The organism is Dokdonella fugitiva, assembly GCF_014138265.1.
GTDB lineage: Bacteria > Pseudomonadota > Gammaproteobacteria > Xanthomonadales > Rhodanobacteraceae > Dokdonella_A > Dokdonella_A fugitiva_A.
Map to the genome: position 1 here is coordinate 1,208,171 of NZ_JACGXL010000001.1, position 57,671 is coordinate 1,265,841.

49 protein-coding genes, 2 tRNA genes and 1 pseudogene (1 of these 52 cut by a window edge) are annotated in these 57,671 nt (G+C 69.3%); 20 read left to right on the forward strand and 32 right to left on the reverse strand.

The features are described from left to right. Positions 1 to 229 precede the first annotated feature (229 nt). From rimP to tpiA, 19 genes and pseudogenes are all read right to left on the reverse strand, one after another. Positions 230 to 782: pseudogene (gene rimP / locus FHW12_RS05555) on the reverse strand (ribosome maturation factor RimP); the annotation flags it as partial. A gap of 228 nt (positions 783 to 1,010) precedes the next feature. Next, a tRNA-Met gene (locus FHW12_RS05560) sits at positions 1,011 to 1,087 on the reverse strand. A 49-nt stretch (positions 1,088 to 1,136) separates the two neighbouring features. Further along, a complete protein-coding gene (gene nuoN, locus FHW12_RS05565; protein WP_182529957.1) occupies positions 1,137 to 2,615 on the reverse strand; it encodes an NADH-quinone oxidoreductase subunit NuoN in 1,479 nt (492 codons plus the stop codon). Positions 2,616 to 2,623: 8 nt separating this feature from the next. After that, on the reverse strand, positions 2,624 to 4,132 hold the full coding sequence (locus tag FHW12_RS05570) for an NADH-quinone oxidoreductase subunit M (protein ID WP_182529958.1): 1,509 nt from the start codon (positions 4,130 to 4,132) through the stop codon (positions 2,624 to 2,626). Between the two features lie 19 nt (positions 4,133 to 4,151). Beyond that, complete coding sequence (gene nuoL / locus FHW12_RS05575; protein WP_182529959.1) at positions 4,152 to 6,206, reverse strand: NADH-quinone oxidoreductase subunit L; 2,055 nt, start codon at positions 6,204 to 6,206, stop codon at positions 4,152 to 4,154. Between the two features lie 6 nt (positions 6,207 to 6,212). After that, positions 6,213 to 6,518 (reverse strand): NADH-quinone oxidoreductase subunit NuoK, encoded by a 306-nt coding sequence (gene nuoK / locus FHW12_RS05580; RefSeq protein WP_131999407.1) that lies wholly within the window; start codon positions 6,516 to 6,518, stop codon positions 6,213 to 6,215. Beyond that, a complete protein-coding gene (locus tag FHW12_RS05585; RefSeq protein WP_182529960.1) occupies positions 6,515 to 7,150 on the reverse strand; it encodes an NADH-quinone oxidoreductase subunit J in 636 nt (211 codons plus the stop codon). Before FHW12_RS05585 ends, nuoK begins: the two co-directional genes overlap by 4 nt. A 13-nt stretch (positions 7,151 to 7,163) precedes the next feature. Beyond that, positions 7,164 to 7,652 (reverse strand): NADH-quinone oxidoreductase subunit NuoI, encoded by a 489-nt coding sequence (gene nuoI / locus FHW12_RS05590; protein WP_182529961.1) that lies wholly within the window; start codon positions 7,650 to 7,652, stop codon positions 7,164 to 7,166. Between the two features lie 10 nt (positions 7,653 to 7,662). Continuing rightward, entirely contained in the window at positions 7,663 to 8,679 is a 1,017-nt protein-coding gene (nuoH, locus tag FHW12_RS05595) for an NADH-quinone oxidoreductase subunit NuoH (protein WP_259392896.1), read from the reverse strand. A 63-nt stretch (positions 8,680 to 8,742) separates the two neighbouring features. After that, a complete protein-coding gene (nuoG, locus tag FHW12_RS05600) occupies positions 8,743 to 11,088 on the reverse strand; it encodes an NADH-quinone oxidoreductase subunit NuoG (protein WP_182529963.1) in 2,346 nt (781 codons plus the stop codon). Continuing rightward, the gene (nuoF, locus tag FHW12_RS05605) at positions 11,085 to 12,395 is read right to left on the reverse strand and encodes an NADH-quinone oxidoreductase subunit NuoF (RefSeq protein WP_182529964.1); all 1,311 of its coding nucleotides are present in this window, start codon (positions 12,393 to 12,395) and stop codon (positions 11,085 to 11,087) included. The genes nuoG and nuoF overlap by 4 nt, the downstream gene beginning before the upstream one ends. A gap of 5 nt (positions 12,396 to 12,400) precedes the next feature. Continuing rightward, complete coding sequence (gene nuoE / locus FHW12_RS05610) at positions 12,401 to 12,928, reverse strand: NADH-quinone oxidoreductase subunit NuoE (protein WP_182529965.1); 528 nt, start codon at positions 12,926 to 12,928, stop codon at positions 12,401 to 12,403. Further along, positions 12,925 to 14,178 (reverse strand): NADH-quinone oxidoreductase subunit D, encoded by a 1,254-nt coding sequence (locus FHW12_RS05615; RefSeq protein WP_182529966.1) that lies wholly within the window; start codon positions 14,176 to 14,178, stop codon positions 12,925 to 12,927. Before FHW12_RS05615 ends, nuoE begins: the two co-directional genes overlap by 4 nt. Positions 14,179 to 14,319: 141 nt before the next feature. Continuing rightward, positions 14,320 to 15,063: an NADH-quinone oxidoreductase subunit C gene (locus FHW12_RS05620; protein ID WP_182529967.1), complete on the reverse strand. Its 744-nt coding sequence runs from the start codon at positions 15,061 to 15,063 to the stop codon at positions 14,320 to 14,322. Positions 15,064 to 15,075: 12 nt separating this feature from the next. Next, positions 15,076 to 15,630: a NuoB/complex I 20 kDa subunit family protein gene (locus tag FHW12_RS05625; RefSeq protein WP_182529968.1), complete on the reverse strand. Its 555-nt coding sequence runs from the start codon at positions 15,628 to 15,630 to the stop codon at positions 15,076 to 15,078. Positions 15,631 to 15,682: 52 nt separating this feature from the next. After that, complete coding sequence (locus FHW12_RS05630) at positions 15,683 to 16,039, reverse strand: NADH-quinone oxidoreductase subunit A (protein ID WP_182530158.1); 357 nt, start codon at positions 16,037 to 16,039, stop codon at positions 15,683 to 15,685. A gap of 120 nt (positions 16,040 to 16,159) precedes the next feature. Next, a tRNA-Leu gene (locus tag FHW12_RS05635) sits at positions 16,160 to 16,244 on the reverse strand. Between the two features lie 5 nt (positions 16,245 to 16,249). Continuing rightward, positions 16,250 to 16,714 (reverse strand): preprotein translocase subunit SecG, encoded by a 465-nt coding sequence (gene secG / locus FHW12_RS05640; protein ID WP_182530159.1) that lies wholly within the window; start codon positions 16,712 to 16,714, stop codon positions 16,250 to 16,252. Positions 16,715 to 16,716: 2 nt separating this feature from the next. Further along, a complete protein-coding gene (gene tpiA, locus FHW12_RS05645; protein WP_182529969.1) occupies positions 16,717 to 17,478 on the reverse strand; it encodes a triose-phosphate isomerase in 762 nt (253 codons plus the stop codon). 116 nt (positions 17,479 to 17,594) lie between these two features. On the opposite strand from tpiA, the gene FHW12_RS05650 reads away from it, so the two are divergent. Continuing rightward, the gene (locus FHW12_RS05650) at positions 17,595 to 18,398 is read left to right on the forward strand and encodes an SDR family NAD(P)-dependent oxidoreductase (protein WP_182529970.1); all 804 of its coding nucleotides are present in this window, start codon (positions 17,595 to 17,597) and stop codon (positions 18,396 to 18,398) included. Positions 18,399 to 18,424: 26 nt separating this feature from the next. Here the strand turns inward: FHW12_RS05650 and FHW12_RS05655 are convergent, their stop codons facing one another. The 4 genes from FHW12_RS05655 to dksA form a co-directional block, all read right to left on the reverse strand. Continuing rightward, positions 18,425 to 20,080, reverse strand: a complete 1,656-nt coding sequence (locus FHW12_RS05655) for a hypothetical protein (protein WP_182529971.1) — start codon at positions 20,078 to 20,080, stop codon at positions 18,425 to 18,427. Positions 20,081 to 20,198: 118 nt separating this feature from the next. Beyond that, positions 20,199 to 21,152: an isopenicillin N synthase family dioxygenase gene (locus FHW12_RS05660; protein WP_182529972.1), complete on the reverse strand. Its 954-nt coding sequence runs from the start codon at positions 21,150 to 21,152 to the stop codon at positions 20,199 to 20,201. Positions 21,153 to 21,157: 5 nt separating this feature from the next. Beyond that, a complete protein-coding gene (glmM, locus tag FHW12_RS05665) occupies positions 21,158 to 22,519 on the reverse strand; it encodes a phosphoglucosamine mutase (protein ID WP_182529973.1) in 1,362 nt (453 codons plus the stop codon). 102 nt (positions 22,520 to 22,621) lie between these two features. Then, positions 22,622 to 23,536 carry an RNA polymerase-binding protein DksA gene (gene dksA / locus FHW12_RS21770; protein WP_182529974.1) on the reverse strand — a complete coding sequence of 305 codons (915 nt, stop codon included), beginning with the start codon at positions 23,534 to 23,536 and terminating at the stop codon, positions 22,622 to 22,624. A gap of 117 nt (positions 23,537 to 23,653) precedes the next feature. Here dksA and yidD point away from each other — a divergent pair, with 117 nt between their 5' ends. From yidD to FHW12_RS05690, 4 genes are all read left to right on the forward strand, one after another. After that, positions 23,654 to 23,920, forward strand: coding sequence for a membrane protein insertion efficiency factor YidD (gene yidD, locus FHW12_RS05675; RefSeq protein ID WP_182529975.1), 267 nt, complete (start codon positions 23,654 to 23,656; stop codon positions 23,918 to 23,920). Continuing rightward, on the forward strand, positions 23,913 to 25,247 hold the full coding sequence (locus tag FHW12_RS05680; RefSeq protein WP_182530160.1) for a dihydroorotase: 1,335 nt from the start codon (positions 23,913 to 23,915) through the stop codon (positions 25,245 to 25,247). Before yidD ends, FHW12_RS05680 begins: the two co-directional genes overlap by 8 nt. Positions 25,248 to 25,384: 137 nt before the next feature. Beyond that, a complete protein-coding gene (locus tag FHW12_RS05685; protein WP_182529976.1) occupies positions 25,385 to 26,203 on the forward strand; it encodes a M23 family metallopeptidase in 819 nt (272 codons plus the stop codon). Then, positions 26,200 to 27,387, forward strand: coding sequence for a hypothetical protein (locus FHW12_RS05690; RefSeq protein ID WP_182529977.1), 1,188 nt, complete (start codon positions 26,200 to 26,202; stop codon positions 27,385 to 27,387). The genes FHW12_RS05685 and FHW12_RS05690 overlap by 4 nt, the downstream gene beginning before the upstream one ends. A gap of 226 nt (positions 27,388 to 27,613) precedes the next feature. Here FHW12_RS05690 and FHW12_RS05695 read toward each other — a convergent pair whose 3' ends face one another. Continuing rightward, the gene (locus FHW12_RS05695; protein ID WP_182529978.1) at positions 27,614 to 28,453 is read right to left on the reverse strand and encodes a DUF2182 domain-containing protein; all 840 of its coding nucleotides are present in this window, start codon (positions 28,451 to 28,453) and stop codon (positions 27,614 to 27,616) included. After that, positions 28,441 to 29,289: a DUF899 domain-containing protein gene (locus FHW12_RS05700; RefSeq protein ID WP_182529979.1), complete on the reverse strand. Its 849-nt coding sequence runs from the start codon at positions 29,287 to 29,289 to the stop codon at positions 28,441 to 28,443. Before FHW12_RS05700 ends, FHW12_RS05695 begins: the two co-directional genes overlap by 13 nt. A gap of 104 nt (positions 29,290 to 29,393) precedes the next feature. On the opposite strand from FHW12_RS05700, the gene FHW12_RS05705 reads away from it, so the two are divergent. The 3 genes from FHW12_RS05705 to FHW12_RS05715 all read left to right on the forward strand — a co-directional run bounded on the left by FHW12_RS05705 (position 29,394) and on the right by FHW12_RS05715 (position 32,876). Further along, a complete protein-coding gene (locus tag FHW12_RS05705) occupies positions 29,394 to 30,614 on the forward strand; it encodes an HTH domain-containing protein (RefSeq protein ID WP_182529980.1) in 1,221 nt (406 codons plus the stop codon). Between the two features lie 37 nt (positions 30,615 to 30,651). Further along, positions 30,652 to 31,290, forward strand: a complete 639-nt coding sequence (locus FHW12_RS05710; protein WP_182529981.1) for a glutaminyl-peptide cyclotransferase — start codon at positions 30,652 to 30,654, stop codon at positions 31,288 to 31,290. 179 nt (positions 31,291 to 31,469) lie between these two features. After that, positions 31,470 to 32,876, forward strand: a complete 1,407-nt coding sequence (locus tag FHW12_RS05715) for a hypothetical protein (protein ID WP_182529982.1) — start codon at positions 31,470 to 31,472, stop codon at positions 32,874 to 32,876. A 337-nt stretch (positions 32,877 to 33,213) separates the two neighbouring features. Here FHW12_RS05715 and FHW12_RS05720 read toward each other — a convergent pair whose 3' ends face one another. Continuing rightward, complete coding sequence (locus FHW12_RS05720; protein WP_182529983.1) at positions 33,214 to 34,575, reverse strand: hypothetical protein; 1,362 nt, start codon at positions 34,573 to 34,575, stop codon at positions 33,214 to 33,216. Between the two features lie 190 nt (positions 34,576 to 34,765). On the opposite strand from FHW12_RS05720, the gene FHW12_RS05725 reads away from it, so the two are divergent. Then, positions 34,766 to 35,713 (forward strand): bifunctional helix-turn-helix transcriptional regulator/GNAT family N-acetyltransferase, encoded by a 948-nt coding sequence (locus FHW12_RS05725; protein WP_182529984.1) that lies wholly within the window; start codon positions 34,766 to 34,768, stop codon positions 35,711 to 35,713. A gap of 6 nt (positions 35,714 to 35,719) precedes the next feature. On the opposite strand, the gene FHW12_RS05730 is transcribed toward FHW12_RS05725, so the two are convergent. Further along, positions 35,720 to 36,061, reverse strand: coding sequence for a YciI family protein (locus tag FHW12_RS05730; protein ID WP_182529985.1), 342 nt, complete (start codon positions 36,059 to 36,061; stop codon positions 35,720 to 35,722). Positions 36,062 to 36,558: 497 nt separating this feature from the next. On the opposite strand from FHW12_RS05730, the gene FHW12_RS05735 reads away from it, so the two are divergent. Together FHW12_RS05735 and FHW12_RS05740 are read left to right on the forward strand one after the other, a co-directional pair. Continuing rightward, entirely contained in the window at positions 36,559 to 37,062 is a 504-nt protein-coding gene (locus FHW12_RS05735; protein ID WP_310735148.1) for an ArsR/SmtB family transcription factor, read from the forward strand. Then, a complete protein-coding gene (locus FHW12_RS05740; protein ID WP_182529986.1) occupies positions 37,040 to 37,537 on the forward strand; it encodes an SRPBCC family protein in 498 nt (165 codons plus the stop codon). Before FHW12_RS05735 ends, FHW12_RS05740 begins: the two co-directional genes overlap by 23 nt. Positions 37,538 to 37,659: 122 nt before the next feature. On the opposite strand, the gene FHW12_RS05745 is transcribed toward FHW12_RS05740, so the two are convergent. The 3 genes from FHW12_RS05745 to rsfS all read right to left on the reverse strand — a co-directional run bounded on the left by FHW12_RS05745 (position 37,660) and on the right by rsfS (position 40,134). After that, positions 37,660 to 39,135: a hypothetical protein gene (locus tag FHW12_RS05745; protein ID WP_182529987.1), complete on the reverse strand. Its 1,476-nt coding sequence runs from the start codon at positions 39,133 to 39,135 to the stop codon at positions 37,660 to 37,662. Beyond that, complete coding sequence (gene rlmH, locus FHW12_RS05750; protein ID WP_182529988.1) at positions 39,107 to 39,577, reverse strand: 23S rRNA (pseudouridine(1915)-N(3))-methyltransferase RlmH; 471 nt, start codon at positions 39,575 to 39,577, stop codon at positions 39,107 to 39,109. The genes FHW12_RS05745 and rlmH overlap by 29 nt, the downstream gene beginning before the upstream one ends. A gap of 200 nt (positions 39,578 to 39,777) precedes the next feature. Next, positions 39,778 to 40,134, reverse strand: a complete 357-nt coding sequence (gene rsfS, locus FHW12_RS05755; protein WP_310735166.1) for a ribosome silencing factor — start codon at positions 40,132 to 40,134, stop codon at positions 39,778 to 39,780. Positions 40,135 to 40,560: 426 nt separating this feature from the next. Here rsfS and FHW12_RS05760 point away from each other — a divergent pair, with 426 nt between their 5' ends. From FHW12_RS05760 to FHW12_RS05795, 8 genes are all read left to right on the forward strand, one after another. Further along, a complete protein-coding gene (locus FHW12_RS05760) occupies positions 40,561 to 41,127 on the forward strand; it encodes an RNA polymerase sigma factor (RefSeq protein ID WP_182529989.1) in 567 nt (188 codons plus the stop codon). Next, a complete protein-coding gene (locus tag FHW12_RS05765; RefSeq protein WP_182529990.1) occupies positions 41,124 to 42,701 on the forward strand; it encodes a serine/threonine-protein kinase in 1,578 nt (525 codons plus the stop codon). Before FHW12_RS05760 ends, FHW12_RS05765 begins: the two co-directional genes overlap by 4 nt. Before the next feature lie 59 nt (positions 42,702 to 42,760). Further along, the gene (locus FHW12_RS05770; RefSeq protein WP_182529991.1) at positions 42,761 to 45,481 is read left to right on the forward strand and encodes a hypothetical protein; all 2,721 of its coding nucleotides are present in this window, start codon (positions 42,761 to 42,763) and stop codon (positions 45,479 to 45,481) included. A gap of 70 nt (positions 45,482 to 45,551) precedes the next feature. After that, complete coding sequence (locus tag FHW12_RS05775; protein WP_182529992.1) at positions 45,552 to 48,020, forward strand: right-handed parallel beta-helix repeat-containing protein; 2,469 nt, start codon at positions 45,552 to 45,554, stop codon at positions 48,018 to 48,020. Positions 48,021 to 48,110: 90 nt separating this feature from the next. Further along, positions 48,111 to 51,116: a CHAT domain-containing tetratricopeptide repeat protein gene (locus FHW12_RS05780; protein WP_182529993.1), complete on the forward strand. Its 3,006-nt coding sequence runs from the start codon at positions 48,111 to 48,113 to the stop codon at positions 51,114 to 51,116. Positions 51,117 to 51,304: 188 nt separating this feature from the next. Continuing rightward, the gene (locus FHW12_RS05785; protein WP_182529994.1) at positions 51,305 to 53,725 is read left to right on the forward strand and encodes a choice-of-anchor Q domain-containing protein; all 2,421 of its coding nucleotides are present in this window, start codon (positions 51,305 to 51,307) and stop codon (positions 53,723 to 53,725) included. A 53-nt stretch (positions 53,726 to 53,778) separates the two neighbouring features. Further along, positions 53,779 to 55,341, forward strand: coding sequence for a NosD domain-containing protein (locus tag FHW12_RS05790; RefSeq protein WP_182529995.1), 1,563 nt, complete (start codon positions 53,779 to 53,781; stop codon positions 55,339 to 55,341). 155 nt (positions 55,342 to 55,496) lie between these two features. After that, entirely contained in the window at positions 55,497 to 55,997 is a 501-nt protein-coding gene (locus FHW12_RS05795) for a hypothetical protein (protein WP_182529996.1), read from the forward strand. 238 nt (positions 55,998 to 56,235) lie between these two features. On the opposite strand, the gene FHW12_RS05800 is transcribed toward FHW12_RS05795, so the two are convergent. Further along, positions 56,236 to 56,469 (reverse strand): hypothetical protein, encoded by a 234-nt coding sequence (locus FHW12_RS05800; protein ID WP_182529997.1) that lies wholly within the window; start codon positions 56,467 to 56,469, stop codon positions 56,236 to 56,238. Between the two features lie 132 nt (positions 56,470 to 56,601). Beyond that, a complete protein-coding gene (locus FHW12_RS05805) occupies positions 56,602 to 56,838 on the reverse strand; it encodes a hypothetical protein (protein WP_182529998.1) in 237 nt (78 codons plus the stop codon). A 304-nt stretch (positions 56,839 to 57,142) separates the two neighbouring features. Between FHW12_RS05805 and FHW12_RS05810 the strand changes: the two genes are divergently transcribed. Beyond that, positions 57,143 to 57,671 carry the start of a DEAD/DEAH box helicase gene (locus FHW12_RS05810; RefSeq protein ID WP_182529999.1) on the forward strand. Its footprint extends 1,508 nt past the window's final position, so only the first 529 of its 2,037 coding nucleotides appear in the window; it begins with the start codon at positions 57,143 to 57,145; its stop codon lies off the right edge, out of view.

The following is a 57,671-nucleotide window of genomic DNA, read 5'->3' on the forward strand; positions in this document are numbered from 1 at the left end:
GGCTTCATCTTCGGCATCCGGGTGGCATCGCTACCGCCCGAACGACGACTTCAATCCTGTTTGTTACCGCTTCGGCCGACCGGGTCGACCGGGCCTCACGCTTCGTTGGGTACTTCGGTATTGCTTCCATAACCCCGCCCATCCTACGGACGGGCTGCCCCCTCGACTCAAGCGGGCTCCATTCCGCCATCCGGTGGCTTCGCTGCCGGATGACGCCTGCAAACCGTCCTTCTACGCCCGGCGAACCGGACGCTTCCTCACTTCTTCTTCCGCTTCGGTTGCGCGGGCGGCTCCGGCTTGCCGGGGCGCGCCGGGGCGAGTCCGAGTGCGACGTAGTCGGGCACGAGGCGCGCCTTCGCGATGTTCGCATGCGCGATCTCGACCAGCTTGCCGTCCTGGTCGATCGTCACGCGCTCGTCGTCGACCGCGTCGATGCGGCCCTGGAACCGGCGTCGCCCGTCGAGCGGCAGGTTCACCGAGATCTTCACCTGCTCGCCGCGGAACCGCTCGAAATGCGCGGGCGTGAACAGCGGCCGCTCGAGGCCCGGCGACGACACTTCGAGCGTGTAGCGCCCGGCGACCGGGTCGTTGACGTCGAGCAGTGCGGAAATCTCGCGGCTCGCGCGTTCGCAATCGTCGATCGTGACGCCGCGCTCCGGCTCGTCGATGTAGACGCGCAGCAGGCTGCCGCCCGCGTTCGGGCTGAATTCGATGCCGACCAGCTCGAGGCCGAGGTCGGCGATCGCGGGTTCCAGCAGCTGGCTCAGTTCGTCGTTCGTCATGTCTACCGTCGCGATCGTCCCTGACCGCCCGAGGCAAGGGCGCCGGCTTGGCCGCACTTGCGGAAAAAGCGAAAACACAAACAAAAAATGGGCACGAGGCCCATTCCGTAGTTCGCCGTTGTGTCGCATCCAACATCGGCGGATGCCGCCCGAAGGCGACCGGCGCGTCCTGCGCCTGGTCAGAAAAAAAGCCGCTCGAGGCGGCCTTTTCCCTGGACCTCTTGAAACTGGTAGCGGGGGTAGGATTTGAACCTACGACCTTCGGGTTATGAGCCCGACGAGCTGCCAGACTGCTCCACCCCGCACCGAGCTACGCAGTGTAGCGGTAACACTCCGTCACGGCAAGCCCGCTGTTCAGCGCGGGATCAGCGCGGCGACCGCGAACGCGCGATCGCACCAGTCGAGCAGAGGGCCCCACGCGACGCCGAGCGCGAGCAGCGCGAGGCCGTTCAGCGAAAGCACCCAGCGGAAGCCGCGGTCGCGCGGCAGCTCTAGCACGGTCGCGTCGTGCGGCTCGTCGAAGTACATGACCTTGACCACGCGCAGGTAGTAGTAGAGGCCGATGATCGCGAACACGATCGCGACGATCGCGAGCCACATCTGCCCGGCGTCGATGACCGCCTTGAGCACCATGAGCTTGGCGAAGAAGCCGAACAGCGGCGGCACGCCCGCGAGCGAGAACATCGCGATCGCCATCACGCCCGCGTACCACGGGTTGCGCTGGTTCAGCCCCTTGAAGTCGTCGATCTCCTCGGCTTCGAAGCCCGCGCGCGCGAGCAGCATGATCATGCCGAACGCGACCGCCGCCATCAGCGCGTAGCTGATCACGTAGAACATCGCCGCCGCGTAGCCGGACGCGCTGCCGTTGACGAAGCCGAGCAGCAGGAAGCCGACGTGCGAGATGGTCGAATAGGCGAGCATGCGCTTGAGGTTCGTCTGCGCGATCGCGAACACGTTGCCGATCGCCAGCGACAGCACCGCGAGCACGCCGAGCATCTGCGTCCAGTGCACGTGCATGCCGCCCATCGCGCCGTCGAGCAGGCGCCAGGTCATGCCGAACGCGGCGATCTTCGAGGCCGAGCCGACGAACAGCGTGACCGCGGTCGGCGCACCCTGGTAGACGTCGGGCAGCCACATGTGGAACGGCGCGGCGCCGAGCTTGAACGCCGAGCCGACCACGAGGAAGACGAGGCCGAACGCGAGCAGCATGCGATGCGGGCTGTTCGCCGAGAAGTCGGCGATCGCGTGGATCTTCGCCAGGTCGAGCGTGCCGGTCGCGCCGTAGATCATCGACATGCCGTACAGCAGCAGGCCCGAGGCGAGCGCGCCGAGCACGAAATACTTGATCGCCGCCTCGCTCGACACGGCCGAGTCGCGATTGAGCGCGACCAGCGCGTACGAACTCAGGGTCAGCAGCTCGAGGCCGAGGTAGACCGTGACGAGGTTGCCGGCCGAGACGAGCAGCATCATGCCGAGCGTCGCGAACAGCAGCAGCAGGTAGAACTCGCCGACGAACAGCTTGCGCCCGCGCAGGTAATCGCGGCTGTAGAGGAACACGAGGCCGGTCGTCAGCAGCACGAATACCTTGAGCACGGTGGCGACGCCGTCGCGCAGGAACATGCCGTTGAACGCGGCGATGCTCGCGCCTTGCGCCGGGGCGTCGCGCCAGACCAGCACGCCGGTGGCGAGCAGCGCGGCGAGCGACAGCCAGTGCGTGACGTCGCGCTGCGTCGGCTTGAGGAAAAGGTCGATCAGCAGGATCGTGCAGGTGGCGCCGAGCAGGAACAGCTCCGGCAGCATCGTCGCGAGATCGGCGGGGTTGAACTGGATCATGTCGGGGCTCACGTCTTGGCCAGGCTGAGCTGCTGCACGAGCTGCTGCACGGCAGGCTCCATGAGGTCGGTCAGCGGCTTCGGATACACGCCGACCGCGAGCACGCCGGCGGCGAACGCGCCGAGCACGATCCATTCGCGCGCGTCGAGGTCCTTCATCTTCGCGACCTTGTCGTTGCCGACCTCGCCGAACACGACGCGCTTGACCAGCCACAGCGTGTAGGCGGCGCCGATGATCAGGGTGAACGCGGCGACCGCAGCGATCAACGGGCTGTCCTGGAACGCCGCGAGGATGACCATGAACTCGCCGACGAAGCCGGACGTGCCCGGCAGGCCGCAGTTGGCCATCGCGAACAGCACCATGAACGCGGCGAACCACGGCATCACGTTCACGATGCCGCCGTAGTCCTTGATCATGCGCGTGTGCAGGCGGTCGTACATGACGCCGATGCAGGAGAACATCGCGCCCGAGACGAAGCCGTGCGAGATCATCTGGACCATCGCGCCCTGGATCGCGAGGCGCGCGCCGACCGGGTTGGCGTTGACGCGCACGAGCGCGAGCGCGACGAAGATGCCGAGCGTGACGAAGCCCATGTGCGCGATCGACGAGTACGCGACGAGCTTCTTCATGTCCTCCTGCACCAGCGCGACGTAGCCGATGTAGACCACCGCGATCAGCGACATCGCGATGACGACCCATGCGTATTCCTGCGACGCGTCCGGCGTGATCGGCAGCGAGAAGCGCACGAAGCCGTAACCGCCGACCTTCAGCATGATCGCGGCCAGGATCACCGAACCGCCGGTCGGCGCCTCGACGTGCGCGTCCGGCAGCCAGGTGTGCACCGGCCACATCGGCACCTTGATCGCGAACGCGATGAGGAAGGCGAAGAACAGCCACGCCTGCTCCTTCGCGCCGAGGCTCGCGTGGGCGAACGCGTCGAGCGAGAACTCGCCGGTCTTCACGTGCAGGTAGATCAGTCCGACCAGCATGAAGATCGAGCCGAGGAACGTGTAGATGAAGAACTTCAGGGTCGCGTAGACGCGCCGCGGGCCGCCCCAGATGCCGATGAGGATGAACATCGGGATCAGCATGCCCTCGAAGAACACGTAGAACAGCAACGCGTCGGTCGCCGCGAACACGCCGACGAGCAGGCCCTCGAGCGCGAGCATCGCGGCCATGTACTGCGACACGCGCTCTTCGATCGGGCCCCACGCACCGAGGATTACGAGCACGCTCGTGAACGTGGTCAGCACGATCAGCGCGATCGCGATGCCGTCGACACCGAGCGCGTAGTTCGCGTTGAGCGCGGGGATCCAGGCGAGCTTCTCGACGAACTGCATGCCCGGGATCGCCGGCAGGTAGTCCATCCACAGCGGGATCGACAGCAGGAACGTCGCGACGGTGGTCGCCAGCGCGAGCCAGCGCGCGGTGTTCGCCTGCCGGCCGAACGCGAGCACGGCGATCGCGCCGAGCATCGGCAGCCAGATCAGGAGACTCAGAAGATGCGGGAGATGCATGGTCGTGTCAGTCCGTCGATCAGGGTGCCAGGTGGTTGACCCACCACACGCCACCGAGCAGCGCGATCAGGCCGAGGATCATGGCGAAGGCATAGTGGTAGAGGTAACCGGACTGCAGCCAGCGCACGGTCGCGGAGACGCGGTCGACCAGCGCGGCCGAGCCGTTCACCGCGACGCCGTCGATGAGGCCGGCGTCGCCGCCCTTCCACAGCCCGCGGCCGAGCGCGATGCCGCCGCGCGCGAACACGGCCTGGTAGAGCTCGTCGACCCAGTACTTGTTGTTGAGCATCGTGTAGAGCGGGCGGAGTGCGCTCTTGAAGCGTTCCGTCACGCCCGGGTTGAACAGCCAGATCCAGGTCGCGACCGCGAAGCCGGCGAACGCGATCCAGAACGGCGCCTGCGTGAACCCGTGCAGCACCATATGGAGCGGATCGTGGAATTCCTTGCCGATCTCGCCGAGCACGTCGCGGCCCTCTTCCTGGCTCACGCGGATCGCACCGCCGAACCAGCCGCCGAACAGCATCGGCCCGACCGTGAACCAGCCGATGACCACCGACGGAATCGCGAGCAGCACGAGCGGCAACGTGATCACCCACGGCGACTCGTGCGGCGCATGCGCGAGATGCCCCGGCTCTTGGTGGCCGTGATCGTCATGATGGTCGTCGTGGTGACCGTGCCCATGGTGGTGAGCGTCGACGACGAAGCGCTCCTTGCCGTGGAACGTCTTGTAGAGCAGGCGGAAGCTGTACAGCGCGGTCACGAACACGCCGGCCATCACGCAGAAGTACGCGTAGCCCGAACCCCAGCGATGCGACTCGCCGACCGCCTCGATGATCGCGTCCTTGGAGAAGAAGCCGGCGAAGCCGGGCGCTCCCGCGAGCGCGAGCGAGCCGAGCCACATCGTGATCCAGGTGATCGGCATGTATTTGCGCAGGCCGCCCATGTAGCGCATGTCCTGCTCGTGGTGCATCGCGACGATGACCGAGCCGGCGCCGAGGAACAGCAGTGCCTTGAAGAACGCGTGCGTCATCAGGTGGTAGACGCCGCCCGCGTACGCGGACACGCCGAGCGCGACCGTCATGTAGCCGAGCTGCGACAACGTCGAGTAGGCGACCACGCGCTTGATGTCGTTCTGCACGATGCCGATCAAGCCGGTGAACAGCGCGGTCGTCGCGCCGATCACGAGCACGAACGACAGCGCGGTCTCGCTGAGCTCGAACAGCGGCGACATGCGCGCGACCATGAAGATGCCGGCGGTCACCATCGTCGCGGCGTGGATCAGCGCGGAGATCGGCGTCGGGCCTTCCATCGAGTCCGGCAGCCACACGTGCAGCGGCACCTGCGCCGACTTGCCCATCGCGCCGACGAACAGGCAGACGCAGACGATCGTCGCGACGTGCCATGGGTGGCCGGCGAAGATCTCGACCGTGCGCGTGAGCGCGACGTCGGACGCGGTCGCCCCGAACACCTGCGAATAGTCGAGCGAGCCGAACCAGAACAGCACGCCGGCGATGCCGAGCAGGAAGCCGAAGTCGCCGACGCGGTTGACGAGGAACGCCTTCATGTTGGCGAAGATCGCGCTCGGCCGCTTGAACCAGAAGCCGATTAGCAGGTACGACACGAGGCCGACCGCCTCCCAGCCGAAGAACAGCTGCAGGAAATTGTTGCTCATGACCAGCATGAGCATCGAGAACGTGAACAGCGCGATGTAGCTGAAGAAGCGCTGGAAGCCGTCGTCGTCGGCCATGTAGCCGATCGTGTAGACGTGCACCATCAACGAGACGAAGGTGACGACCACCATCATCATCGCGGTGAGGCGGTCGACGAGGAAGCCGACGTGCGCGCCGAACGAGCCGACCTGGAACCAGGTGTAGAGGTTCTCGTTGAACGTCGTCGCGCCGCCCCAGACGAGCTGGTAGAGCACGTGGAACGACAACGCGCACGAAAGCAGCACGCCGGCGATCGTGACGCCCGCGGCGCCCTTGCGGCCGACCTGGTTGCGCAGCAGGCCCGCGACGAGTGCGCCGAACAGCGGCGCGAGGACGATGACGAGCAGGATGGTTTTCGAGAGCATCGTCGATCAGCCCTTCATCGAATCGATTTCGGTGACGTTGATCGTCGCGCGGTTGCGGAACAGCACGACGAGGATCGCGAGGCCGATCGCCGACTCGGCCGCGGCGACCGTGAGGATGAAGAACACGAACACCTGGCCCGACGGGTCGCCGAGGAAGCGCGAGAACGCGACGAAGTTGGTGTTGACCGCGAGCAGCATCAGCTCGATCGCCATCAGCAGGGTGATGACGTTCTTGCGGTTGATGAAGATGCCCGCGACCGCGATGCAGAACAGCACCGCGCCGAGCGTGAGGAAGTGCGCGAGCGTGATCACGGCGTGGTCTCCCCGGTCTTGTCGGCGGCCGGCGCGGGCTTCTCCGCGGCCATCTTGACGATGCGCACGCGATCGCGCGCCTGCACCATGACCTGCCGGCCCGGATTCTGCGTGCGCGTGCCGGTGCGGCGGCGCAGGGTGAGCGGAATCGCCGCCACGATCGCGACGGTCAGGATCAGCGCGGCGACCTCGAACGGCAGCAGGAACTGGCTGAACAGCGCGTTGGCGAGCCAGGACGTGTTCGACATGCCCGCGGCGGCGGCCGGCTCCGGCGGCGCCGGCAGCTGCATCGAGCGCACGCCGATGAGTCCGAGCATCTCGACCAGCATGACGACCGCGACGACGATGCCGACCGGTAGCGCGCGCACGAAGCCTTCGCGCAGCGGGTCGAGGTCGAGGTCGAGCATCATCACGACGAACAGGAACAGCACCATCACCGCGCCGACGTAGACGAGCACGAGCGCGATCGCGAGGAACTCGGCGTCGGCGAGCAGCCAGGTGCACGCGGTCGAGAAGAACGTGAGCACGAGGCAGAGCGCGGCGTGCACGGGGCTGCGCACCGAGATCACCGCGAGCGCGGCGCCCACGGTGATCGCGGCGAAGGCGTAGAAGCAGATCAGCTGGAAGCTCATGGGTCAGTGTCCGTCAGCGGAACGCCGCGTCCTGCGCGCGCGCGGCCGCGATCTCCTTCTCGAAGCGGTCGCCGATCGCGAGCAGCTGCGGCTTCGTCACGACGTTCTCGCCGCGCTTCTCGAAGTGGTATTCGTGGATCGAGGTCTCGACGATCGAGTCCACCGGGCAGCTCTCTTCGCAGAAGCCGCAGAAGATGCACTTGAACAGGTCGATGTCGTAGCGCGTGGTGCGGCGCGTGCCGTCCTCGCGCGGCGCCGAATCGATGGTGATCGCGAGCGCCGGGCACACCGCCTCGCACAGCTTGCATGCGATGCAGCGCTCCTCGCCGTTCGGATAGCGGCGCAACGCGTGCAGCCCGCGGAAGCGGTTCGACTTGGGGATGTGTTCCATCGGGTAGCGCACCGTGTACTTCGGGCGCCACAGGTACTTGAACGTCAGCCCGAGGCCGGCCAGCAGCTCCAGCAGCATCAGACTCTTGAGATAGCTCGTGACTCGATTCATTGCCATCGCCTCAAGCGCCCGCCGTGACCCAGCCGAAGTACTTCATGCAACCCGCCACGAACACCCACACGATCGTGATCGGGATGAACACCTTCCAGCCGAGCCGCATGATCTGGTCGTAGCGGTAGCGCGGGAAGCTCGCGCGGAACCAGACGTAGGCGGTCGCGAAGAAGAACACCTTGAGGAAGAGCCACGGCCAGCCGCCCTTCCAGATCCAGTCGACGTACCAGGCGACGTCCGCATGCACCCAGCCCTGGATCGGGCTCAGCCAGCCACCGAGGAACAGGATCGGCGCGAGGAACGACACCAGGATCATGTTCGCGTACTCGGTCAGGAAGAACACCGCGAACGGCGCACCCGAGTACTCGACGTGGAAGCCCGCGACGATCTCCGACTCGCCTTCGGCGACGTCGAACGGTGCGCGGTTCGTCTCGGCGACGCCCGAGACGAAGTAGATGACGAACATCGGCAGCAGAGGCAGCCAGAACCAGTCGAACAGACCCTTGCCGCCCGCCTGCGCCTGCACGATGTCGCTGAGGTTGAGGCTGCCCGCGAGGATCAGCACGCTGACGAGCGAGAAGCCCATCGCGATCTCGTAGCTGACGACCTGCGCGGCGGAACGCATCGCGCCGAGCATCGCGTAGCGCGAGTTCGACGCCCAGCCGGCGAGGATGATGCCGTACACGCCCATCGAGGTCATCGCGAGCAGGAACAGCAGTCCGGCATTCGCGTTCGACCAGGCGACGTTCGGGCCGATCGGGATCACCGCCCACGCCGCGAACGACGGGATCAACGCCCACAGCGGCGCGAGCAGGAACAGCGTCTTGTTGGAATTCGCCGGATAGACGACTTCCTTGAGCAGCAGCTTGAAGACGTCGGCGAAGGTCTGCGCGAGACCGAACGGGCCGACCTTGTTCGGCCCCATGCGCACGTGCATCCAGCCAATGACCTTGCGTTCCCACCACACGTACATCGCGACGCCGATGATCAGCGGCACGAGCGGCAGCAGCAGCAGGCCGAGCGCCATCGACAGCGTCGGGAACGTCGACACGAACCAGTGGAAGGCGGCGATGATCGAGTCCATGCGTCGTCAGGCCTTCGTGATGTCGAGGGAGGCGCCGTGCGGCGGCAGGTGCGCCGAACCCTTGAGGCCGGCCTCGATCCACGCACCGCCGCGCGGCACGCGGGTCGACAGCTCGACCGGGAGTTCGACGCCGGACACGCGTGCGGTCGCGCCGGCGCCGAGGCCGAGTGCGAGCGCGTCTTCCGGGTGCAGGGTCACGCACGCGGGGCGCGCGAGCGGATGCGCCTGCAGCGCGGGCGAACGACGCACGACCGCGTCCGACGCATAGATCGCCGTAGTCGCGATGCGCACGAGGCGGCCGTGCGCGGGTTCGATGCGCGGGCGCAGCGCATTCGTCGCGGTGACCGGCGAGGCGCCGTCCGCGGCCATCTGCGCGCGCACGTCGTCGATCGCGGTGAACTCGAAGCCGGGGATCGAGAGCGCGGCGCCGAGCGCGCGCAGCACCTTCCAGCCCGGGCGCGCGTCGCCCGGCAGCTTCGCTGCCGCGTCGATCGTCTGCGTCGTACCGTCGAGATTGGTGTAGCTGCCGTCGATTTCCGGCGGCAGGCCGATCGGCAGCACCGCGTGCGCGGTGCGCTGCACGCCGTTGCACGCGTACGCGCCGACGTAGACGCAGAACTGCGCCTCGGTGCGCGCGCGGTCGAATGCGGCGGGCGCGCTCGTGTCCTGCGAACCCGTGTGGTAGACGACGAGGTGCTTCGGCGGATTGGCGAGCAGCGCGCCCGCATCGCGGCCGCCCTGGCGCGGCTGCGCGCCGGCGCGGGCGAGGCCGACCGCGTTCGCGCCGCCCGGGATCTCGTCGACGGCCGAATGCGTGACCTTCGCGACGAAGCGGGCCGCCGCGCGCAGCGACGACGCGTTCGGATGGTTGAGCGCGGTTTCGCCGAGGAGGATGACCGACTCCGGCGCGTCGGCGAGCAGCTTGAACAACGCCTGCGCCTTCGCATCGGCGGAGAGGCCGGCGATCGCCTGCGCGAGCGCGGACGATTCCGGCAGGTGGCCGGCGTCGTTCGCCGCCTTGGCGAGGCCGAGCAGCGCATCGAGCATCGCCGCCGGCGTGACGATCGCCTTGCCGGCGAGGTCGAAGTTGAAGTCGAAATCGACCGGGTTGATCGCGTGCACCTTCGCGCCCGCGCGCACCGCCTTGCGGATGCGCTGCGCGAGCAGCGGGATCTCGTGGCGCGGGTTGCAACCGACGAGCAGGATCGCCTTCGCCTTGTCGATCGCCGCGATCGGCATCTCGAACGGCGTGGCGACCGGCGCATCGGCGAAATCGAGCGTGCGCAGGCGATGGTCGACGTGGTCGCTGCCGATGCCGCGCAGCAGGCGGCCGAGCAGGAAGCCTTCCTCGTTCGAGGTGAGCGGCGCGACCAGCGCGCCGACGTCGCCGCGCGCGTCGCGCAGGTGGTCGGCGACGAACGCGAGCGCTTCGGCCCAGCTCGCTTCGACGAGTTCGCCGTTGCGACGGATCATCGGCTTCTGCGCGCGGTCTTTCGCACGCAGGCCGTCGCTCGAATAGCGGTCGCGGTCCGAGGCCCAGCACTCGTTGACCGCCTCGTTGTCGCGCGGCACGGCGCGCAGCACTTCACCACGCCGCGTGTGCAGCCAGAGGTTGGTGCCGAGCGCGTCGTGATAGCCGATCGATTCGCGCGCGATGAGTTCCCACGCGCGCGCCTTGAACCGAAAGGGCTTGTTCGTCAGCGCGCCGACCGGGCAGACGTCGATGACGTTGCCGGACAGCTCGCTCATGAGCGGCTTGCCGACGTAGGTGCCGATCTGCAGGCGCTCGCCGCGCTCCATGCCGCCGAGCTCGTAGGTGCCCGCGATGTCCGCCATGAAGCGCACGCAGCGCGTGCACTGGATGCAGCGCGTCATCTCCGTCTCGACCAGCGAACCGAGGTCCTCGTCCGGCACGACGCGCTTCTTCTCGACGAAGCGCGACACCGAGCGGCCGTAGCCCATCGACAGGTCCTGCAGTTCGCACTCGCCACCCTGGTCGCAGATCGGGCAGTCCAGCGGATGGTTGATCAGCAGAAACTCCATCACGTTGCGCTGCGCCGACAGCGCGCGCTGCGACTGCGTCTGGATCTTCATGCCGTCGGCGACCGGCGTCGCGCAGGCCGGCTGCGGCTTGGGCATCGGCTTGCCGCCCATCTCGACTTCGACCATGCACATGCGGCAGTTGGCGGCGATCGGCAGCTTTTCGTGGTAGCAGAAGCGCGGGATCGCGATGCCGGCCTTGTCGGCCGCGGCGATGATCATGGAATTCTTCGGCACGACCATCGACTTGCCGTCGATCTCGATCGTGACGTGATCCGGCGGCACGGCCGGTGCGGTGGGTTGCGCGCTCATGCGGCCGCTCCCAGGTGCGCGTCGACGATCGATCGACCGTTCCTGATGAAGTATTCGAACTCGTTCCAGTAGTGCCGCAGCATGCCCTGCACCGGCCACGCGGCGGCCTCGCCGAACGCGCAGATCGTGTGGCCTTCGATCTGGCCCGCGGCGGCCTTGAGGATGTCGAGGTCGCCGAGCTCGGCCTTGCCTTCGACGATGCGCGTGAGCATGCGGTACATCCAGCCGGTGCCTTCGCGGCACGGCGTGCACTGGCCGCACGATTCGGCGTAGTAGAAGCGCGCGATGCGCTGGCACGCGCGCACCATGCAGGTCGTTTCGTCCATCACGATGACCGCGCCCGAACCGAGGCCGGAGCCGGCCTTCTGGATCGCGTCGTAATCCATCGTCAGCGCCATCATCGTCTCGGCCGGCAGCACCGGCATCGACGAACCGCCCGGGATCACCGCCTTGAGCTTGTGGCCGTTGCGCACCCCGCCGGCCATCTCGAGCAGATCCTTGAACGGCGTACCGAGGCGGATCTCGTAGTTGCCCGGCTTGTTGACGTGCCCGGACACCGAGAAGATCTTCGGACCGCCGTTGTTCGGCTTGCCGAGGTTGAGGAACCAGTCGGCGCCCTTGTTGAGGATCGCCGGCACCGACGCGTACGTCTCGGTGTTGTTGATCGTGGTCGGCCGGCCGTACAGGCCGAAATTCGCCGGGAACGGCGGCTTGAAGCGCGGCTGGCCCTTCTTGCCTTCGAGCGATTCCATCAGCGCGGTTTCCTCGCCGCAGATGTAGGCGCCGGCGCCGAGTGCATTGTGGATGTCGACGTCGATGCCGCTGCCCTGGATGTTCTTGCCGAGCAGGCCCGCCGCGTACGCGTCCTTGAGCGCCTGTTCGATGTGCTCGAACGGCTCGTGATGGAATTCGCCGCGCAGGTAGTTGTAGGCGACGGTCGAGCCGGTCGCGTAGCAGGCGATCGCCAGGCCTTCGACGACCGCATGCGGATTGAAGCGCAGGATGTCGCGGTCCTTGCAAGTGCCCGGCTCGGATTCGTCCGAGTTGCAGAGGATGTACTTCTGCATCGTGCCCTTGGGCATGAACGACCACTTGAGACCGGTCGGGAAGCCCGCGCCACCGCGACCACGCAGGCCGCTCTTCTTCACCTCGTCGACGATCGACGCGGGGTCGGGCTTCTCGGCGAGGATCTTCTTCCACGCCTTGTAGCCATCGACCTTCAGATAGTTGTCCAGCGTCCACGGCTGCTCGAATTGCAGCGTCGTGTAGACGACCTGGTGTTCCTGCGGTGCGGGACCATATGCCATATGGGTTACTTCAATTCGTCGAGAATCCGGTCGACCTTCTGGATCGTCAGGTTCTCGTGGTAGTGGCCGTTCACGACCATCATCGGCGCGCCGCAGCACGCGGCCAGGCATTCCTCTTCCTTCTTGAGGTAGATGCGACCGTCCTTGCTGCTCTCGCCGAGCTTGATGCCGTACTTCTCTTCGCAGTGGCGCACGATGTCCTCGGCGCCGTTGAGCCAGCACGAGATGTTGGTGCAGATCGCCACGTTGTGGCGGCCGACGGGGTTCGTCTCGAACATCGAATAGAAGGTCGCGACCTCGTAGCCCCACACCTGCGGCAGGCCGAGGTACTTCGTCACGGCGGTGATCAGTTCGTCGGTGAGGTGGCCGCCGTTCTGCTCCTGCGCGGCCCACAGGCCCTGGATCAGCGCCGAACGCTTGCGGTCGGGCGGGAACTTCGCGACCCAGTGGTCGATGTGCTCGCGCGTGTGCGCGTTCAGCGCGACCAGCGGATCGACGTCCCTGACCGCCTCGTAGGTACCGGTCGCCTTCATCGGTCGACTTCTCCAAAAACGACGTCGTAGGTGCCGATCATCGCGACGACGTCCGGCAGCATGTGGCCGCGCACGATCGCGTCCATCGACGACAGGTGCACGAAGCTCGGCGCGCGGCACTTCAGGCGGAACGGCTTGTTCGCGCCGTCCGAGACGAGGTAGATGCCGAACTCGCCCTTCGGCGCCTCGACCGCGCTGTAGGTCTCGCCGGCCGGCACCGAATAGCCTTCGGTGAACAGCTTGAAGTGGTGGATCAGCGCTTCCATGTCGTCCTTCATCTCGACACGCGAAGGCGGCGCGACCTTGTAGTTGCGCACCATCACCGGACCCGGGTTCGCGCGCAGCCAGTCCACGCACTGCTTGATGATCCGGTTCGACTGGCGCATCTCCTCGACGCGCACGAGATAGCGGTCGTAGCAGTCGCCCTTCACGCCGACCGGAATGTCGAAGTCGACGTCCGCGTACTTCGCGTACGGCTGCTTCTTGCGCAGGTCCCACTCGACGCCCGAGCCGCGCAGCATCGGGCCACTCATGCCCCACGCGAGCGCCTGTTCCGGCGAGACGATGCCGATGTCGACGGTGCGCTGCTTCCAGATGCGGTTGTTCGTCAGCAGTTCTTCGTACTCGTCGACGCGGCGCGGGAAATCGGCGCAGAACGCATCGAGGAAGTCGAGCATCGAACCGCCGCGCCACGCGTTGCGGCGCTCGAGGTCCTTGCCCTTGTGCCACTTCGACTCGCCGTACTTGGGCATCACTTCCGGCAGGTCGCGATAGACGCCGCCGGGGCGGTAGTAGGTCGCGTGCATGCGTGCGCCGCTGACCGCCTCGTAGCAGTCCATGAGCTCTTCGCGCTCGCGGAACGCGTACAGGAACACCGCCATCGCGCCGAGGTCGAGCGCGTTCGAACCGACCCACATGAGGTGGTTCAGGATGCGCGTGATCTCGTCGAACATCGTGCGGATCCACTGCGCGCGTTCCGGCGCCTCGACGCCGAGCAGGCTCTCGATCGCGCGCACGTAGGCGTGCTCGTTGCACATCATCGAGACGTAGTCGAGGCGATCCATGTAGCCGATCGACTGGTTGAACGGCTTCGACTCGGCGAGCTTCTCGGTCGCGCGATGCAGCAGGCCGATGTGCGGATCCGCACGCACGATCGTCTCGCCGTCCATCTCCAGCACCAGGCGCAGCACGCCGTGCGCAGCCGGATGCTGCGGGCCGAAGTTCATCGTGTAGTTCTTGATTTCCTGCATGTCGACGGTCCGAACTACATCAAGCGATCAAAAGAATGAAACACGGAGCACACGGAGCACACGGAGGAAGAGCTTTTCCATTCATCGCTTTCTCCGTGTGCTCTGTGTGCTCCGTGTCGAAAGCTTTGGCTTTGCCTGCATTCACTTCTTGCGCTCCGCGGCGGCTTCCGCCTGGGCCTGGTCGTAGCGCGAGTCGTCGCGGATCGTGCGCGGCACGAGCACGCGCGGCTCGACCGAAGTCACCGGTTCGTACACGACGCGTCGCTTGTCGGGGTCGTAGCGCACCTCGACGTTGCCGATCAGCGGGAAGTCCTTGCGGAACGGATGGCCGACGAAGCCGTAGTCGGTGAGGATGCGACGCAGGTCCGGGTGGCCTTCGAACACGATGCCGTAGAGGTCGAACGCCTCGCGTTCGAACCAGTCGGTGCTCGGCCACACGCCGATCAGCGACGGCACGCCCGGCAGGTCGTCGTCGGTGCAGAGCGCGCGCATGCGCAGGCGGCGGTTGTGGCGCACCGACAGCAGGTGCACGACGACGCCGAAGCGGCGCGGGATATGCGCCGGATGCGGGCGGTCGGCCCAGTCGAAACGTCCCGGTCCCTCGCCCTCGACGCCGCGCGAGAAGCCGGTCCACGACACGTCGGTCGTGTCCCATTCGGCCTGGCCGTAGGAAAGATAATCGACGCCGCAGAGGTCGACGAGTTGCTCGAAGTGCAGCTCCGCGTCGTCGCGCAGGATCGCCGCGACGGCGAGCCAGTTCTCCGGCAGCACCTCGATCGTGATTTCGCCGCGCGCCTCGTCGAGGCGCACGAGTTTCTGGCCGAGCTTCGCCTCGAGCTGCTGCACGAAGGCGGGGCGGCCGCTGACTGCCGTTGTTTCGCTCATGTCCGGATTCCGCTAGCGCGCGATCGTGTTGGTGCGGCGGATCTTCTTCTGCAGCTGCAGGATGCCGTGGATCAGCGCTTCGGCCGTCGGCGGGCAGCCCGGCACGTAGACGTCGACGGGCACGATCCGATCGCAGCCGCGCACGACCGCATACGAGTAGTGGTAGTAGCCGCCGCCGTTCGCGCAGCTGCCCATCGAGATGACCCATTTCGGGTCGGGCATCTGGTCGTAGACCTTGCGCAACGCGGGCGCCATCTTGTTGACGAGCGTGCCGGCGACGATCATCACGTCGGACTGGCGCGGGCTCGGGCGGAAGATCACGCCGTAGCGGTCGAGGTCGAGGCGCGCGGCTCCCGCGTGCATCATCTCGACGGCGCAGCAGGCGAGGCCGAACGTCATCGGCCACATCGAGCCGGTGCGCGCCCAGTTGACGAGTTCGTCGAGGCGCGCGGTGGCGAAGCCGCGCTGGATCAGCGGGTTGTCGTCACCCGGACGCAGGATGTCGTCGACGACGTTGACCGGCTCCGGGTTGTGCATCGACTCGCCGATGCGGGATACGAGACTCATGCGTGAATCCTCGAAGGGCCGGATGCGCGCGAATGCGCCGCTGCGCGGAACGTCATTCCCATTCCAGCGCCCCCTTCTTCCAGACGTAGACGAAACCGATCACGAGCAGCAGCAGGAACATGCCCATCTCGACGAGGCCGACCATGCCGAGCTTGCCGAACACGGTCGCCCACGGAAACACGAAGGCGATTTCCAGGTCGAAGATGATGAACAGGATCGCGATCAGGTAATAGCGCACGTCGAAGCGCATGCGCGCGTCCTCGAACGCCTCGAAGCCGCATTCGTACGGCGAGGCCTTTTCCGCAGTGGGCTTGCGCGGACCGAGCAGGTTGCCGATGACGATCAGCGCGATGCCGATCACGGCGGAGACCGCGAGGAACAACAGGACCGGGAAGTACTCGGTCAGCACAGACACCTCCGCGCCGTGGGCGCATCAGCGATCGCGACGGCGCAGCCGGCGCGACGACGGTAAAGAAGATCCGGCACGGCGGCTGCGGACATTGCGTCCGCGGCCGCCGGTCGAATCGAGTGGTGCCCAAGAGAGGACTCGAACCTCCACGGGTTTCCCCGCTACCACCTCAAGGTAGTGCGTCTACCAATTCCGCCACCTGGGCACTGCTTACTTTCCGTCCTTCCCCTCTTGCTTGGTCGCCGTCGCGGCCGGCTTGTCGGCAGCCACCGCGGGCTTGTCCGGAGTCGCGGCGGTCGGCGCCGGCGTGTCGCCCGAGGCCGCCGGAGCGGTCGGAGCCGGCACGTCGCTGCCCGCGGCCGGAGCCGGAGCGGTTTCCGGTTTCGCCGGGGCGGCGACACCGGACATGACGCCGAGATCGTCGGCGGCACTCGTAGCCGTGCCGGTACGACCCAGGTAAATGCCCATGCCGAGGCTGAGCAGGAAGAACAAACCCGCGAGTACCGCCGTGCTGCGCGAAAGGAAATTCGCCGAACCGCGCGCACCGAAGACGGTCGCCGACGCGCCGCCACCGAAGCCCGACCCTGCGGCGGCGCCTGCGCCGCGCTGCAAAAGGATCAGGACGATCATGGCGATCGCGATCAGCACATAGAAAACGTTGGCAACAATCGACAGCATCAGTCGCTCTTCACAGGTGCGGCGCAAGCGCAGATGGCGAGGAAATCCGCAGCCACCAGCGATGCCCCGCCGATCAATCCGCCATCCACATCGGGCAGGCCGAACAACTCGGCCGCGTTGGCGGGTTTGACGCTGCCGCCATACAGGAGCCGCAGCGAGTTGGCGATTGTAGCATCCTGTTTACGGAATTTGCCACGCATGAATGCATGCACCGCCTGGGCCTGCTCCGGCGTGGCGGTCCGGCCCGTGCCGATCGCCCAGACCGGCTCGTACGCGACCACCGCCTGCGCGAACGCGGCGATGCCCGCGGCCGCGATCACCGCATCGAGCTGGCGCGCGATCACGTCCTCGGTCGTGCCGTCCTCGCGCTCGGCCAGCGTCTCGCCGACGCAAAGGATCGGCACGAGGCCCGCAGCCTGCGCGGCGACGAACTTCGCCGCGACGCGCGCGTCGCTCTCGGCGTGGTACTGGCGGCGTTCGGAATGACCGACGAGCACGCAGGTGCAACCGATGTCGTGCAGCATCGCGCCCGACACTTCGCCCGTGTACGCGCCCTGCGCGTGTTCGCTCAGATCCTGCGCACCGAATGCGATGCCGCTGCCGCGCTGCGCGGCGACGAGGCCGTCGAGGTACGGGAACGGCGGCAACACGGCGACGTCGGCGTGCGCCGGCAGCGCGGCCGCGATGCGGCCGACGAGTTCGCCGGCCATCGCGCGCGAACCGTGCATCTTCCAGTTTCCGGCGACGAGCGGGCGGCGCATGGCAGCTCCGGGCTGACGAAAGGCGCGCAAGGATAGCGGCGACCCCGAAGGGCGGCAACGGCTGACGCGCGGCGGCGGAACGACTACCCTGCCCGTTGCCACGGAGATCCCGAACGATGCCCTCGTCGCTGCATGCCCTCGTCACCGGCGCATCCGCCGGCATCGGCGCGGAATTCGCGCGCCAGCTCGCCGCGAGCGGTTGCGGCGTCGTGCTCACCGCGCGCCGCGCCGACCGCCTCGAAGCGCTCGCCGGCGAGCTGCGCGAAAGGCACGAGGTCGACGTCGTCTGCCTGCCGGCCGATCTCGCCGATCCGCGGGCGCCGGCGCAATTGTTCGAGGAGTGCGCGCGACGCGGCCTCGCGATCGACGTGCTCGTCAACAACGCGGGCTACGGCGTCACCGGCTCGTTCCTGTCGCGCCCGTGGCAGACGCACGCGGATTTCATCCAGGTGCTGATGACCGCACCGGCCGAGCTGTGCCATCGGTTCCTGCCGGCGATGCGCGAGCGCGGCCGCGGCCGCATCGTCAATGTCGCCTCGCTCGCCGGACTCATCCCCGCACCTGCCGGCCACACGCTGTACGCGGCGTCGAAGGCGTACCTGATCAAGTTCTCGCAGGCGCTGTCGCTGGAGAACCGCGCGTACGGCGTGCACGTGCTCGCCTGCTGCCCCGGCTTCACCCATTCGGAATTCCACGACGTGACCGGCACGCGCGAGCAGATGAAGGGCATGCCGCGCTGGATGTGGATGGACGCCGACACGGTCGTGCGCGACGCGCTCGCCGCGGTCGACCGCGGCGATTCGATCCGCGTCAGCGGCCGCATCAACCGCGCGATCAAGGGACTCGTCAAGCTGCTGCCGGACCGCCTCGGCGAGCGCCTGATCGCCGGCGGCGGCAAGAATTTCCGCGATTCGACCTGACGCGCGACCCCGCCATGCGGACGCGGCTACGGCACGCCGGAAACGGCCGGCGGCGCCGCGAGATCGGCGCGGACTTCGTCGAACCCGCGGCCGTTCCAGCGCAGGTAGCGCATGCGCTTACCGGCATCGGCGTCGCTCGCAGCCTGCGCGTCGAGATAGGCGATCGTCGCGCCACCGACGCGCAGCCACGGCACGTCGCGGCCGTCGGCTTGCAACGGGTGGTACGGCAACGCCGCGGACGCGTCGACCGACGCCGGCATCAGGAAGAACCAGGTCGGATAGTTCGCGTGGAACCAGCACGGCGCGACGCGTGCGAGGTCCGCATCGAGCGCCTTCACGACGCTGTCCATCGACACGAACACGCTCCATTCCGGCGCCGGCTCGATGCCGAGGAACATGACATGGCACGGCGCGGACGGCAGCGCGAGCGCATCGACCGCGTCGACCGCCGCGTGCGCGACCGCGGCATTGCGCACCGATCCTTCGGCGAACGCCTGCGCGCCGCGGCGCGCGTTCGCCCCGAACGCGACGAGCACGCCCGCGGCGATCACGCCGAGCAGCGGACCGTACGCGGCGATGCGCGTGCGCCATGCACGGTCGAGCACGGTCGCGAGCACGATCGCGCCGCCGGCGATGCCGAGGTAGTAGAGGCGCGACTGCATCGCCGCCTCGATCGCCGACTCGCCGGTGCCGAGTGCGTGTGCGTTGAGCGCGGCGACCGGCGCCTGCAGCAGCGCCGGCGACACCAGCAGGACGAGCCCGCACGCCACGATCGCGACGTCGTCGCGCCCCGGCAGGCGCGCGCTGCGCAGCGCCGGCAGCGAGGCCAGCACGAGCACGACCAGCACGCCGCGCGCGTAGCCGTCCAGGCGTGGCCAGAACGTGAGGTAGCCCGGCGCCTGGTGCAACCACGCGCCGACACCCGTAAGGATTGCCTCGTCGAGCGGCGTCGTACCGGTGATGCCGCTCGCCGCCGTGCCGAGTACGCGTGCGCGCCAGCCGAAGTAGGCCGCGGCGCACAGCGCGGCCGCCACGCACGCGACCACCGCGCGACGCCGCTGCGCGGGCACGGTGACGGCCTGCCGCAGCCACAGCGCACCGGCCGCCGCGACGGCGACGAGGCCGATCTCCTTCGACAGCATCGCCGCGAGCGCGGCGAGCAGCGTCGCGGCGAGCCACCCGCGGCCGCCGCCGTCGCGATACTCCACCGCCGCGACGAGGGCGAGCAGCACGAACAGCGACGCGAGCAGGTCGAAGCGCGCCGACCACCAGAGCACCGGGCCCGTCGCCGCCGGATGCAACGCGAACGCGAGCGTCGCGAGCACGGCCGGCCACGGCGCGATGCGCAGCCGGCGCAGCAGCATGAACAGGGTGAGCGCGACAGCCGCGTGCAGCGCGAGGTCGGACCATGCATGCGCCGCATAGTCGTTGCCGAACAGGTGCACGCCGAGCCACATCGAGGCGAAGCCGAGCGGGCGGAACACCGAGCCCGGCACCGGGAAATGATCGTGCGCGAACAGCGGCCACGGCGAACCGACGAGGCGCACGAAGGCGAGCTGGAAGTAGTCGTCGCGGCCCCAGTCGCCGTGCACGCCGGGCGCGAGCACGAACACGATCGCCGCGACGATGAGTGCGATCGGCCAGAAGCGCGCGCGGGAAGCGGGAGGCGGAGTGCTGCGCATGGTCGGCGGCGTCGGATCCGGAGGCGGCTCGTAGGCCGGACGCGCGCCGCGCGGCCGGCAACATCGCAATCGGCGAAACCACGCCGGCCGACCTGCGGTCGTCCGGCCTGTGCGGTCCTCAGATCAGCTTGATCTCGCGCAACCGCTCCTGCAGGTACTCGTGCGCAGTGATCGGCTGCGGGTAGCGGTTCGGGTTGTCGACACCGATGCACGAAGGCAGCGCGTCGATGATGAAGTCCGGGTTCGGGTGCAGGAAGAACGGCACCGAATAGCGCGGCTTGCGCGCTTCCTCGCCCGGCGGGTTGACGACGCGGTGCGTCGTCGACGGATAGACGTGGTTGGTCAGGCGCTGCAGCATGTCGCCGATGTTGACGACGATCGTGTCGGCGTCCGCGGTGAACGGCACCCACTCGCCCTTGCGCGACTTCACCTCGAGCCCCTGCGCGCTCGCACCGACGAGCAGGGTGATGAGATTGATGTCCTCGTGCGCACCGGCGCGCACGTTCGGGATGTCCGGCGCGGTGATCGGCGGATAGTGGATCGGGCGCAGGATCGAGTTGCCGAAGTTCGTCTTGTCGTCGAAATAGGCTTCCGGCAGGTCGATGTGCAGCGCGAGCGCGCGCAGCACGCGCGAACCGAGCGCGTCGAGCGCGTCGAACAGGCCGTAGCCGTAGCGCTGGAACCCGGCCACTTCGGTCGGCCACAGGTTCGGCGCCATCACGTCGGCGTACTTCGAGTCGCGCGGGATCTCGCGGCCGATGTGCCAGAACTCCTTGAGGTCCGGGTACTTCGAATCCTTCGCGGTCTCGACGCCGAACGGCGTGTAGCCGCGCGCGCCACCGCCGCCCTTGACGTGGTACTTCATCTTCACGTCGGCGGGCAGCGCGAAGAACGCCTTGAACACGTCGTACGCGCCGTCGACGAGATCCTGCGCGATGCCGTGGCCGCGGATGCCCGCGAAGCCCCACTCGCGATAGGCCGCGCCGAGTTCGGCGACGAACGCGTCGCGGTCGCTGCTGCTGGACGGCTCGCTGTAACGGCGGATGTCGAGGGTCGGGATGCGTGAAGTCATGGCGGTCAGGCGTTGGTCGTCGTGGATGCTGCCGATCTTACGGCGTCGGCGAGTTCGCCGGCGAGCCGCTCGACGAGGTCGGCGTCGCCGGCCTCGACCGTCACGCGCACGAGCGGCTCGGTGCCGGACGGGCGCAGCACGACGCGCCCCTGCCCCTCGAGTTCGGCGCGCACGCGCGCGTGGACCTGCTGCACGCGGGCGTCGGCCACGAGCGCCGCGGCGCCGCCGGCGACGCGCACGTTCACCGTCGTCTGCGCGACCTTGCGCATGCCGACGACGGCTTCGTCGAGGCCGCGGCCGCTGCGGCGGAGCACGTCGAGCACCTGCAGCGCGCTGACGATCGCGTCGCCGCTGCTCGCGCGATCGAGCGTGAGGATGTGGCCGGACGTCTCGCCGCCGAGGACGCCGTGGTGCTGCTTGAGCTGCTGCAGCACGTAGCGGTCGCCGACGTTGGCGCGGATGAACGGCACGCCGAGTTCGCCCATCGCGCGCTCGAGCCCGTAGTTGCTCATGAGCGTGCCGACCAGCGGGCCGCGCAGGCGGCCGCTCGCGTGCCAGTCGCTCGCGAGCACGTAGAGCAGTTGGTCGCCGTCGACGAGTTCGCCGCGGCGATCGACCATCTGCACGCGATCGCCGTCGCCGTCGAACGCGATGCCGAGGTCCGCGCCCGCGGCGACCACCGCGCGCTGCAGCGCCTGCGGATGGGTCGAGCCGACGTCGCGGTTGATGTTGAGGCCGTCCGGCTGCGCGCCGATCGCGGTCACCTTCGCGCCGAGTTCACCGAACACGGTCGGCGCGATCTGGTACGTCGCGCCGTGCGCGCAGTCGAGCACGATGCCGAGGCCGCGCAGGTTCAGCGCCGCGGGTACGGTGCCCTTGCAGAATTCGGCGTAGCGCACGACCGCGTCGCGCACGCGCACGACCTTGCCGATCGATTCGGACGCGACCGTCGTGAACGGCGCGTCGAGTTCGGCCTCGATCGCCGCCTCGACGTCGTCGTCGAGCTTCTCGCCTTCGGCGGAGAAGAACTTGATGCCGTTGTCGTGGTGCGGGTTGTGCGAGGCGCTGATGACGATGCCTGCGCTCGCGCGCAGCGAGCGCGTGAGGTAGGCGACCGCGGGCGTCGGCATCGGGCCGAGCAGGCTCACGCCGGCGCCCGCCGAGACGAGCCCGGCCTCGAGCGCCGACTCGAACATGTAGCCGGACACGCGCGTGTCCTTGCCGATGACGACGTTGACCGCCTGCCCGCGCGCGGCGAGCACGCTGCCGACCGCGCGGCCGAGCTTGAGCATGAACTCCGCCGTGATCGGCCATTCGCCGACCCTGCCGCGGATGCCATCGGTGCCGAAATACCTGCGTGCGTTCACGTCGTTCCCTGCGTCGGCTCTTGTGCGTCGGCTCTTGAAAACGCGAACGCCCCGGCGTGCGGGGCGTCGGCGGGTCGCCGGATGACCGGATCCGTGGCCGGATCAGTCACCCATCTGCTTCTGGCGATGCTCCCAGCGCTCCTGCGCATCGAGGCTGAGGGTAGCGATCGGACGCGCCTCCAGGCGCTCGATGCCGATCTCCTCGTCGGTCTCCTCGCAGTAGCCGTAGCGGCCTTCCTCGATGCGCTTGAGCGCCTTGTCGATCTTCGCGATGAGCTTGCGGTAGCGGTCGCGCGTGCGCAGCTCGAGCGAATTCTCGGTCTCGCGCGTCGCGCGCTCGGCTTCGTCGCCGACGTCACGCACTTCGTCGCGCAGGCTCTCGATCGTCTGGCGGCTTTCCTCGACCAGTTCCTCGCGCCACTTCGACAGCTTGTTGCGGAAGAACTGCAGCTGGCGCGGGCTCATGTATTCCTCCTTCGAGGACGGCTTGTAGCCGTTCGGGAGGTCGATGGTGACCGTGGTCGGCAGCGCGTAGCGCCCGTCCTGCATGGTCACGCCGTTGTCGGCGGGTTCGGCCTTCTTGCTCTTGGCGGCCGCGGATTGTGGCTTGCTGGTAGTCACGAAATTCCTGGATGTGTCTGCGGCAGTGCTGCTCGCGGTCTTCGGTTTCGATGCGGGTACGGCCACCGCGGGTTTGGACGGCTTGGCCGCCGGCGCCGGTTTCGCAGCCGGCTTGGCGGCCGGCTTGGCGACGACGGGGGCCGGCTTCGCTTTCGCGGCCGGCGCCGCCTTCTTCACGGGGACGACTTTTTTCACGGCGGCCTTCGCCACCGGCTTGGCGGCCGGCTTGCGCGCCGGCGCGGATTTCGCGACGGGCTTGGCCGCCTTCTTCGGTGCAGCGGCTTTCGCCTTCGCCACCGGCTTGGCGGGAACCTTGCGTGACGCCGCCGCACCCGCACGCGCGGCGGGCTTCGCCGCCTTGGTGCTCTTGCGCGGATCTGCTTTGCTCTTCGCCATTCCTCGGCCTATCTTGTGACTCGGCGGTCGCGTGTTATAGCCTAACTGCTACCCCCCGGCAACCGCCGAAAATCCGTGCCGTGACGTGCGATTGCGCGCGCCTGCCTGGACGCGCACATGCCCCGCCCGACGATTCTCCTGCTGCGGTATTACAAGCGCTGGTTGAGCCCGCTGCTCGGCGCGCGCTGCCGCTTCCACCCCAGCTGCTCGGACTACGCGCGCGTGGCGATCGCGCGCTTCGGCACGTTGCGTGGCGGCTGGCTGGCGTTTTGCCGCATCATCCGCTGCCAGCCCCTGTGCCGCGGCGGTTTCGACCCGGTGCCGATGGAATTCCGCGCCTGGCCGCCGCGCCACCCGCACGAACAGGACCATGAGCATGACTGACTGGCTGATCACCAACGCCGAACTCGTCAACGAAGGTCGCCGCTTCCACGCCGACCTGCGCGTGCGCGACGGTCGCATCGAGCAGATCGGCGGCGGCCTCGCCGCGCGCGGCGGCGAGCGCGTGTTCGACGCCGGCGGCCGCTGGCTGCTGCCCGGCATGGTCGACGACCAGGTGCATTTCCGCGAACCCGGCCTCACCCACAAGGCGGACATCGCCTCGGAGTCGCGTGCCTGCGTCGCTGGCGGCATCACCAGCTTCATGGAGATGCCGAACACCAAGCCGCCCGCGACCGACCGCGCCGCGCTCGAGGCGAAGTACGCGCGCGCGGCGGAGGTCTCGCGCGCCAACTACGGCTTCTACCTCGGCGCGACCAACGACAACCTCGCCGAGATCCGCGCGCTCGACCCGAAGGCGGCGCCCGGCCTCAAGGTGTTCATGGGCGCCTCGACCGGCAACATGCTCGTCGACGACCCGGCCACGCTCGACGCGATCTTCCGCGACTGCCCGGTGCCGATCATCACGCACTGCGAGGACACGCCGATGATCACCGCCAACGAGGAGGCGGCCAAGGCACGCTGGGGCGACGACATCCCGATCGCGCAGCACCCGCTGATCCGCTCGCGCGAGGCGTGCATCAAGTCGACCCGGCTCGCGATCTCGCTCGCCCGCAAGCACGGCACGCGCCTGCACGTGCTGCACATCTCCACCGCGGACGAATGCGCGCTGTTCGAGCCCGGCCCGGTCGCGGGCAAGCGCATCACCGCGGAAACCTGCGTGCACTTCCTGCATTTTTGCGACGCGGATTACGCGCGCCTCGGCACGCTCATCAAGTGCAACCCGGCGGTGAAGACCGCGCACGACCGCGAGGTCATCACGCGCGCGCTCGCCGAGGGCCGCCTCGACGTGCTCGCGACCGACCACGCGCCGCACCTCGCCACCGAGAAGTCGAACCAGTACCCGCGTGCACCGTCCGGCCTGCCGCTCGTGCAGTACGCACTGCAGTGCGCGCTCGAGCGCGTGTTCGACGGCGCGCTCACGCTCGAGCGCGTGGTCGAGGCGGCGATGCACGCGCCGGCGACGCTGTTCGACGTCAAGCAGCGCGGCTTCCTGCGCGAAGGCTTCCACGCCGACCTCGTGCTCGTCGATCCGCAAAAGCCGCACACCGTGACCGCGGAAGAAGTGCTGTCGAAGTGCTCGTGGACGCCGTTCGAGGGCTACACGTTCCGCTCGAGCATCGCCGCGACCTGGGTCAACGGCCAGCTCGCCTGGAACGACGGCCGGCTCGACGACGGCGTGCGCGGCATGCGCCTGGAGTTCGCGCGGTGACGCATGCCGCGCGTGCGAACGTTCCTGCTGCTGCTTCCTGTGGGAGCGGCGGAAGCCGCGATGCTCTTCGTTCCATCCTGCGAAAGCATCGCGGCTTCCGCCGCTCCCACAGGGTGGCATCCGCTGCGCGCGCGGCGATGCTCGTCGCGTCCACCTTCCTCGCGCACGCGGCGGCAGCCGCCGCGTTCCCCGACCAGGTCTCGCAGGGCGCCCTCGTGCGCGCGATCGTCAACCCGCACGCGAAGGTGCGCGTCGCCGGGCACACCCTGCGCGTCGGCCCGGGCGGCGAGATCGTGTTCGGCGTCGGCCGCGACGAACAGGGCCCGATGACGATCGAGATCACCGAACGCGACGGCCAGCGCGAACGCATCGCGATCCCGGTGACCCCGCGCGACTGGCCGATCGAACGCATCGAAGGCGTGCCGCCGAAGACGGTCGAGCCGCCGCCCGAGATCGCCGAGCGCATCAAGCGCGAGCAGGCGCGCGTGGTCGCCGCGCGCGAACGCGACGACGCGCGCGAGGACTACGCGCAGGCGTTCGCGTGGCCGGTCGACGGCCGCATCAGCGGCCGCTTCGGCAACCAGCGCGTCTACGTCGTCGACGGCAAGGACGTGCCGAAATCGCCGCACTCGGGCATGGACATCGCGGTGCCGCAAGGCACGCCCGTGAAGGCCCCGGCGGCCGGCGTCGTCACCTTCGCCGACCCCGACCTCTACCTGACCGGCGGCACCGTGCTGGTCGACCACGGCCACGGCGTGAGCTCGAACTTCCTCCACCTCTCGCGCATCGACGTGAAGGTCGGCCAGCGCATCGCGCAAGGCGACGTCATCGGCGCGGCCGGCATGACCGGCCGCGCGACCGGACCGCACGTGCATTGGGGCATGAACTGGTTCGACGTGCGCGTGGACCCGTTGCTGCTGGTCGAGCCGCCGAACGCGACGCAACCAGCGCGATGAACATCCTCAACCTGTTCGATTTCAAGCCGAAGAAGAGGGATTTCGTCAGCGGCCTGCTGCGCGAGCTCGCGCGCGACGGCACCCATGGCTGGAGCCACGACGCCGAAGCGAACAGCCTCACGCATGCGCGCGGCATCGTGCACCTCGAGAACCTCTTTCGCGAATACGCGGCGGCACACCGCGCGGATCGGCCACACCTGCTGCGCAAGTACGCCGCGCTCGCGGCGTCGCTCGATGGACCGGCGATGCCCGCGCGTTGGGCCGATGCGGCCCTCGGCGTGCGCGCCCTCGTGCGCTCGCGCTACGACCGCGCGTTCGAGTTCGAAAGCAGCGACCGGCCGGCGACGGTCGAATGGCCTTTCGTCGACGACCTCCACGTACGCCTCGCCTACGACTTCGGCGCGTACGTCACCCACGTCACGCGCGAACGCGCGGTCGAGTGGGCCATCACCGACGACGCGATGCGCGAAACGGCCGTCGCGAACCTCGAGCGCGAGCCGGTCGAGTGGCAGGCGCTCGGCGCGGGCGTGTTCCGCCTCGTCGCCGACGAACATGCCGAATCGCACCTGCTCGTCGACGCGACGTTCGAGCGCCTGCCGTTTCGCGACGCCGCGGCGGTTCCGAGCAACCGCGGCGTGCTGCTCGCCTGCGACCGCAACGACCGCACCGCGCTGCGGGCGCTGCTCGGCGAGGCGGAACGATGCGTGCAGCAGAAGCCGTGGCCGATCGCCGGGACCCTGCTCGCGCGCGACGCCGGCCGCTGGCAGCCGTTCCTGCCCGACGGCGAACTCGCAGTCGCCGCGCGGCGACTGCGCACGCTCGACACCGGACTGCTGTACGCCGACCAGAAGCTCGCGCTCGACCGCCACCACGAGACGATCGACCACGACGTCTTCGTCGCGACCTGCCTGGTCTTCGAGGACGACGACGAACTGCGCAGCCTGTGCACATGGTCCGAAGGCGTCGTGACTCTGCTTCCCCGCACGGACATCGTGGTCTTCCACCGCGGAACGGAGCCGCCGCAGACGCTGGCAGTCGCCTGGGACGACGCGATTTCGATCGCGGGTGCTCACCTTCAGGCCAGCGACTTCGATCCGGTCCGGTACCTCGTCGATACGTTTCCCACTCCGGAGCAGTGGCGCGCGCTCGAAGCCTGCAAACCCGCGATGAATGCACGGAACTGACGGCTCCCACCACGACGCGGCCTATCCGCCAGGCGTGGCCTCCCGACAGGTACGCCCGCGCCAACGAGCATCACGCCCGCCCTGCGCCACGCGCACCTGCGCCGGCGCGAGCCGTTCAGCGACGATCACCGCCGCGAAGAACGCCATCGTGTAAGGATCCATCGCGCCGAGCGCGAGCAGAACCCACCGCATTCCACGACGCCTGCGCGGTGGGCGCGAACCCACCCTACGCGAGCGCCTGCCCGAGCACACACGCACCCACGCCCACGAGCACGACGCCGACGCTGCGCACGACGTTCGCATCGCGTGGCGCAAGCCGCTCGGCGGTGATCGCCGCAGCCACCAGCGCCATCGCCCGCAGATCCATCACGCCGAGCACGAGCAGCACCGCGGTGAGGTTCGCGCAGGCTGCATTGCAATGGAGTCCGAGCCGCACGCCGTCGTGCCAGGCATCGATCCCGCGCACGGCCGGATCGTCGTGCGCGAACGCCGCCCGGCAACACGCGAGGTGGTGCCGCTTCCACGCGCTGAACTGCGCCATGCCGGCGATGATGACCGTCGCGCCGCCGAGGGCAGGCATCGCGCGTGACCACGCGGGCCGCTGCAGCATGAGGTCGCCCGCGCCGTCACCGAGCACGCAGAGCACGATGCCGACGACCAGCCACGTGGCGAAGTAGCCCGCACCCGCGGACACGAGCAGGCGATCCGCGTGCGGCACGCGCGCGTGGTCGAGCATCGAACGGTAGCGCCACAGCGCCGGCGCGAGTGACGGCAACATCATCGCGACCGTCATCGCGAGCCACATCGCGGCGAACGCGAGCAGGCCGCCGACCGCGCCCTGCCCGCACATCGGCATGTCCATCGCCGACAGCATCCAGCCGCCGGGCATCGGCTGCGCGTGCGATGCCATCGCCGCGCAACCGAGGACCGTCGCCGCCGCGCTCGCCGCGAACAGCAGCGCGAGGGCGACCGCGAATGCGGCAGGCCCGCCGGCGCGGGCGGGATGCGCGCACCGCAGCGCATCCCGCTCCGCTCCGCCGACGGTGGCGTGCCTCAGCCGCAGCACGACGCGGCCTGCAGCGGTGCCGGCGCAGCGTCGTAGGCGTCGCGATGGCGCCACCAGATGCCCGACTCGTTGCGCCCCTTCGGCGCGCGATCGAGCCACTGGTATGCGCCCCAGAGGCCGTCGAGGCCGCGCGAGTAGCTCGAGTACGTGTGGTAGACGACACCGTCCTCGAGCACGAACGCGCTCACGCCCGGGCGCTCTCGCGTGTAGGTCGCGACGTCGGTCGTGGTCATCGCCGCGAGCTGCGCGACCGGACCTTCCTCGCCGCGCAGGCGCCATTCCTGCACGGTCTTGCCGGCGAGCGGTTCGTGCGCCTCCTCGACCGGCATCGGCGCCTCGCGACGCCAGTTGTATTCGATGCCGCCCGCGCGTTGCTGCTGTTCGGTGAACAGCACGTTGAAGTCGGCGTTGAAATCGCTGGCGAACGACGACGCCCACGGGAAGCGCCAGCCCATGCGGCGCCTGAACGCCTGCAGCTTCGCGAGCGGCGCGCGCGATACCGCCCACAGCATGGTGTCGTGGTGGGCGAGGTGCACCGCGAAGCCGTCGAAGCCGTCCGCGATCATCGAGCAGGACGGGCAGCCCGCCTCGTAGTCGGGGCCGAACATGAAATGGTAGACGAGCAGCTGCGAGCGTCCCTGGAACAGTTCGGAGAGCGGCACCTTGCCGGCCTCGGTGTCGAGCGTGTACGCCTTGTCGATGCGCACCCACGGCAGCGCCTGGCGCTGCAGCGCGAGTTCGTCGCTGCGGCGCGTGTGTTCCTTCTCGGCGGCGAGCAGGTCGAGGCGTGCGGCGAGCCACTGCTCGCGCGTGCCGGTCGTGTGCGTGGTGGTCATGATGCGTTCTCCTCTGCTCCGGCGGGCCACGATGGCCAGCGGTCGTGAGGTAGATTGGGCGCACGATGCACGCGGCAGGGAGTGACAATCGTGACGGGATTCGGATGGACCCGCTGATCGCGGCCGCGGCGCGCGCGCTCGCGACCGGCGATCCGCTCGGCGCGCTCAAGCGGGTCGCGTTGCGCGACGACGCGCCGGCGCTCGCGCTGCGTGGCCTCGCACTCGCCCAGCTCGGCGATTTCGCGCGCGCGAAGGCGCTGCTGCGCGACGCCTCGCGCGCGTTCGGCCCGCGCGAGGCGGTCGCGCGCGCGCGCTGCGTCGTCGCCGAAGCGGAGATCGCGCTCGTCTCGCGCGACCTCGACGGCGACACGAAGACGCTCGACGCCGCGCGCGCCGTGCTCGAACGCCACGGCGACCGTGCCAACGCCGCGCACGCGCGCCACCTCGACATCCGGCGCCTCGTCCTGCTCGGCCGCATCGACGAAGCGGAGCGGCGGCTCGACACGCTCGACCCGGCCGTGCTGACGCCGGCGCTGCGCGCGGCGCACGAGCACGTCGTCGCCGGCATCGCGCTGCGCCGCGTGCGCACGCAGCTCGCACAGGCCGCGCTCGCGCGCGCCGCGACCGCCGCACGCGAGGCGCGCATCGCTTCGCTCGCCGCGGAGATCGACGCCACCGCGCGCCTGCTCGACGAACCCGCCGCGCGCCTCGTCGCCGACGGCGGCGAACGCGTGCTGCGGCTCGCCGACGTCGAGGCGCTGTACGCGTCCGACGCGCTCGTCGTCGACGCCTGCCGGCACGTCGTGCGCGCGACGCCGACCAGCGTGCCGCTGGCGACGCGCCCGGTGCTGTTCGCGCTCGTGCGCGAACTCGCCCAGGCCTGGCCCGGCGATGTCGCACGCACCGCACTCATCGCACGCGTGTTCCGCACGCGCCACGGCGACGAATCGCACCGCGCGCGGCTGCGCGTCGAGATGGGTCGCCTGCGCGCGGCGCTGCGCGGTCTCGCCGACGTGAACGCGACGCGCGACGGCTTCGCGCTCGTCCCGGCGCGCGCGCGCGAGGTCGTCGTGCTCGTGCCGCCGGTCGACACCGCTCACGCCGACGTGCTCGCGCTGCTCGTCGACGGCGAGGCGTGGTCGAGCTCCGCCCTCGCGCTCGCGCTCGGCGTCAGCGCGCGCACCGTGCAGCGCGCGCTCGACGCACTCGCCGCCGACGGCCGCGTGCAGGCGGTCGGCCGCGGCCGCGCGCAGCGCTGGATGACGCCGCCGGTGCCGGGTTTCCCGTCACGCTTGTTACTCACCGCTCCGTTCGTGGGCGACTAGTGTCCCTACCCGCACCCACCACCACCCGGAGAGCGTCATGAAACCAGCCCAGGCCGAAGTCATCCGCGAATACGGCCCATTCGCGGGCGTGAAGAACGTCGGCGGCGTCAGCTACGACGGCGAGCGCGTCTGGCTCGCTGCGGGCGAGCAGTTGCGGGCGATCGACCCGGCCAGCGGCGACACCGTGCGCGCGATCGACGTCGCCGCGCACGCGGGCACCGCGTTCGACGGGCGCCACCTGTACCAGATCGCCGCGGGCTTCATCCGCAAGATCGATCCGCACACGGGCGACGTACTTGCGACGATCCCCGCGCCCGCCGGCGGCGACGACTCTGGGCTCGCCTGGGCCGAAGGCTCGCTGTGGGTCGGCGATCACCGCGGCCGGCGCATCCACCGGATCGACCCCGACACCGGCGACGTGCTGCATTCGATCGAATCCAACCGCTTCGTCACCGGCGTCACCTGGGTCGACGGCGAGCTCTGGCACGCGACCTGGGAAGGCGACGCGAGCGAGCTGCGCCACGTCGACGCGCGCACCGGCGAGGTCATCGAGAGCCTCGCGATGCCGGCCGGCGTGTTCGTCTCCGGCCTCGAATCCGACGGCGGCGACCGCTTCTACTGCGGAGGCGGCGGCAGCGGCAAGCTGCGCGCGGTGCGCCGGCCGAAGGCGCGCTGAGACGACGCGCATCGGTCCGGCTGCGCGCAATTCCCGCAACCGCGCGCGGCGACGCGACCGCCTTCGCCGGCGTCTTCATGCAAAACGCATCGGCCATTGATCGAACCGGCATGCGCCGCGCGCGGCACGCATGCAGGCTCGTCACGTCGTCGATCCGATGCCTGAACGGAGATGCGAACGTGTTGCTGCGAACCTTCATGCCCTACGCCGCCGTACTGGTGGCGAGCTTTGCTCTGCCCTGCGCCGCCGCCGACGGCGATCCCGACCCCGGCTTCGGCCTCGCCGGGGTCAGCTATGTCGCCGTCGACGACGTCGTCGCGCGCGAGATCTATCCGCACGCGTCGATGGTCCTGCCCGACGGCAAGCTGCTGTTCGCCGGCGCGCGCAACAAGATCGTGCCGCCGGCGCCGTTCTACGAACCGCAGATCCGCGGCATGCTGCTGCGCCTGAACGCCGACGGCAGCCCCGACACGGGCTTCGGCAACACCGCGATCGGCGGCCTCGCCGAACTGCCCGACCTCGCCTCAGGCCAGCGCATGCAGGGGATCGAGTCGATCGCGCGCTTCGCCGACGGCTCGTACGTCGCCGTCGGCACCGCCATGGTCAACGGCCCGCTGCAAGGCTACGTGGTGAAGCTCACGGCCAGCGGCGACATCGACGAGAGCTTCGGCAGCGGCGGCACCGTGCTGTTGCCGATGCACTACCTGCACGCGGTCACGCTCGACAGCCAGCAGCGCATCGTCGTCGGCGGCGAGCATTTCGACAGCGGCGCCTTCGTCTACACGAGCACGATCGTGCGCCTCGACGGCACCGGCGCCTACGACCCGACGTTCGGCAGCGCCGGCGTGGCATCGATCGCGTGGACCGACGCCGCGGCGTCGGGCTACGTGCACGACCTCGCGATCCTCGACGGCGATGCGATCCTCGTCGGCGGCGGCTTCGAAGCGAACGGCTCGGGCCTCGGCACCGACTACGCGCTCGCACGGCTGAACGTGGACGGCAGCTACGACACCGCCTTCGCGACGGTCGGCTGGCGCGTGTTCCACGACCCGTCCGAGAGCTCGATCAGCAACGCGGTCGAACGCCTCGCCCCCCTCGCCGACGGTCGCGTCGCGTTCGCCGGCTACCACAACACGGGCGAGAACATCACCGGGCTCGTGTTCGGCCGCGTCGCCGCGGATGGGTCCACCGACACCACGTTCGGCGACCTCGCCAACCCGGGCTATTTCAAGCCCGCGATCCTGCCATCCGCGGAAAGCGCGAACGTGACCGGGCTGCTCATGCAGGGCGACGGCAAGCTCGTCGCCTCGGTCGCCTACTACACCTCGGAGAAGGAGGAATTCTTCGCCGTGCGCAGCACCGCCGACGGCGCGCTCGACACCGGCTTCGCCGCGGGCGGCATCTACGCCGCCGACCTCGCTCCCGACGGCCCTTACAGCGAGATCGGCACGTTGCTGCTGCAGGCCGACGGCAACCTCGTCGCCGGCGGCCGCGCGCAGCGCACGACCGGCTCGGCGCTGGTCGACTTCGCGGCGACGCGCCTGCTCGTGACCTCGGACGTCATCTTCGCGAACGGCTTCGACTGATCCGCGCAGCGGCACGAAGCCCTGCGACGGGTGTCGTTCCTGCAGCGTTGCGCGCTGCGGTGGCAGCGGCGGAAGCCGCGATGCACCTTCATCACCTCTCCCGCTCGCGGGAGAGGTCGCGCCGTAGGCGCGGGTGAGGGGAACCACGCGACAGCCTCGCATGAATCCCCTCATCCGCCTCCGGCACCTTCTCCCGCAAGCCGGAGAAGGGAGAGCAACCGTGTCGGCACCGTCTCCCGCGAGCGGAAGAAGGGGCGGAACTCGTTGAACGAGACGTCGTGTCGATCCCGCAGTGCTGCAAAAGCCGCAATGCGCCTGATCGATGCCGTTCCTCGCCTCACTCGAACCCATCCGCGAACAAGCCGTCGTTCTCGAGCGCCGCGACATACGCATCGGCGGTCGTCGTCGTCGTCGCGACGAGGCCCGTGACGTACAGCCGCGCACCCGCACTGCCGACGCCGAACGCGAGCTGGCCGGTGGCCGGGAAACCGAAATCGAGCATCGTGCGGCCGAAGTTGCCGAACGTCGGATCGCGCGAGCCGTCCGCGCGCAGGCGCACGAGCGCGGCGTTGACCGACACGTTGCCCTCGATGGCGTAGCCCGCGGCGACGATGCGGCCGGCATCGATGCGCAACGCCTGCAACTGGTCCAGCCCGGCCGGCGTGCGGTCGAACGGAACCAGCACGCGACCGCCGCTGCCGAAGCTCGGATCGAGCGCGCCGTTCGCGGTGAGGCGAGCAATGCCGAAGTCGAGGTTTTCGGTCGTCGTCGCGGACACGTCGACTTCGCCGCCGATCACGATCTTGCCGTCCGCTTGCAGCGCCATCGCACGGGCGATGTCGAGGTTGCTCCCGCTCGCGCCGCCGATGTCGAACGCGACCGTCGCGCGGCCGTCGCCGTCGAACGACGCATCGAGCGAACCGTCCGCAAGCAGGCGTGCGATGGCCATGTCGTAGTTGGTTTCCGAACCGCCGGGGTTGGTGTATCCGGCGAGCACGATCCGCTCCTGCGCGTCGACGGCCATCGCGTACGCACGCGCGCTGCCGCCGAACGCGACGCGCTGGCGACCTGTGAGGTTGAAGGCGGTGTCGTAGCTGCCGTCGGGCAGCAGCCGCGCGACGACGAACTGGGTGCCGTCGTTGGTGAAGGCGCCGCCGGCGAGGAGGATCGTGCCGTCGGCGCGCACCGCGACGGCGGCGGCATGCACGTTGGTCGCACCGAACACGTCGAAGCCGATGAGCTGCTTGCCGCCCGCACCGAACGTCGTGTCGAGCGCACCGTTCGCCTTGATGCGCGCCAGGGCGAACGATACGGTCGTGCCGTCGTACGATTCGCCTGCGACGACGACCTTCCCGTCCGGCGCCGCGGCGATCGCCACGCAGGTGTCGTCGGTATCGTCGCCGACGTCGATCGTGAGCCGCCCGTCCGTGCTGAATGAGAAGTCCGGCGAACCGTCCGGCTTCACGCGCGCGACGACCATGTCGCCATGATCCGTCGTTCCGCGCGTCGTGCAGTAGGTCGACGTTCCGTCGGCGGCGACCAGCGGCGAGGAGCCTTCGTTGGTCGACGCGTTCGTGTAACCCATGCGCGCGAGCCCGGCGTTGGCGTAGTTGTCGACGAGGTCGCCGTCGTGGGCGGATGCGGGTCGCGGCATCGCCGCCAGCGACGCGGCGAACAACAGGAGGGAGTACTTCGACACGTGGGCATTCCCGGTGGGCGCGGTGCGCCGGTCGGGGATGTTCACGGAGTGGCGCGCAGGCGCGGGCCACGTTCTCCGCGCTCGCGGGATGCATCGCCCGGCGCACCTGAAACCGCCGGATCCATGCCGATTGACATACTTGCTTAAGGCAAATAATAATTTGCCCGAGGCAAACGTCGTCGGAGTCGACATGCGCGCAGTCGAGGAACGGGCCGAACAGGTCCGCCGGTTCAACCGCTTCTACACGCGGCGCATCGGCGTGCTGCACGAGCACCTGCTCGACAGCGACTATTCGCTGACCGAGGTGCGCATCCTCTACGAACTCGCACACCGGTCGGACCTCACGGGCACGACGCTGTGCCGCGAACTCGGGCTCGACGCGGGCTACCTGAGTCGCGTGATCGCAGGATTCGAGAAGAAGGGGCTCGTCGCGAAGACGCGTACCGAGAACGACGCGCGCGTGATGCGGCTCGAGCTCACGCGCAAGGGGCGCAAGGTGTTCGATCCGCTCGACGCCGCGTCGCGCCGCGAAGTCGTCGCGATGCTCGACACCTTGCCCACACCCGAGCAGGACCGCCTCGTCGACGCGATGACCCAGGTCCAGGCCCTGCTCGGCGAGGCGCGCGGCAAGGACTACGTGCTGCGCGATCCGCGCCCGGGCGACATGGGCTGGATCGTGCATCGCCACGGCGTGCTGTACGCGCAGGAATACGGCTGGGACATGACGTTCGAAGCGCTCGTCGCCGAGATCGTCGCGAAGTTCGTGCGCGAGTTCGACCCACGCTCCGATCGCTGCTGGATCGCCGAGAAGGACGGCCGCATCGTCGGTTCGGTGTTCGTCGTGCGCCACGACGAACGCACCGCGAAACTGCGCCTGCTCTACGTCGAGCCCGGCACGCGCGGGCTCGGCATCGGCCACCGCCTCGTCGACGAATGCGTCGGCTTCGCGCGCCGCAGCGGCTACGCGAAGCTCGTGCTGTGGACCAACAGCGTGCTCACCGCGGCGCGCAGGATCTACGAGCAGGCCGGCTTCACGCTGGTCGAAGAGGAAGCGCACCACAGCTTCGGCAAGGATCTCGTCGCGCAGACCTGGGCGCTCGATCTCGCCAACCCGGTTGCACCGTCGCACCGGCGCTGACGCCGATCAGGACTGCGGGTCGTACTGGAACTGCCGCAGCTCCTGCGCGCACCGGCATGCGACCGCGATCCTCCTCGCCCACTCCACTGCCGCCTCGCGCGTCGGCAGCTCGAGCACGGTGAAGCCGCCGTCGAGCATCAGCCGCAGCGGATGGCCGCCGGCGACGACCGTGCCGTCGCCCTCGACCACGACCGGCGCGACGTCCTCGTCGATGCCGCCGCCGAACACGTAGACGCCCGCTTCCTTCGCCTGCTGGATCACCGCGTGCGCCGCATCCGCGACGGCCTGGAATTCGCCGTCGGGAATCACCATCGCGCGGCTCGGAAACGAGATCAGGTACTTCGCCATCGAAAGGCTCCTCGCAGGGCGACCGATCGGCCGCCGTCGACCGTGTCGACGAACCGATGGCCCGGATTTCGACACGTGCGGCCGACCGCGGCGCGAGCATCCGCCCGCCAACGGCGGCGCTGCGACTTCGAGCGGCGGCGCTGCGACTTCGAGCGGCGGCGCTGCGACTTCGAGCGGCGGCGCTGCGACTTCGAGCCGCGGCGCTGCGACTTCGAGCGCCATCGATGCCGCTTCGAGGGCCCTCGATGCGCCTCCGCGGGCGCACCACTGCGCCTCCGAGGGCCATCCGTCCCCCTTTGAGCCGCAACGCTGCGCCTTGGACCGGCATCGGTGCGACTCGAAGCGGCATCGTTGCCGCTTGGAGTCGCAATGCTGCTCCTCGGAGGACCAGCGCTGCGCCTGCGGAGGCGCATCGATGCGACTTTTTTCGGCATCGTTGCCCCTCGGAGGCTCACGCGTGCGGGTCGACAGGCGCAGCGATGCGCCTTGGAGGGCCAGTGTTGCCGCTCGAACGTGCAACGTCGCGGGACGGCGGTCGTCGATATCGGCAAGCGCCCGCGCAGGACTCCGCCGTCACGGCGATGGGGGCGAAGCCCCCTTGCGTTCGTGCCGTCCACTCCTCCATACTGAACCACATGGTTCAGCGTTCAACGACCCGCTTCAACGCATCCTTCGCCGCGCTCGCCGACGCCACCCGCCGTGGCGTGCTCGACCAGCTCGCGCGCGGGGACGCGTCCATCACCGACCTCGCCGATCGGTTCGAAATGACCCTCACGGGCATGAAGAAGCACGTCGGCGTGCTCGAGTCGGCCGGCCTTGTGACCACCGAGAAGATCGGCCGCGTGCGCACGTGCCGCATCGGCCCGCGCCGTCTCGACGAGGAAATGGCATGGATCGCGCGCTACCGCCAGCTGTGGGACGCGCGCTTCGCGGCGCTCGACGGCGTCATCGACGAACTCAAACGACAGGAGAAGGCCCGTGGCCGCAAGAAAGGACAGTGAACCCCGCCGCACGACGGTGCGGAAGACCTCGGACCGCGAGGTCGTCGTCACGCGCACGTTCGACGCGCCCGCGCGCCTCGTGTTCGAGGCGTGGTCGAAACCCGAGTTGTTCAAGCAATGGTGGGTGCCCCGCTCCATGGGCATGACGCTGCGCTCGTGCGAGCTGGACGTGCGCACCGGCGGCACGTACCGACTCGAGTTCGGCGACGATCCCGCGAACCCGATGGCGTTCTTCGGCCGCTATCTCGAGGTGGTGCCCAACCAGCGCATCGTCTGGACGAACGAGGAAAGCGGCGACGCGGCGTCCGTCACCACCGTGACGTTCGAAGAGCGCGATGGCACGACGCTGCTCGTGCTGACCGAGCGGTATCCCACCAAGGAAGCGCTCGACGAGGCGGGTACCGGTGCGCAGGATGCGATGGGCGAGACGTTCGAGCAGCTCGACGAAGTGCTTGCCGGGTTGTCTGCGCATTGACCCGTCGAAGCCGGAAGGCCACCAGGTCGATGGCGACGGCCCTGGCGCGAGCGACTGCAGCGACAGCGTTGCGACGAAGCCCGGCCTCGTGCCGGGCTTCGTCGTTTCGCCGCGGACTTCCGTCAGTGCGCGTCGATCGCGCGCGCATGCGCCGAATGGCCGCGCTCGTTCGCGACCGCGGCTGCCCCGTGAACCCGTATGACGACCGCGGTCTGCAAGCCATCCGAAGCCGCCGCCGAGCCGACGGCGATGTAGTCCGAATCCTGCATCGCGATGGCCGTGAACCCGCTCCGGACAGCGCCCTCGACGAGTGCGTAGCTCATGACGCCGTCCATGCCGAAAGCGGCATCGCGCACACCGAATACATCCAGTGCGAGCAATGTCGCCTGCGCACCATCCGCGTCGTCGGCACTCGACGCAAGCACGACGCCACCCTGCGCGCGAGCGACGCCGCCGTATGCGATGTCGTAGCCGTTGGCGACCAGATCGACGGGGACGATGACCGGACGGCCGTTGCCGAACGTGGTGTCGAGCCGCCCGTCGCTCGCGAGGCGCGCAACGCCGACGTCCGCGGAAATCACCCCTGGAAATGGCGACCACGGATTCGTCGCGGCACCCGCGACGACGATCGCATCGCCGTCCAGGAAGCCGGCTCCGACCGGCGCACTGTGGTCCTCGACATCGATCGTGACGAGGCCTTCCGTGCCAAAGGTCGGGTCAGGCCGGCCATCGACGAGGAGGCGCGCGATCGCGAACAGCTGCCGTCCCACGGGATCCGTCGACACCGTGCCGGTGACGACGATGCGCCCGCCGGTGTCGATGCGGATGTCGTGGACGCTCGAGAATGAAAGCAGCACCACCGGGAATGGCATCACCGCAAGACCCGATTCGCCGAAGCCCGCGTCGATGATTCCGTGCGCGTCGACGCGCGCGACGCCGAACTTGTTGGGTGACAGCGATGCGCCGACGAGGATCTTGCCGTCGTCCTGCAGGGCCATCGCGGAGGCTGTCGCCGTCGGGGCGTCGAACGGGAACACATCAGCGACGCCATCCGTTCCGAAAGCGGGATCCTTGCTGCCGTCGGCGAGCAGCTGGATGAAGCGCACGGCACGTCGCCCCGAATACGTTTGCTGGGTCATGACGACGATCCGACCGTCGTCGCGCGCCGCCACGAGGCACGGCACGTAGATGTCCGGCGCATTGGCATCGAGCACGACGCGGCCAGCGGAGCCGAAGGCGTGGTCGGGCGCGCCGTCTCGCGTGAGCCGGTAGACATACCCGGGCACGTCCGGATTGCCGCCGCTCTGCAGGCCGGAACGACAGACGACGATGCGCCCGTCGCGCTGCACGGCAGGCGCGGACGTCCGCCAGGACGTCGCGGGCGGATCGAGAACGGCGATGCCCTCGCGCGCGAACCCGGTATCGATGTCGCCGGGCGCTGCCGTCGCGGCGACCGCGTTGCAGGCCACAGCCAGCACCAACCCCACGCGCATGCCCATTCGTCCCATCGTGCTTCGCCTCATGCATCGATCCTTTCGAGGAACTCGTCGCGCCCGGCCCCGTCCGCGCCTAGGGTCGATGGTACGGATGCCCCGCACTGATCGACACCGCGCGATACAACTGCTCGACGACGACGAGGCGCACGAGCATGTGCGGGAGCGTCAGCGGGCCGAGCGACCAGGTCTGGTGGGCGCGCGCGAGCACGTCGGCGGCGTGGCCGTCGGGGCCGCCGATGAGCAGGGCGAGGTCGCGGCCGTTCATGCGCCAGGCGTCGAGCTGCTGCGCGAGGTGTTCGCTCGTCCACGGCTTGCCGCGGCCGTCGAGTGCGACGACGTGCGCGTCCTTCGGCAGCGCGGCGAGCACGGCGGCACCTTCGTCGGCGATCGCGCGCGCGGGGTCGCGGCCCTTGCCGCGGTTGCCGAGTTCGATTTCGACGAGGTCGAGCGGGAGGTCGCGCGAGAGGCGCTTCTTGTATTCGGCGACGCCTTCGGCGACCCAGGCGGGCATGCGTTCGCCGACGGAGATGAGGCGGGCTTTCATGGGGTCATCGCCGGAGGAAAGCACCGCGGCTTCCGCCGCTCCCGAAGGGCAACTGCCCGATCCTGCGCATCGGCGCGCTTCCCCTCACCCGGCGCGCGGCGCGCGCCGGCCTCTCCCGCGAGCGGGAGAGGCGAAAGCTTCTGGTGTTCGCGGTCGTGGCGGTCGCGCACGCGTGCGCTCCTGCACGAGGTCGCGGGCGATCAGCCGGCGAGCATCGCCGGTTGGCTGTCGCCGACGGTCCACAGGCGTTCGAGGCCGTAGAACTCGCGCGTGCGCGGCAGCATCACGTGCACGATCACGTCGCCGAGGTCCACCAGCACCCATTCGGCTTCGCGCTGGCCTTCGACGCCGATCGGCGGGTTGCCGGCCTGCTTGGCCTTCTTCACGACTTCGTCGGCGATCGACTTCACGTGGCGCGACGAGGTGCCGCTCGCGATCACGAGCAGGTCGGTGACGCCGCTCTTGCCGCGCACGTCGATCTCGGCGACGTCCTTCGCCTTGAGGTCGTCGAGGGCGTCGAGCACGACCTTGCGCAGGCGCGCGGCGGCATCGAGCACCTTGGCGACCTTCGCCTTGCCGAACGACTTCACCGGGCCCGCCTTCGCGGCGGCTTTCGCGCTCGGCAGCTTCGCCGGGGCGACGCGCTTGGCCGGCGCACGCTTCGTCGCCGCGCCCTTCATCGGCGTGGACGTCTTCGCGGGAGCCTTCTTCACCGCGCCCTTCGCTGCGGGCGCCTTCTTCGCCGCCGGCTTCTTCACGGCGACGGACTTGCTGCGGGATGCGGAGGCCTTGGCGGCCTTCGGGGTTCCGGCCTTGCGCGGCCGGGCGCGCGTTTCCGACGTAGCCAAGTGGGAGCGACCTCTTCGTGAGCCTCGCGCCACCAGCGGCGCGGCCAAAGTATAGGCGCATTCGGCCGGACGCGCCCGCGACCGGTGCCGCGGGCCGGCCGCGGCAGCCGCCGGGACGCATGCTATAAGCCGCCCATGCTCGCCGAGGAGACCACCGCCTTCCTGCTCGACCGCGCCCGCGGCGGCGACGACGCCGCGCGCGACCGGCTCGCGGCGCGCTACCTGCCGATGCTGCGGCGCTGGGCGCACGGTCGCCTGCCGCCGTCCACGCGCGACCTCACCGATACCGACGATCTTGTTCAGGTCACCCTCTTTCGCGTGTTGAAGCAGATCGGGACGTTCGAGTACGGCGGCGCCGGCAGCTTCCTGGCCTACCTGCGCAGCACCCTGCTCAACCTGCTGCGCAACGAGATCCGTCGCGTCGCGCGGCGTGGCCAGAGCCTCGAGTTGGACGAGGCGCTGGTCGAGGACGAAACGGCGTCGCCGCTCGAACAGGCGATCGGGCGCGAACGCCTGGAACGCTACGAGGCCGCGCTCGAGGCCTTGCCCGCGCGAGCGCGCGAGCTGGTCATCATGCGGCTGGAGTTCGACATGACGTACGAGGACATCGCGAACGAGGTGCAGTCCACGCCGGACGCCGTGCGCATGGCGATCAAGCGCGCGGTGGAAGCGCTCGCGCGTTCGCTCGGCAACGGCGCATGAGCGTGCCCGGCCACGGCCCCGACCTGGTCGACCGCTTCGTCGACGGCGAGCCGATCGACTGGAGCCGCGCGACCGCGAACGACGACGCCCTGCTCGACGCGCTGTACACGCTCGACCAGGTGCGCGCGGCCTACCAGCGCATCGGCGGCACGCCCGACCCGCGCGGCCCGCGGCTGTTCCCGTGGGGACCGCTCGTGGTGCAGGAGAAGATCGGCAGCGGCGCGAGCGCCGAGGTGTTCCGCGCCTGGGACGCCGGCCTCGCGACGCCGGTTGCATTGAAGCTGCTGCGCCCGGAAGCGGCCGCGGCCGGCCTGCGCAGCGAGGACTTCCTGCACGAAGGACGCCTGCTCGCGCGCATCAGCCAGCGCAACGTGCTGCGCGTATACGGCGCCGCCGTGCACGACGGCCGCCCCGGCATCTGGGCGGAATGGATCGAAGGCCGCACGCTCGACGCGATCGTCGAGGGCGACGGCGCGTTCGCCGACCGCGAGGCCGCGCACGTCGGCCTCGAACTGTGCGCCGCACTCGCGGCGATCCACGCGGCCGGCCTCGTGCACGGCGACGTCAAGGCGAGCAACGTGCTGCGCGCACGCGGCGGGCGCATCGTGCTCGCCGACCTCGGCGCGGCCGGCACGCCGGACGTGCTCAACGCGTCGCTGCGCACGCAGGCGACGCCCGCGTACCTGTCGCCGCAGTCGCGCGACGGCGCGCCGCGCGCGGCGGCCGACGACCTCTATGCGCTCGGCGTGCTGCTGCATTTCCTGCTCACCGGCACGTATCCACGGGACGGCCGCTGCGACCTGCGGCGTCCGGGCATCGATGCGGGCGTCGCGGGCGCGATCGAACACGCGCTGTCGCCGAAACCGCAACGGCGCCCCGCGAGTGCGCACGCGTTCGCGACGGCGTTGCGCGCGGCGATCGGTGGCGATGCGTCCGCACGCGAGGCACCGGTGCGTCGGTGCCGCACGACACTGATCGTCGCGGCGACCGCGCTCGCGCTCGGCCTGGCGGCTTTCGCCGCGTGGACGTCGCGCCTGCCCGCGTGGCAGCCGCAGGCGCAGCTCGTGCACCGCACCGCGGACGGGCGCGAGGCGCTGCGTGATGGCGCGGACCTGCGCGTCGGCGACCGCCTCGAACTCACGCTCGCGAGTGACCGCCCGACCTGGGCCTACGTGCTCAACGAGGACGCGGCAGGCTCGATGCACGTGTTGTTCCCGCTCGCCGGGCTGCGGCGCGCGAATCCGCTGCCGCAGGGCGAGGGCGTGCTGCCGGGCGATCAGGACGGCCGCGCGCTGTCGTGGCAGGTGTCGAGCGAAGGCGGTCGCGAGGAGTTCGTCGTCGTGCTCGCCGACGCGCCGCTGGCGCGCCTCGAGGAGCGCCTCGCCGCGCTCGACGCGGCGGCGATCGACGCACCGCAACGCGGTGTCGCACGCATCAGCGGCGAACCGCTCGCGAACGTGAGCGTGCAGGGCCGGCAGCTCGCCGCGCTGCTGTCCGCAGCGTCCGCCGAACTCGCCGATGCGCGCCACGTGCGCGTGCTGGCCTACCACTTCGAGACGCGCGCTTCGCGCTGAGCTGTTCGGATCGGTGTCGCGCGGTGTTCCGTTGGAGGAACTTCGCGGGAGCACCGGTCATGGCACGCACGCTCGCAACCCTCCTGCTCCTGCTGCTGCCGCTCTCGGCAACGGCCGCGACCTGCACGTGGAACACGCCGTCGGGCAACTGGAGCGTCGCGTCCAACTGGAGCGGCTGCGCCGACAGCGCGGGCCCGTCGACGCGCGCGCCGGGCAGCGGCGACATCGCGGTGCTCGCCAACGGCACGGCCGACCTCGACGTCTCGCCGACCGTCGCCGAGTTCGAACTCGGCAACAACGGGCTGTTGTCGGTGGTCGGCGGTACCAAGACGTTCGACGTCACCTCCAAGCTGCGCTTCGCCGGTGGCCATGCGACGACGGTCCTCGGCACCAACCAGTTGCTGCTCCACCTGCACGCGGATGCGAGCGGTTCGCTGCTCGCGCCGACCACGCTCGAGAACGCGGTGTTCTTCGAGAATTCCGGCACGCTGACCTTGGGCTCGACGAGCGGCGTCGCGCTGACGCTGCTGGTCGCGAGCGAAGTGCGCAACATGCCGGGCGCGACGATCACGATCGCGGGCGGCAATTCACGCCTGTACCTCGATGGCAGCAGCCAGCTCGTGAACAACGCGGGCGCCACGCTCACGATCGGCGGCAACACGACGCTCGGCCGCGCGACGCCGGCGTTCAACGGCGCGATCGTGCAGAACCTCGGCACGATGGTCGTCAACGGTCCGGGCACGCTGGACATGCCGCTCGGCGGCAACTTCTCGGCGCTGCAGCAGTACGGCGACCTGGCCGTGCACAACGCGACGATCGTCTGCAGCCAGACGGCGACCGACAAATGCTCGTTCCGCGACGCGAACGGCCAGCCTGCGCCGGCGATCACGCGGCTCGACAACGCAGTGCTCGATCTCGGTGGCGCCGCGGTCACGTATTCGCTCGGCGACGTCTCCACATTGGCCGGCACGGGCACCGTGCAGGGGTCGATCATCGCGCGTGGAAGGATCGCGCCGGGCGCGCTCGCCGGCGCGCCGTACGGCACGCTGGTCGTGAGCGGTGGCGTGACCGTGCAGGAAACGGGCATCCTCGACTTCGATCTCGGCGGCAGCGCGAGCGGCAGCTACGATCGCATCCAGGCCGGCGGTGCGGTGAGCGCGGGCTTCCCGACCCTTTACGACGGCCAGGGCCGTCTCGTGATTCGCCTCGCCGGGGGCTATGCACCCGCGCTCGGTGCGGTCGTGCCGGTGATGACGTACGCCAGCGTGGCCGCAGGCGCGAGCTTCTATCGCGTCGATGCGAACTACGTGCTCGATTACGCCGCGCGCTTCGCGCCGACCGCGCTGGAGGTGTTTCCGGCGCCGCGCATCACGATCGGCGACGCAAGCGTCGTCGAAGGCGCGACGGGCACGACGCCGATGGGGTTCGCCATCCGCCTGTCGCAGGCGACCACGCAGGCCGTCACGGTCGAGGTGCGCAACCGCGACGGTACGGCGGTGACCGGCGTGTCGCCGTCGGGCGACTACCTGTTCCCCGCCGACTACGTGTTCACGTTCGCGCCGGGCGAAGTGCTCAAGACCCAGGTCTATCCGGTCAACGGCGACGGCGTGGTCGAAGGCGACGAATCGTTCGCGGTGGACGTGTACCGCAACAAGGTGGCCAACGCGGCGATCGGCAACGGCATTCCCGGCAGCCCGACCGCGACCGGCACCATCCTCAGCGACGAACTCGCGCCGGGCACGCGCTTCGTGCTCGTCGGCAAGGACAACGGAACCAGCGGCCGGAAGATCCGCCGCTACACGACGAGCGGCACCTACATCGACGACTGGGACGACCGCATGACGAACGCGTTCGGCCACATCGTCACCGGCATGTGCTTCGCACCGAACGGCGACGTGCTCGCGACGCGCTTCGCCTGGCCCGGGCCGGTGCTGTACAGCCGCTTCGGCGCCGTGCTCGACGAAGACTTCACGCGCCATCCGCTCGGCAACGCGACGTACGCCAACCACGAATCGTGCGTGTTCGACCGGCTCGGCAACGTCTACATCGGCCAGGCCGGCGCATCGAGTTCGCCGGACGACCAGGTACCGGTGCTGAAGTTCGATCGCTATGGCACGCGGCTCGATACCTTCGTGCTGCCCACCGGCCCGCGCGGCACCGACTGGGTCGACCTCGCCGGCGACCAGTGCACGCTCTACTACACCTCGGAAGACACCGACGTGCGCCGCTACAACACCTGCACGCACAGCGTCCTGCCGCCGTTCGCGAGCGGCCTCACGCCGCCGTACTGCTATGCGTTGCGCATCCGGCCGAACCGCGAGGTGATGGTCGCCTGCCAGGAAGCCGTGCATCGCCTGAGCGCGCAGGGCGTGAACCTGCAGACCTACACGCGCACGAGCATCGGCGAGACCGATCCCACCGGCCTGTTCGCGATGAACCTCGACCCGGACGGCACCTCGTTCTGGACCGCCGGCGCGAGCAGCGGCAACGTCTATCACGTCGACATCAGCAGCGGCGCGGTGATCGCCAGCTTCAACAGCGGGCAAGGCGGCGTCGCCGGCCTCGCCGTCTACGACGAACTGCACGACGACGTGATCTTCAGCGACGGCTTCGATCCGCCACCGACGCTGCTGCCGATCGTCGCGAAGCGCGAGCCGCTGCCGGAGGTCGATTGCGAAGGCGAGCTGCGCTTCTGGCCCGAGGTGCGCGACATGCCGCCGTTCGTCCCGGCATGGATGTCGCTGGTGGTCGTGCGCGGCGAGGCCGGCTGCGAGGACTGAGCGGCGCGACCTTGTTCGGAACGATGCGGCGAGGTGTTCTTGAAGGAAACGCAATGCCGAGGCCGCGACGATGTCCATCCGCCTGCGCAAGCTCCTCTGGTCGGTCCTGCTGCTCGTCGCCTGCGTGCACCGACCGGCCTTCGCCACCGAGGAGCGCTGCGTCAACACGAGCGGCGAGCTGCTCGGCGCAATCCTGCTCGCGGTCGACGACGACGTCGTGATCCGCGTCGTGCAGGGGACCTATCACCTCGACGTCAATCCGCTCGACCTGATCGAGGATCCGTCGTTCGGCTACACGATCACGATCATCGGCGGCTACAACAGCGCGTGCACCTCGCGCAGCCTCGATCCGCACCTCACCACGATCACCGGCGACGCGGACATCATCCAGCTGCAGACCTACGATTCGCTCAACATCGATTCGATCCGCTTCGCGCACATCGCCGGCGGGCTCTGGCTCGAAGCCGTGTCGTACGGCGGCAGCGGACCGGACGAACAGGTCACGCTGCGGCGCGTGATCTTCGACGACCTGTGCACGAGCGGAAGCTGCAACGGGGTGAACAACGGCGGCTCCGCCGTCGGAATCAACAGCGACGACGTCTCGATGTCGCACGTGCTCGCCGTGCACAACGCGCATTCCAACTGCGCGCTGTACGTGGACAACCACGATCTCAACGACGTCTACCTGTCGTACTCGATCGTCGCCGACAATGCCGGCGACGGCCTGTGCATCACGGACGTCCAGTTCGCCGACGACGACTACCGCCTGCACGCCGAGAACAACATCTTCCGCGACAACGCCGGCGGCCAGGACATCCGCACGCGCGCATCGCCGTACATCGCCCTGCGCAACAACATCTACCACGTGCTCGACGCGTCGCCCGCGCCGAACACCGCGCCGAGCGGCACGCTCGACCAGGACCCGGACTTCACTGCACCGGCGAGCTCCGACTACCACCTGCAGGTGTCCTCTCCCGCCATCAACAGCGGCACCCTGCTCGTGTCGAACCCGCTCTCGCAGGATCTCGACGGCGGCCCGCGCGTGGTCGGCTCGGCGCCGGACCGTGGCGCCTACGAGACCAATGTCGACGACACCAACACGCTCACCGTGACCACCACGGCGGACCAGCTCGTGCCGCTGATCACCGGCTCGCTGCGCTGGGCGATCACGCAGGCGAACGCGGATTCCGGGCTCAACTACATCCACTTCGACATCCCGGGCGCCTGCCCGCGCATCATCAACCTGGTCGCGCCGCTGCCGACGATCACCGACCGCGTCATCATCGAGGGCTACACCCAGCCCGGCAGCGCGCCGAACACGAATGCGATCGGCTTCAACGCGACGATCTGCGTCGGCATCCGCGGCGATCTCTCCGACGACTACGCGTTCCGCATCCCGTCGAGCGTCGGCATATCGCACTACCTGCAGTTGAGCGGCGTCGGCATCGGCGGTTTCGACATCGCCGCGGTCGACCTCCAGGGCGGCGCCGGCTCGTGGATCCACGGCGTGCAGTTCGGCGGCAGCCTCGGCAACACCGCGCTCGGCAACAGCGCGGTCAACGTGCGCCTCGCCGGCAACACGACCTACTACAACGTGATCGGTGGCGAGGAGGACGGCGATCGCAACATCATCCCGTACGCCTGGGTCGCCGGCGTGCTGCTGCTGGCGACGCATCCGAACGGCAGCACCGTGCAGAACAACTACATCGGCACGAATGCGAACGGACTCGCCGCCGCGCCGAACCAGGTCGGCATCCAGGTCACCGGCAGCCACCACACGATCCGCGACAACCTCGTCTCGGGCAACCAGACCTTCGGCATCGAACTCGCCGGCACCTCCGCGCTCGACAACTTCATCGCCGCGAACCGCATCGGCCTCACGTCCTTCTACCTCTGCCTGCCGATCTGCACCGGCGCCGACCTGCCGAACATCTCGCACGGCATCTACGCCCACGGCGGTGCCGGCGACAACACGATCAACGCGAACAAGATCGCCTGGAACGGTGGCACCGGCGTGCGCCTCGTCGACGGCCTGCGCAACTCGATGCTGTCCAACGCGATCCACGACAACGAAGGCCTCGGCATCGACCTCGACGCGGCCGGCGTCGATGCGGTCGACAACGATGCGGCGGCCGGCGCCGGCACGCGCGCGAACCGCGGGCTCAACTACCCTGCACTGTCGCTCGCACAGGGCGGCGCGCACCGCGGCAACCTGCGCACGCTGTTCGCGTCGACCAACGGCACCTACATCCTGCAGGCGTTCTCGAGCGCCGCCTGCGACGCGTCGGGCTACGGCGAGGGCACGAGCTACGTCGCGTCCGCGCTCGCGACGATCGACAACGCGAACAGCGGCGGCAACGGCAGCGTCATCGTCGACATCCCGCTCGCGGGCAACCTCGTCGGCCACGAATTCACCCTCGTCGCGCGCGATGCGCAGGGCAACACCTCCGAGTTCTCCCACTGCGCGCCCTACCTGTGCGACCAGATCTTCGGCTACGGCCTGGACGGGGCGACCGCCGACACCTGCCCGGCGGAATGAGGCGCCGACTCCGGACGAAGCACGCAAACACCCGATCCACGCGGCAGGCACTAGAATCGGGCCCAAGAGGGGCCTATGAAGGTGCGAGGGATGCCGGCAACCATGGTGTTCGCGGCACTGGCCGCGATGTGGTCCACGGCCGCCGCGGCGACCGCAATCGATCGCGTCGCCGCGGCGCTCTCGCGCGGCGCCTGCACGCAGGCGGCGACGGAGGCGGAGCGCGCGCAGGCATCGGCGCACGATGATGCTGCGCTCGCCGCCGTGCTTGCATTGCGCACGCGCGTGGCACTCGACTGCCTGCGACCGCAGGCGCCCGGCCTCGACGACTGGCTCGCGCGCGAACGCGAGCTGCGCACACGTGCCGACGGAGCCGACTCGCCGGCCGTGGCCGAGGTCGAACTGCAGCGCCTGCGCCGCGAGCAGCAACTCGACCACCTCGACGACGCGTTCGCCAGCGCGAACGCCCTCGACCGGCGCGCGGCGACGTCGGGATGGCCTCCGGCATTGCGAGCACGCATCGCCGTGCGCATCGCTTCGATCTCGAACCAGCGCGCCGATCCGACGACGGCACTGGAAGCGGCCGATCGTGCCGGCCGTCTCGCGGCGGAGGCCGGTGACGAGGCGACGCGGGTGGCGGCACTCGAGGATCGCGGCTTCGCACTCGCGCGCATGCGTCGCGGCGACGCCGCGAGCACGCTCGCCGAAGCGGTGCCGCTGGCCGCGAAGCACTTCGGCGCGAACAGTCGGGAATACGCCGAAGCGCTGCGCCTGCACGGCCAGGGTGCGCGCATGATCGGCGATTTCGGCACCGCGATCGAGCGCTTCGAGCAATCGCTGGCGATCCTGCGCGCACAGCCCGAACCGGACCGACGCGCGATCGCCAACACGCTGCTGAACCTCGGCCAGGCGCGCAAGCTGTCCGGCGACGGCAACGGCGCGGCCGCGGCCTACGAAGCCGCACTCGCCGCCGAAGCGAAAGACCCGGACCTGCAGCGGCCCACGCGCGCCGCCACGTTGCATGCGCTGGCCAACCTCGAACGCGATCGGGGCCATCCGCAACGCGCGGTGGAACTGTACGCACAGGCGGAGCCGGCCTTCGAACGGAAGTTCGGCGCGGATTCGGTGCTGCTCGCGCAGGTGTACAACAACCACGGCAACGCCGAGGCGAACCTCGGCCGCTACGACGCCGCCAATGCGCTCTACCAGCGGGCGGTCGACATCGCGCGCAAGCGCGGCAGCGTCGATCCGGGCGACTACCTGCCGCTCGCGAACCTCGCGATGGTGCAGACCTGGCAGGGCCGCTACGCCGAAGCCGAGAAAGGTTTTCGCGAAGCGCTCGCGCACCAGAAGACCTCCAGCGTCGGTAGCGAAACGAGCACGTTGTTCGCCTACATGGGGCTCGCCGCCAGCCTGTGGGGCCAGCGCCGTTTCGACGACGCGATGGAAGCCGCGGTCGCGGCCGAGCAGGTGCGCGAGGCCGCGCTGCGCCTCGCCGCGAGCCACCTCGGCGAGAAGCAGTCGGTCGACCTGCAGGAATACCTGCGACCGAGCCTCGATCTCGTCGTCGCGATCGCCGCGGCAAGCGGGAGTCCCGCGCACCTCGAACGCGCGTGGCAGTCGAGCATGAGCGCGCGCGACGCGGTGACGTCCATCCAGGTGCAGCGGCTCGCCGCTGCGCGCAAAGCCGGCGACGCGCGTACGACGACGTTGTGGCACGACTGGCGCGAGGCGAGCGCCGCGGCCGCACGCGCCGAACTCGGCCACGGCGACGCCGCCGAGGCGCGCGCCGAACTCGAACGCGCCGAACGCGCGCTCGCGATGGCCACGCCGCTGGCTGCATCGCTCGGTGCGCGCGCGCCGACGTTCGCGGACGTGCGCCATGCGCTGCCCGGCGGCGAATCACTGGTGCTGTTCACCCAGACGCGCCTGCGCGGCGCATCGGATTTCGCGAAGGACGCGGTCGAACAGCGCTCGCCGGATCTTTACGCTTTCCTGCTGCCGACGCGCGACGGCGACGTGCGTGCACGCAAGCTCGGCACCCTCGAGCGGATCGCCGCCGCCGTCGACGCCTGGGATGCCGCCTTGGCCGATCGCGACGTCGCGCTCGCGACCGTCATCGAACGCGGTCGCGCCGTGCGCAAGGCGATCTGGCAGCCGTTGCACGATGCCGGCGCCGGCGACCACTGGCTCGTATTGCCGACCGCCGCACTGTACCGCGCGCCTTGGGGAGCGCTTCCCGACGACGATCGCTGGCTCACCGAGCGCGGCTTTCGTGCACACGTGCTCAACCACGAGCGCGAATTGCTCGCGGAAGCCGCGCCGACGGCGCCGCCGCGCCTGCTCGCGATCGTCGACCCCATGCTCGCCTCGACGGCGCTGCCGGAGGCGGCCCGACGTTGTGCCAGTGGCCTTTCCGCGCTGCCGGGGGCGCGCAGCGAAGGCGTCGAGCTCGACGCGATGTGGCGTGCGCACTTCGGCTCCGCCGCACGCTCGACCCTCCTCGTCGGTGGCGATGCGACCGAAGCGAGGATGCGCAGCGCGATCGCGACCGCGGACATCGCGCATTTCGGCACGCACGGCGTGGGCCTCGCCGGCGACTGCGCCGCTGCGACCGACGCGCTGGCACTGCGCGGCGCGTCGCTGTCGTTCGACGCGCCCCTCAAAGCGGACACGCCCGCACTCGCGCCGGTCGCGCTCCTGCTGGCTCCAGGTGTCGCATCGGACAGCGACGACGACGGCTTGCTCAGTGCCGAGGAGATCGCCGCGCTCGACCTCTCGCACATGCGCTGGGCCGTGCTCGCCGCCTGCTCGACCGCGAGCGGCGCGACGCGACGCTACGAGGGTCCGTTCGGCCTCGCCCGCGCCTTCCGCCTCGCCGGCGCGCGCACCGTGCTCACGAGCCTGTGGTCGGTCGACGACGCCGCCACGGCGGAATGGTCGCGCACGCTCTACCTCGCCCGCATCGAGCGCGGCCTCGGTACCGCGGACGCACTCGCCGATGCGCAGCGGAGCCTGATCGCCGCGCGACGCGCACGCGGGGATTCGACCCACCCGTACTACTGGGCCGCCTTCACGGCTACCGGCGACTGGCGCTGACGCACCCGGCGGGTCTCGCCGCTGCGCGGCGCGGCCTGCCCTACGCTGTCTGCGTCGCTGGCGGCGGCTGGCGCCGAGGCGCCGGCCGGCGATCGCGCATCCGGCATCCCTGCGGCAGCACCTCGCCGGCGATGTTCGCTTCCTCCTTCCCCGGTGTTCCACATCGGCAACACGGAAGGAGAAGCACCATGTTCCGCAGATGGCCGTTCGCCGCCGCAATCCTGATCCTGTCGCCTGGCGCGCGGGCCGTCGACTTCTGCGCGCAGACCGACGCCGAGTTCGCGACGGCGCTGACTTTCCAGGAATTCGCCGCGGGGCCGAACACGATCCGGTTGGGTGCGGGAAAAACGTTCCATCTCGCCCATACGGCGTTCGACGACCAGAGCCCGCCCTACAACGCACGCCGGCTCACGCTCGCCGGCGGCTACGACGCCACCTGCAGCGCGCAGGTCACGCGCGACGCCGCCGCCACCGTGCTCGACGGCACCGGCGCAGGTGACGGCCTGAACTGGCTGCCGGTCGACGGCGGTGACCAGATGACGCTCAGCACGCTCACGATCACGCATCTGGGCAAGCCGATGGAGATCGTCATCGGCGGGGACGGCGCGCGGCTGCTCCTGCAGCGGGTGCGCGTCGTCGACAGCGCCTCCGTTTCGCTCGAAGCCGGGGTCGGAAGCGGCTCTTCCATCATGGTCCGCGACAGCGTATTCGCGCGAATGAACGGCGACATCTACGACGCGGCGCTGGCGATCGGCGGCCTCGGTGACGACGGCACGCGCATCGACCTCGTCAACACCACGGTGACCGCGAGCGCGCGCAACGGCGTCGACGTCTACAACCCGCACGGCACGACCTGGCTCTACAACGACGTCCTGTACGGCAACAACGGCGGCTTCGTCGACCTCAAGCAGAATGAAGGCGTCTGGGCCTTCGACAACGCGATCGGTTCGCACGACGGCGCGTTCCTCGCCGGATCGTCCGGAAACCTCGCGTCGAATCCGCTGTTCGTGTCGTCGACCGACTACAACCTGCAGTTCGCCTCGCCCGCGCGCGACAGCGGCACGTCGGCGGTGCCTGGCGGCCTTGCGGCCTACGACATCGAGGGCGGTGCGCGCGTCGTCGGCGCGACCGTCGATCGCGGAGCGTACGAGAACGATTCCTCGGGCGCGACAATCCTGCTGGTGACCAACACCAACGACAGCGGCAGCGGTTCGCTGCGCCAGGTACTGCTCGACGCCAATACGAATCCCGTCTCGAACATCATCGGTTTCAACATTCCCGGATCGTGCCCGCGCACGATCGCGGTGAATACCGACCTTCCGGCGATCACCGACGGCGTGTCGATCCGCGGCTACACCCAGCCCGGCTCGGCCGCGAACAGCAGCAGCCTGATCGACAACGCGACGATCTGCGTCGAACTGGTCGAGGCGAACGGCAATACCGTCGCCAACGGCCTGCACTTCACTCCGGCGGCCGACGACGATGCGTTCGACGTGTCGGGCCTCGCCATCGGCGGCTTCAACACCGGCATCTACGTCGATCACGGCAGCGTCGGCACCGGCGTCGCCTACGCGATCCACGGCAACTTCATCGGGCTCGCCGCGGACGGCGTCACGCTGCGCGCGAACGGCTTTGCCGGCGTGGACGTGCGAGGCCGCGTCTACGGGACCATCGGCGGTAACGACGATGCGCAGCGCAACGTCATCGCGGGCGGCCTCGCCGGCGTTCGCGTCGCGGCCGAGCAGACCAACTACGTCACCAACAACTTCATCGGCACCACGGCCGGCGGCGGCACGGCGCGACCGAACGCGGTCGGCGTCGCCCTCCTTTCGGGCCTCAACCAGGTGCTCGACAACGTGATCTCCGGCAATACCGCGAGCGGTGTGTCGCTCAACGGCGTCGACGCCGCGGCCAACACGATCGCCGGCAACCGCATAGGCCTCAAGGCATTCGTGATCTGCGTGCCGCCGTGCACGCCGGACTATGCGCTCGGCAACGGCCAGTACGGCATCTCCGTCACCGGCGGCGCCTACGACGCGGGCATCCACGACAACACGATCGCCTACAACGGCAGTCCCGGCGACGGCGCAGGGGTGCGCATCAGCGGGAACGGCACGACACGCGTGCGGGTCGGCGCGAACCGCATCTACGACAACGCGGGCCTGGGCATCGACGTCGGCGGCGCGGGCGTCAGCTCCAACGACAACGACGCCACCACGCCGGCCGGCACGGCCAACCGCGGCCTCAATTTCCCCACGCTCAACTGGGCACGCGGCGGCGACCGCAACGGCTCGATCCACGGCTACCTGCAGAGCACCAACGACACGTACCAGATCCAGGTGTTCGCCAGCGACACGGCGGACAATTCCGGCTATGGCGAGGGCCGCTACTACCTCGGCAGCGGCCAGGTGACGATCACCAATGCCACCGCGAGCAACAACGGTGCAGTGGAATTCGACCTGCCGATCGCGTGGAGCAGCAGCCTGGTCGGCAAGTACATCACGACGGTCGCGATCGATCACGAGGGCAACACGTCGGAGTTCAGTGGCGTCGGGGTTTACACGTTGCAGGACGTGATCTTCGCAGACGGCTTCGATACGCCGGAATGAAGCAGCACGTCGCCCCCCGCTCCGCGAATTCCCTGCAGCCCGATGGAGGCGCCATGTCCGCAGACACATACGGCCGCGACGCGGCGGTCCTCGCCGCGCCGGTGCGATGCGCCGCGCGCGTCCTGCTCGCGATCCTGCTGGGCGCCGGCGCCGCGAAATCCGCACGGGCCGCCGACACGATCGTGATCGTCACCAGCACGGGCGATCTCGGCGGCTCGTGCCCGGGCGCGAGCTGCACGCTGCGCGCGGCGATCAACTACGCCAATGCGAGCCCGGCCCTCGACCAGATCATCGGCTTCAACATCCCGGGGACCTGCCCGCAGACGATCAAGGTCTTCAGTGCCTTGCCGACCATCGCAGACTCGCTGTCGATCCGTGGCTACACCCAGCCCGGCGCAGCGCCGAACACGCTCGAGGCAGGCGACGACGCGACCCTGTGCATCCAGCTCCAGCCTGCGTCGAGCGGTTCCAATATCAACAGCGGCCTGCGCTTCGCACCCGGCGACGTCGCGGATACTTTCTCCGTGTCGGGGTTGTCGATCGGTGGTTTCGACGACGCCGTCCGCATCGAGGGCGGCAACTACGTCGTCACTGGCAATTTCCTAGGCGTCGACGCCGATGGGGCCACCGTACACGCGAACGGATACAACGGCATCGACGTCGTGGCGAGCAACGCCTATTTCGCGACGACGCGCGTCGTCGGTGGGAGCACGGCGGCCGACCGCAACCTGATTTCCGGCAACGGCACCGGCGTCATGCTCGTCAGCGGCGGCGGCAACGTGGTGCGTAACAATTTCATCGGCACCACGCGCAGCGGCAACACGGCGCTGGGCAACATCAACGGCATCTACGCGAGCAGCCTCGCCAATGACATCCGCGACAACGTCGTCTCCGGCAACGGCAGCACGGCGATCCGGCTGGAAGGCGCCAACGGCGCCGCCAATTCGGTCGGCGGCAACCGCATCGGCATCAAGGCGCTGGCGTTCTGCGTGCCGCAACCGTGCATGCCGGACGACGCGCTCGCCAACGGCGGCGACGGCGTGCGGATCGCCAACGGCGCCGCCGGCAACAACATCTCCGGCAATGCGATTGCATGGAACGATGGCGACGGCATCGCGTTGCCGAACGCGGGCCCGCAAAACGCGATCAGCGCGAACGCGATGCACGACAACGTCGGCCTCGGCATCGACCTCGGCGCCGACGGCGTCGACGCCAACGACAACGATGCAGCGGCACCGCCGGGCGCGCCGAACCGCCTCCTCAACTACCCGGTCATCGATTCGGTGGGCGGCAGCGATGCGGGCGGCGTCGTGCACGGTGTCTTGCAGAGCACGAATGGCCACTACACGATCGAGTTCTACGCCGATGCGCCGCCCGATCCCAGCCTGCACGGCGAAGGGCAAATCTGGCTCGGCTTCGGCGAAGTCGACATCGTGAACGCGCCCGCGGGCGCGAACGGCACCATCGCCTTCGCCTTGCCGATCAGCGGCGACGCCCTCGTCGGCAAGTACGTCAGCGCGATTGCGCGCGATGACAACAGCAGCACATCGGAATTCGGCGAGGGGCGCATGTACGTGCTGTCGGACGTGATCTTCGCCAACGGCTTCGATCCCTGACGGCGCGTCGACCGAGGGTTCCCGTGCATTGTGGATCGGCACGTTCCGAGTCGATGGCGGAGCAGGCATCCAGGCATGCATCGGCATGCGGAACCTGTTCGGTGGCCGGACGGAACGGTGTTCATCGGAGGCCAGCATCCCACGAGGAGTACCGCATGTCATGTCGAGTCACCCACCCGCTGCTCATCGCCGTGTCGGCGTGTTCCGCACTGCTCGTCGGCGCCTGCGCCGCGGGCGGACCGTCGCTGGGGAGCTTCAAGGTCAACGGCCAGGAGGCCACGCTGCACTACGCCACGCTGGTGGCGATGCCGCCGAGCGGCGAGACGCCGCGCATGATGCTCGTGCTCAGCGAGAAGGCGCCCGCGGCGGGAACGGATCCGAGCAATGCGACGATCGATGGTTCGCTCGGCGCGGCGCTCGACATGATCCTGCTGAAGTTCGACGGCACGACCTGGTCCAACCGGTCCGGTTGCAGCTATTCGCATCCGGCGGCTAAGAAGAAGGGCCACGGCTGGAGCAGCATCGAGACCTGCGGGCTCACCGGCGCCGAGGTCAAGGACGGCCAGTTCCATGCGCGCCTCGTCTCGGGCACATCGAACGCGCCGGCCGAGGATGCGGTCGCGCTCGACCTCGACGTGCGCGCGAAGATGCCTTGACCGCCACCCGCGTGGAGCGGCGAAAGTCGATGCGCCTGCATTCGGATCCGTCACGCCCACCGTAGGCCGGACGACCGCAGGTCGGCTGGCATGCTCACACCGCACGCGTGCCGCCCGCGCCGTGCGCGTCCGGGCCGCCCCTGTGGGAGCGGCCGAAGCCGCGATGCTCCACCTTCGGCGACCAGGAAGAGCGTCGCGCCTTCCAGCGCTCCCACGAAGCGTGGAGCGGCTGCGACGATCACTCGAAGCCGTCGGCGAAGATCGCGTCGAGCGCATCGCCTTCGATCGCGCCCGGCGTGCAATACGCCGATCCGGGCGCTGCGTCGTCGCCGGGGCGCACGACGCCGCATGCGTCGACCAGTGTCGGATTGCCGCGCGTGTCGATGCATGCGTCCGGCGGAACGAGGTCGAGCGCGGGGCTGTCGACGAGCAGGCGATGTCCCTGCATGCCCGGCTCGGCGATGATCGTCATGTTGCCGCCTTACAGCGCGCGGCCGTCGCGCACGACGAGGTTCCTGAGCTTGAGGATCGCGTTGGTCGACAGCAGCGTGCCGCCGTTGTTGCAGCCGTTCGCGGTCACGTCGCCGCCGAGCAGCGTGAGGTTCTAGATCGTGACGTCGTACGGCGTCGCGGCATTGTGCACGTCGAACACGCGGTCGCGCGGCGGCGCGACGATGACCGTCGAGCGCGCGTCGATGCCGTGCACGACCACGCTGCCGGCGATGTCGAAGTCGCCGGTCTGGTTGGCCGCCTCGTCCCCGTAGGTGCCCTGCGAGCTCATGGTGTACACACCGGGCGGGACGACGATCGTGTCGATCGCGCTCGGGATCCCGACGGGCAAGCCTGCTGCGCGGTATTGGTGTTGGCGGCCTGGATCGCGCTGCGCAGGCTGCAGCGGCTGCTCGAGAAGCCGTCGTTCGAGGTACCGACGGTGATCGTCGCCGCCGGCGCGAGGCCGGCCGCGAGCATCGCGGCGAGACCCCAGGCCCCTGCCCGTGCCGCCGGGCCGTTCATGCAACGGATACGCGCCATCGCCTTGCTCCAGAAGCCGGACATGCGGGACCCAACACCGGCAAATGCGGGCGCCGAACACGGGTGCGGTACACTAGGCCGCCCCCTCCTCGCGGCGCGGCCGCTTCAAGCGCATGTCGAACGCCGACCGCGACACCCCCGATACGCTTCCCCCGTTCCGCGACCTCGGCCTGGCCGCGCCGCTGCTGACCGCGCTCGACGAGGTCGGTTACGAGACGCCGTCGCCGATCCAGGCCGCGACGATCCCGCCGATGCTCCAAGGCCGCGACGTGCTCGGCCAGGCGCAGACGGGCACCGGCAAGACCGCCGCGTTCGCACTGCCGGTGCTGTCGCGCATCGATCCCGCGAAGACGAAGCCGCAGGCGCTCGTGCTCGCGCCGACGCGCGAACTGGCGATCCAGGTCGCCGAAGCGTTCCAGCGCTACGCGGCGCACCTGCCGGGCTTCCACGTGCTGCCGATCTACGGCGGGCAGAGCTACGGCCCGCAGCTCGGCGGGCTCAAGCGCGGCGTGCACGTCGTCGTCGGCACGCCCGGACGCGTGATCGACCATCTCGAGCGCGGTTCGCTCGACCTGTCGCAGCTGACCACGCTCGTGCTCGACGAAGCCGACGAGATGCTGCGCATGGGCTTCATCGACGACG

Excerpts from the sequence above, each read along its gene's own strand:
- FHW12_RS05615 (WP_182529966.1), bottom strand. The coding sequence starts at position 14,178 with ATGCAGGAAATCAAGAACTACACGATGAACTTCGGCCCGCAGCATCCG.
- FHW12_RS05785 (WP_182529994.1), top strand. The coding sequence starts at position 51,305 with ATGTTCCGCAGATGGCCGTTCGCCGCCGCAATCCTGATCCTGTCGCCT.
- FHW12_RS05710 (WP_182529981.1), top strand. The coding sequence starts at position 30,652 with ATGAAACCAGCCCAGGCCGAAGTCATCCGCGAATACGGCCCATTCGCG.
- FHW12_RS05780 (WP_182529993.1), top strand. The coding sequence starts at position 48,111 with ATGCCGGCAACCATGGTGTTCGCGGCACTGGCCGCGATGTGGTCCACG.
- nuoE (WP_182529965.1), bottom strand. The coding sequence starts at position 12,928 with ATGAAGGCGACCGGTACCTACGAGGCGGTCAGGGACGTCGATCCGCTG.
- FHW12_RS05795 (WP_182529996.1), top strand. The coding sequence starts at position 55,497 with ATGTCATGTCGAGTCACCCACCCGCTGCTCATCGCCGTGTCGGCGTGT.
- FHW12_RS05680 (WP_182530160.1), top strand. The coding sequence starts at position 23,913 with ATGACTGACTGGCTGATCACCAACGCCGAACTCGTCAACGAAGGTCGC.
- yidD (WP_182529975.1), top strand. The coding sequence starts at position 23,654 with ATGCCCCGCCCGACGATTCTCCTGCTGCGGTATTACAAGCGCTGGTTG.
- FHW12_RS05585 (WP_182529960.1), bottom strand. The coding sequence starts at position 7,150 with ATGAGCTTCCAGCTGATCTGCTTCTACGCCTTCGCCGCGATCACCGTG.
- rlmH (WP_182529988.1), bottom strand. The coding sequence starts at position 39,577 with ATGAAAGCCCGCCTCATCTCCGTCGGCGAACGCATGCCCGCCTGGGTC.
- FHW12_RS05770 (WP_182529991.1), top strand. The coding sequence starts at position 42,761 with ATGGCACGCACGCTCGCAACCCTCCTGCTCCTGCTGCTGCCGCTCTCG.
- FHW12_RS05650 (WP_182529970.1), top strand. The coding sequence starts at position 17,595 with ATGCCCTCGTCGCTGCATGCCCTCGTCACCGGCGCATCCGCCGGCATC.
- FHW12_RS05775 (WP_182529992.1), top strand. The coding sequence starts at position 45,552 with ATGTCCATCCGCCTGCGCAAGCTCCTCTGGTCGGTCCTGCTGCTCGTC.
- FHW12_RS05725 (WP_182529984.1), top strand. The coding sequence starts at position 34,766 with ATGCGCGCAGTCGAGGAACGGGCCGAACAGGTCCGCCGGTTCAACCGC.
- FHW12_RS05620 (WP_182529967.1), bottom strand. The coding sequence starts at position 15,063 with ATGAGCGAAACAACGGCAGTCAGCGGCCGCCCCGCCTTCGTGCAGCAG.
- nuoI (WP_182529961.1), bottom strand. The coding sequence starts at position 7,652 with ATGAATCGAGTCACGAGCTATCTCAAGAGTCTGATGCTGCTGGAGCTG.
- nuoF (WP_182529964.1), bottom strand. The coding sequence starts at position 12,395 with ATGGCATATGGTCCCGCACCGCAGGAACACCAGGTCGTCTACACGACG.
- FHW12_RS05685 (WP_182529976.1), top strand. The coding sequence starts at position 25,385 with ATGCTCGTCGCGTCCACCTTCCTCGCGCACGCGGCGGCAGCCGCCGCG.
- nuoL (WP_182529959.1), bottom strand. The coding sequence starts at position 6,206 with ATGCTCTCGAAAACCATCCTGCTCGTCATCGTCCTCGCGCCGCTGTTC.
- FHW12_RS05730 (WP_182529985.1), bottom strand. The coding sequence starts at position 36,061 with ATGGCGAAGTACCTGATCTCGTTTCCGAGCCGCGCGATGGTGATTCCC.
- FHW12_RS05705 (WP_182529980.1), top strand. The coding sequence starts at position 29,394 with ATGGACCCGCTGATCGCGGCCGCGGCGCGCGCGCTCGCGACCGGCGAT.
- FHW12_RS05800 (WP_182529997.1), bottom strand. The coding sequence starts at position 56,469 with ATGACGATCATCGCCGAGCCGGGCATGCAGGGACATCGCCTGCTCGTC.
- FHW12_RS05690 (WP_182529977.1), top strand. The coding sequence starts at position 26,200 with ATGAACATCCTCAACCTGTTCGATTTCAAGCCGAAGAAGAGGGATTTC.
- FHW12_RS05660 (WP_182529972.1), bottom strand. The coding sequence starts at position 21,152 with ATGACTTCACGCATCCCGACCCTCGACATCCGCCGTTACAGCGAGCCG.
- FHW12_RS05655 (WP_182529971.1), bottom strand. The coding sequence starts at position 20,080 with ATGCGCAGCACTCCGCCTCCCGCTTCCCGCGCGCGCTTCTGGCCGATC.
- nuoG (WP_182529963.1), bottom strand. The coding sequence starts at position 11,088 with ATGAGCGCGCAACCCACCGCACCGGCCGTGCCGCCGGATCACGTCACG.
- FHW12_RS05570 (WP_182529958.1), bottom strand. The coding sequence starts at position 4,132 with ATGCATCTCCCGCATCTTCTGAGTCTCCTGATCTGGCTGCCGATGCTC.
- FHW12_RS05765 (WP_182529990.1), top strand. The coding sequence starts at position 41,124 with ATGAGCGTGCCCGGCCACGGCCCCGACCTGGTCGACCGCTTCGTCGAC.
- FHW12_RS05625 (WP_182529968.1), bottom strand. The coding sequence starts at position 15,630 with ATGAGTCTCGTATCCCGCATCGGCGAGTCGATGCACAACCCGGAGCCG.
- FHW12_RS05760 (WP_182529989.1), top strand. The coding sequence starts at position 40,561 with ATGCTCGCCGAGGAGACCACCGCCTTCCTGCTCGACCGCGCCCGCGGC.
- dksA (WP_182529974.1), bottom strand. The coding sequence starts at position 23,536 with ATGGCGAAGAGCAAAGCAGATCCGCGCAAGAGCACCAAGGCGGCGAAG.
- FHW12_RS05700 (WP_182529979.1), bottom strand. The coding sequence starts at position 29,289 with ATGACCACCACGCACACGACCGGCACGCGCGAGCAGTGGCTCGCCGCA.
- tpiA (WP_182529969.1), bottom strand. The coding sequence starts at position 17,478 with ATGCGCCGCCCGCTCGTCGCCGGAAACTGGAAGATGCACGGTTCGCGC.
- nuoH (WP_259392896.1), bottom strand. The coding sequence starts at position 8,679 with ATGGCGCTCGGCCTGCTGCTGCTGCCGCTCGTGCCGCTGATCATCGGC.
- nuoN (WP_182529957.1), bottom strand. The coding sequence starts at position 2,615 with ATGATCCAGTTCAACCCCGCCGATCTCGCGACGATGCTGCCGGAGCTG.
- FHW12_RS05790 (WP_182529995.1), top strand. The coding sequence starts at position 53,779 with ATGTCCGCAGACACATACGGCCGCGACGCGGCGGTCCTCGCCGCGCCG.